The organism is Mesorhizobium sp. M4B.F.Ca.ET.214.01.1.1 (genome assembly GCF_004791545.1).
GTDB classification, from domain to species: Bacteria; Pseudomonadota; Alphaproteobacteria; order Rhizobiales; family Rhizobiaceae; genus Mesorhizobium; species Mesorhizobium abyssinicae.
In genome coordinates, this window is sequence record NZ_SRUX01000010.1 from 1 (window position 1) to 55,281 (window position 55,281).

Here is a 55,281-nt window from a genome sequence, read left to right on the forward strand (position 1 = left end):
GCCGCATTATCTGGGGCGGTCGTCACGCCGTGCGCAGGGTGGTCTATATGGCTGCCCTCACCGCCAGTCGCTCAAATCCCGTCCTCAAGGCCTTCCACCAGCGTCTCATCGCCAAGGGCAAGGAGCCCAAGGTCGCTCTCGTCGCCGTGGCACGAAAGATCCTGACCATCCTCAGCGCGATGATCCAAAACAACGAACCTTGGAATCCAAACAGGTCCTGACGAACACAGTTGCTCATCCGTCTCGGCGCCGCGCGCCCATTCACCTTCTCCCACAAGGGGAGAAGGAGAGGCGCTACCGTCCCGGCCTACCCGTCTTGCCCGGCCGACGCTTTTCGCGGCGGGCGTCGCCGGGATCCTCGTAGGAGCCGATGCCGGCGCGCTGGCGAACGATTGGTTTAGGGGAATCGTCGCGTTCCTTCGCGCCCCCCTCTGTCCTGCCGGACATCTCCCCCACATGGGGGGAGATTGGCTTTGGTTTCGCCGGCACTTTTCCTTCGACCGGCTTTTCGGTCCGCCGCACCGTCATCTCGTCGAGCGAGTTCTTCTTGAACAATGGTTTGGTGGGCTCGCCGGGGATGCCGAAGTCGGAACCGTGCGCCTCCTGCGCCGACTGCTTCTTGAACAGCGAGCGCGACACGGCACCCGCGGGCGTCGGCATGTCGGTGCCAGGGCCCATGTCGTCGATCGACGGTTTGGCGAACAGTGGCTTCTTCACCGGCACGGCGCCATCGGCGCCCATTTCGTCGAGTTGCGGCTTGCGGAAGAGGTTGGGCCGGGCAGCCTTGGCAGCCGCTTCGGCGGCGCGAGCTTCGTCGAGCCTGCGGAAACGTTCCTGTTCCTCCGCGGTACGATGTTTCGCCACGCCCTTGTTGTGCTTGCCCTTTTCGCGGCCCGAGGCCGGGCTCTGGCTTTCGACTTCGCGTGCCAGCGGGTCGTCGGAGATGGCAAGCTCCATCTCGCGCAGCCGCTTGATCTCGTCGCGGATGCGGGCCGCCTTCTCGAAATCGAGATTGGCGGCGGCATCGCGCATCTGCTTGTCCAGCGCCTCGAGATGGGTCTTCAGATTGTTGCCCATCATCGCACCGGCATCGTCGGTGAACTGCGAGATGTCGGCGCGGACATGGTCCTTCTCGTAGACCGAATCGAGGATGTCGGCGATGCGCGACTTGACTGATTCCGGCGTGATGCCGTTGGCCGCGTTCCACTCCATCTGCTTCTCGCGGCGGCGGTTGGTTTCCGCCATGGCGCGTTCCATCGAGCCGGTGATCTGGTCGGCGTAGAGGATGACCTTGCCGTCGACGTTGCGGGCGGCGCGGCCAATGGTCTGGATCAGCGAGGTTTCGGAGCGCAAAAAACCTTCCTTGTCGGCGTCGAGAATGGCGACGAAGCCGCACTCGGGAATGTCGAGGCCCTCGCGCAGAAGGTTGATGCCGACCAGCACGTCGAAGGCGCCGAGGCGCAGATCGCGCAGGATCTCGATGCGCTCCAGCGTGTCGATGTCGGAGTGCATGTAGCGGACCCGGATGCCGTTCTCATGCAGATATTCGGTGAGGTCCTCGGCCATGCGCTTGGTGAGCACGGTGACCAACGTGCGGTAGCCGGCCCTGGTCGTCTCGCGGATTTCGCCGACGACGTCGTCGACCTGGCTCTTGGCGGGACGCACCTCGACCGGGGGGTCGATAAGTCCGGTCGGACGGATGACCTGCTCGGCGAAGACGCCGCCGGACTGCTCCAGTTCCCAGCCGCCGGGCGTCGCCGAAACCGCGACAGACAGAGGACGCATGGCGTCCCATTCCTCGAAGCGCAGCGGCCGGTTGTCCATGCAGGATGGCAAGCGGAAACCGTACTCGGCCAGCGTCGCCTTGCGGCGGAAGTCGCCGCGATACATGCCGCCGATCTGCGGCACGGTGACGTGGCTCTCGTCGATGAAGATCAGCGCATTGTCGGGCACATATTCGAACAGCGTCGGCGGCGGATCGCCCGGCTGGCGGCCGGTCAGGTAGCGCGAATAGTTCTCGATGCCGGCGCAGGAGCCGGTCGCCTCCAGCATCTCCAGGTCGAAGCGGGTGCGCTGCTCCAGCCGCTGCGCCTCCAGCAGACGGCCAGCCTTTTCAAGCTCTTGCAAGCGGTGCTTGAGCTCTTCCTTGATCGACTTGATGGCCTGATTCAAGGTCGGGCGCGGCGTCACGTAGTGCGAGTTGGCGTAGATCTTGACGCTTTTCAGCTCGCCGGTCTTCTGCCCGGTCAGCGGGTCGAACTCGGTGATCTGCTCGATCTCGTCGCCGAACATGGAGATGCGCCAGGCGCGGTCCTCGAGGTGGGCGGGGAAGATCTCGATCGTGTCACCGCGCACGCGAAAAGAGCCGCGGACGAAGTTGATGTCCTGGCGCTTGTATTGCTGGGCGACGAGATCGGCGAGCAGCGCGCGCTGGTCGAGCCGGTCGCCGATCTGCATCTGGAAGGTCATCGCCGTATAGGTCTCGACCGAGCCGATACCGTAGATGCAGGAGACCGAAGCGACGATGATGACGTCGTCGCGTTCCAGCAGCGAGCGCGTCGCCGAGTGGCGCATGCGGTCGATCTGCTCGTTGATCGAGGATTCTTTCTCGATATAGGTGTCGGTCCGGGGCACATAGGCCTCGGGCTGGTAGTAGTCGTAGTAGGAGACGAAATACTCGACGGCGTTTTCGGGGAAGAACTTCTTGAACTCGGCGTAGAGCTGCGCGGCCAGCGTCTTGTTCGGCGCCAGGATCAGGGCAGGGCGCTGCGTCTCCTCGATCACCTTGGCCATGGTGAAGGTCTTGCCTGAGCCGGTAACGCCGAGCAGCACCTGGGTGCGATCGTTCTGATCGACGCCTTCGACCAGGTCCTTGATCGCCGTCGGCTGGTCGCCGGCCGGCTCGAAATCCGACACCATCTTGATGGCGATGCCGCCTTCCGACTTTTCTGGGCGGGTAGGGCGGTGCGGCGTCCACAGCACGCCGTCCTTGTGCAGCGGATTGCCGGACTCGATCAGCGCCGACAGCGCGGCCACCGTGGCGGTGACGCCGCCGGACGAAATCGACTCGGCATCCTCCAGGCTGATGTCCAGGCCGGCGACCGGGTTGAGCCCCGCGGCCGTACGCTCCTTGGCTGACGCCGCGCCGCCCATCGAGGTGCCGCGCGCCGTGCGCCCGGGCGCGGACGAGCGTTCAGGGATCTTCTTGAGTGCTTTCGCCTTCGGCTGCTTCTCGGCTTCGCGCTCGATCTGGCCGGCCCAGTCGGCGATCGAGCCGGTCAGCGGCGCGCCGGCAAAGTCGGCCTGCGGCGCTTCGGCAAAGCCGCCGGGCTCGAGCGGTTCGGCGGCGTCGAGGAATTCAGTCAGCGGGCTGCGCCGCTTCGGCGCGCCACGGTCGTCCTGCGCCTGCGACGGCGTTTTCTTTTCGGGGAGTTTGGCCATGGCCCGAATATGGGAGGACTCGCCCGAAATGGAAAGAGCGGAGTGTCGGGGCACGCACCCGCCACCGATGCTGCTGACAGCAGGCTGTCAGGAGCGGTGGCGGGCCTGTGTCCTCAATTGAACCACAGCGCGAAGGTCAGGAAGCCGGCGCCGCCGAACTCGCGCTGGATCTGGTCGAAGTCGTCGCCGGTCAGGATCCTGCCACTCTCGAAATAGGGCGCGATGGCTGGGCCGGTGATCGACAGCACCAGATCGAACGTCTTCGGCTCGTCGAAGAAGCGCTTCATGTTGATGCCCTTGCCGGCGACGCGGAAATGCGGCAGCAGCACGCGCCCCTCAAGCAGGTCCTCGGCCATGTCGAGCGTGGCAAGCCAGGCCGTGACCTGTTCCTCGCCGACTTCGAGGCCGGTGAGCGGGTTGGGGCCTTTCTGCTTTGGACCGGGCAGCCATTCGCGGTCGTTGTCGGTCTCGGCGCGGATCGCCTTCCAGTCCTCGCGCGACAGCCGGATCATCTCCAGCAGATGGCGGCGCGCGGCCTGCCGGCGTTCCGGCTCGACCACCGGCCAGTTGACCAGATGCACCAGCGAGATGAAGTCGGCGAAGCGCCATTCGGAAGCGAAGATCGAGCCGCTCATGCCGCCGTCCGGCGGCACCAGCACGTCCTGCAGCGGCAGTTTGGCGCGCGGGAACAGCATGTGGAACGAGCCGTCGAACATGGTCTTGAAATCATGCGCCAGCCAGAAGTCGGCCTGCGCCATCAGGAACTCGGCATAGCCCTGCAGCCAGTAGCCGTCGGCGCGATCGAAGCGGAAGGTCAGTGACGGCGCCGGCCCGTCCGGCGCGCCGCCGCGCGACAGCGCGGCCATGATCGACGCGGCGCTCTCGTCCCGGGCGATGTTGCCGTCCTCGTTGAGGTCGATGCCGAGACGGGTGAGGTCGATGACCATGCCGATATCGGCATCGGCCGGCACGGAGCCCAGCGTGGCGGCGGATTTCTGCAGCCGGTCGCGGAAGGCGACCAGGATGGCGCGGAATTCCTCGTAGGTGAGCGGCTCGGGATTGGGGTTGTCCGGCACCGGCAACCGCATCAAGGGCAGCATGAAGGATTGCGGGCTTTCGAAACCGTGGCGATGCAGGCCGCCGGCTAGGATCTCCAGCGCGGTGAAGAATTCGCCGGCGCCGGCGGCGTATGCCGATGCCGGATCGCTGGGCGCGGCTGCCTCAAGCGCGGCGAGCGCGCTGTTGCGCTCGGTGACGGTCTTGGCCTCGAACAGCGGAGCGGGATCGGGGGCAGCGGCGCAAGGAGAAGCAAGCGGCAGGAGCAGAATGAGCGCAGATGCGACAAGGCTCGGCAATCGGGTCATTTCGGATCCTCCCGTCGGGTCTTCCATCGGCGAGAATACACAGATTTGCGGCGCTTCGTCTGCTGCTTCCTCCTGCCGGGCAGACGGTCTACACAGGGCAAACGAATGGGCATTGCGTGTCGAACTATCCGCTCTCCTACAAACTGTCCTGGCTGCCGCGCTTCCTGCGGCCGTCGCTCGGCGGCGAGGCGCGAGGCTTTGCGCCGCCGGCCGCGACGCTGATCGAGCCGCCGCCGGCGCGGAAGGTGCGGCTGGCCGTCCTCGGCGACATCTCGGCGGTCGCCAACCGCAGTGCGCCGGAGTGCGATCCGGCCCTCGCGGCGCTGCTCGCCTCCGCCGACCTGGTGGTCGGCAATTGCGAAAGTCCCGTCGTCGAGCGGCCGAGCGCCGTGGTCGGCACAAGGCTCGGCACGCATCATGCGATGACGGAGCGCTTCCTTGCCGACACCCTGGCGGCGGTCGGCATTGCGCGCGAGAAACTCGTCCTGTCTCTGGCCAACAACCACATGCTCGACCAGGGCGTCGCGGGTTTCGAGGAGACCGTCCGGACGCTGAAGCGGCTTGGTGTCCGCAGCATCGGCACTGCCGCGAAGGCGCCGATCGAGCGGTTCGCGGTGGGACCGCTGACCATAGGCCTCTTCGCTTTCACGCAGTGGCGCAATGCCGACGCCGCACCGTTCGCGAGCCGCGTGTCGATGCGAAGCGATCCGGGGCCGCGCGACGCGGCCAGGGACGTCGACCTCGTCTGCGCCGTGCCGCATTGGGGCTGGGAGTTCCGGCACTTTCCAAGACCGGAGACACGGTCGCTGGCCGAGCAACTGGCCGGGCAGGGCGTCGGGCTGATCGCCGGGCATCATGCCCATGTCGTGCAGCCGATGGAGCGGATCGGTAAGACGCTTGTCGCCTACGGGCTCGGCGATTTTCTCGGCACGGCCTTTGCCCGCCAGCCATGGCCGGGCCGCATCGGCTCCATCCTCGTCGTCGATGTCGGCGCCGACCTCGGCGCGCGCGGCGCCATAGCGGGCTACCGGCTGCATCCCTTCATGCGGCAGCGCGTCCGCGGCCATGAGCGGCTGGTCCCTGTCGAAGCGCTCAAGGGCCGACTGCGCGGCAAGGTCGAGGGCCGGCTGAAGGCGATCTTCAGCGAGCCGGCCGAGGCCTGACGACTTTTACGCAAAAGCCGCTATCATGGCCGCACGAGGCACAGTCTCTGCGGCGGGGGTGGCGATGGAAGCGGCGGATTTCATGCCGAGCGAGGCGGTGATCGCCGGCATCAGGAAAGACATCGAGGCCTATGAGGCGAAGCGGGCTTCAACCTACGGGCAGGTCCGCTGGCGGGTGCCGCTGTTCGTCGGCCTGGTGCTGGTGTTCGTGGCGCTTGTCGCCTGGCTGTTCAACGCGGCCGCCGACCCCAACGAGCAATGGTTCTCGACCCCGCACGTCTTCCTCTATGTCGGCGGCTTCGGGGCGGCGGTGCTGCTTTATTTCCAGGCGGTGAGACCGGCGACCAGGCTGCAGCAATCGTTCCGCGATACGGTTCTGCCGATGATCTTCGGCTTCGTCCGCGATGTGCGCTACCAGCATGGCGTGCGGCCGAATTCCTTCGACCGGCTGCCGCGCGAGACGATCGGGGCGTTCAACCGGCAGAGCTTCGACGACATCATATCTGGCCGCTACGAGGATTTCCCTTTCGAGCTTTACGAGGCGAAGCTGACGGAGGGCTCCGGCAAGAGCCAGCAGACGGTCTTCAAGGGCGTCATCGTCGCCTTCGAGACCATCGAGCCGTTCCCAGGCATGCTGGTTGCGGCGCGCAAGGCCGGCAAGGTGGTCGGCTTCTTCCGCGGCATGTTCTCCAGCAAGCTGCAGGAACTGGCCTGCGGCGTGCCGGAACTCGACGCCAGCTACGAGTTCCGCACCGACAATGTCGACGCGGCGAGGCCGCTGGTCACCGGACGCCTGGCCAGCGCGCTGACCTGGCTCGGCGAGACATGGCCATATGACCAGGCCCGCATCGCGCTCAACGGCAGCGACGGCTTCCTGCTCATGCCGCGCAGCAAGAATTTCTTCGAGCTGCCGGACATCTCCGTGCCGATCGACTACCAGACCCATATCGCGCCGATGATCGCCGATCTCGGCGCCATGCTGGCGACGGCGGCGCTGGTGCGCAAGATCGGCGCCGCGGACGACGCGGCCGGCTAAAGCGCGTCGTGCTGGAAACGGATCCAGGCGACGCGGTTTAGATCTTTGTTTTTATGCATGTCGTTTTCGCAAAACCGCTGCACACTTTTGCGCGACATGCATTGGCTCTCAGCAGTCGAAGCCGTAATTGCTGCGCAAATCATCCGCATCCTGCTCGGACATCTTCTTCAGCATCACGCAGACGGTGTAGCTGCCGACCTGATGGCCATCCCTGGTGTAGCCCCAGTCGGAAATGTCGTCGCGGGAGAATTCGATATACTGGCCGTAGACGACATTTTGGACGATCTCGGGCTCGTTGGCCAAAATGCCGGCAAAGCCGGTGGTGGTGCGCTTGAAGGGGATGACCCAGAAATGCTCCGTCGCATCGCCATCGACGATCATCACCTTCAGTTTGAATTTGTCGGTTCCTGGCGGCGGGGCCTCGGACAAGGCCAGGAAGTCATCCAGGCTGGCTCGAGCCTGTTCTATCGCCGCCGTCATCTCCGGATCGTCCGACCGCACCGTGACGGTCTTGTCGTCGCCTTGCGCCTGAACATGCGCGGGCGCAAGCGCCAGCATCAGGGACAGCACCGTGCGGGCTAAGACCTTCATGCAACGACCCCTCCACCCCGGCCGGCATCATCGTGCATCAAGTGCCGGTTTTCAACCGAAGCGCAGCTTCATGCCGAGGATGGCGATCACGAACAGGAAGGTGACGCCATTGGCGAGGATGACCGGCCAGGAGCCGATCAGCAGGCCGTAAAGGGTCCACAAGAAGACGCCGGTGGCGATGGAGCCGGTGGCGAACAGCGAGATGTCGCCGGCGCGGCGTTCGCGCGCGACCTTGGCGACCTGCGGAATCCAGCCAAGCGTGGTGATGAGGGCGGCAAACGCGCCGATGATTTCGATTGCGGGATGCAAGGGCGGGAACTGTCGAGCAAGCACCTGATGTGCGGTGCGTCCTATGGCAGATCGACCGAGTCCTGGGAAGCGGGCAGCGCCGCTGGACCAATCAAACTAAGCGGGTCGCCCCGCTTTGTTGCTTAAAGTCCGCTCGGCACGATCCCGGCCAGCCAGTCCGCCGACCGCTTGGCCATGCCGACCGTCGCGGACGCGGCGCGGCTGAGATCGGTCTTGACCACTGCGTAGCCGGCCTTGGTGCGGTAGAGCACCGCGCTGCCGCCATTGACCGCCGCTTCATAGGCGACCGGCTTCGCGGCTTCGGTTTCCGCCACCGTGGCCGGCGAGCCGACGGGAACGCTGGGGCGGTGGCTGAGCTCGGGCGGCAGCGGATCGACCGTGGCCTGCCTGGGTGTCAGGTCGGGCTTCGAGGCTATCGCGGCGAGCTCGGAGGAAGACGCCGAGCCCTTGGCGCGGCAGATGCCTGAAACCAGCGGATAGTTGAAGTTGCGCTCGTGCAGCATCTGGCTTTTCATCGCCGCTTCGCAATCGGCGATCGTCGCCCACTTGGCAGGCGTTTCGCCGATATACTCGCAAAGCTTGGCGTCGCAGTCGCAGCCGACGATGGTCATGGCGACAAGGGCGGTCTTGATCACGGTCTTGTCCTCGGATTCGTTCCCAAATGACCAGTCGCCGGGGAACAAGGCGGGATTTGGCCACGATTGTGATTTGTGCGTGACGGAATGTTTCCGGGGCTCCGGCTGTGACTGAAAAGCCTCAACCGTCGTACACGTGCTCGAGCCTGGCACCGGCTTTGATCAGCGCCGGCAGCGCCACATGCAGCTTGCGCACGGCGACGGTCAGGCCGGTCCGGCGCGTGTCCGGATCGGCCGGGAGCGGATAGCTGAACAGGGCACGCGTCCCTTCAGGCATGGCGATCTCGGCTGGCGAAAGCACGGTGAGCATGATCTCGTCATTGCCGCCGATCTCGACAAAGGAAACGCCCTTGTCGATCAGGCGCGGGATCATCTCGCTGAGCTGACCGTCCTTGGTGACGAAGACTGTGCCATCGGCGCCGAAATCACGCTCGAGCAGCGTGTCCGGCTCGGTGCGCGTCGCCTCGCCGATCGGCCCTTTGGCCCAGACATGGATGCCGGCCGGATCGGAGGCCGGGGCTAATGTAGCGCTGACGAACCCGGCATAGACCTGCTTGACGGTGTCGGCGAGGCCGAAGGCGAGCTTGCGCTCGCCGCTGCGCACGGCGCCATCGCCCGGAGCCGGCTGGACGCCGAACAGTCCGGCGCGCTTTTCGGCATAGGGGAATTGGTACCACGGCGCCCGGTCGAGGAAGCCGGCGTATTCATTCGCCATCCTGGCCTGGTAGCTATCAGTCGCTGTGCGCCTGCCGGCGATCGCCTCGGTGATGCGGCCAACGGTGTTTTCATAGGCCCATTGCAGTGCCAGTTCGACGGTCTGGCCGATGCCGATGACGACCTGCGTCCGGTGATCGGCGACGTTGAATTCGCTCCCCGAACTGGCGCGGATCATCGTCGCGTAGCCCTGCCAGAAGCGGCTGACATAGGACCAGTAGGGAAAGCCGCTCGGCTGGTCTTTGGCGACGAAGCCGGCGTAGTCGCGAGCCGCGTAGACGACCGTCCAGTACGGATAGGCGACATAGGTGGCTTGCCGCGGCTGCTGGTAGCCGGGGATTTCGGCGCGGACCTTTTTCGCGAGGCGGTTTGGCGGGGCGCCGTCGGTGACATCCTCCAAGGGCGTGAGCGAGGGCGTGGTCAGGAAACCGTAGCCCAGCCCGGCCACCGGGATGAGCACGATGATGACCGCCAGCCAGAGGATCGTCTTGACGATGCGTCTCAGCCAGCGGAGCAGGATCATGGCCGTTCAGGCCTGAGCGAAGGGGTCGTGCCCGCGCCTTGCCCGCGCGAACCTCGGCCGTCCTGTGGCATGGGCGATGGCAGGCCTCCAGAACAGCGTCATGAAGCGTCCCCTTCAATCGACATGGAACGTTAGCCGATTCCGGCGCCCGTTGCGAAAGGGAAAGCCCAAAAAACAGTCGGCGCTGGGATTTCTCCCAGCGCCTCCCTGTCAGATCAGGACACGGTCGCGGCAGCAACTCCCGAAAGATGTCGCGCCAAGCCGGCCTTGATTTTGACGGTCCTGCCAGTCGCCACCCGAGGGCAGCGCCCGTTCCAGACCCCGCCGGTCTCCACCCTTGCGGGCTTCGCCCAGCGTGCCATCGAAGGTTTTCACCGGCCTTCATGGCAGCATCGGTCCGCCGTTGGCGTTCGCACGCTTTCCGCGGCCCCGCCGACATCCGTCCCTCCAACAGGCGAGCCTGCTCTCGTTCTGGACCGTACGGGCCTCAGGAAATCCGCCTTTCCGCTTTGCCTTTCGGCTGGGCGATCGGTAGCCGCCTGAGATGGGTTCAACGTACGCCGGGTAAGGGTTTTGGGGAACTGCCCCCAGCCTGTGGATAGCGGGATTATCGGGGACCAAGCCAAGGCGGCGCAGGAATTTTTCGGGAAGCCGACGAAAGAGGCGCGAAACGCGGCCGCGTTGCGCCTGATCCGGCATTGCCGGACATTCGGCGCTTGCCCCGCGAGGCGGCGCGGGCTTCAATGCCGACAAAGGATTCCAGGTGCAAGCGCTCCTGTGATTCCTTCAGGGGAGGTTGCTTGAAGGTCGGGGTTGTTCTCAATCCGATTGCCGGCGGCGGCCGGCTGAAACGGCACTGGCCGGAGGTCAGCGCTTCGCTGAAGAAGCATTTCGGCGATTTCGAACTGCGCGAGACACAGGCCGAAGGCGATGCTGAAAGGCTGGCACTCGACCTCGCTGCCAGCGGCTTCGATCTGGTCATTGCGGCGGGAGGCGACGGCACGGCGAGCGAAACGGCGGACGGACTGCTGCAGGCGTTCGATGAAACCGGCCGGATATGCGAGCTCGGCCTCTTGCCTTGCGGCACCGGCATCGACTTTGCTCGCGGGCTCGGCCTGCCGCACGACATCGATGCCACGCTGAAGCACATCGCCGAAGCCAAGCCGCGCAAGGTCGATGCAGGGCGCATCTGCTACATCGACGATCATGGCGCGCTGGCCAGCCGCCACTTCATCAACATCGCCAGCCTGGGCCTCTCGGGGGCGACGGACCGCGCCGTCAACGCCGACAAGCGCAAGGGCAAGGTCTCGGCCAAGGCGCTGTTCTTCTGGCGCACGGTTCTGGAGTTCATCCGCTATCGCTTCCAGGACGTCAGGATCACCGTCGACGACGGCGCGCCGGTCGAGGCGCGGATGGCGCTGGTGGCGGTCGCCAACGGAAAGTTCTTCGGCGGCGGCATGATGATCGCGCCCGACGCGGAACTCGGCGACGGCGCCTTCGATATCGTCATCCTGCGCGCGGCGAGCAAGCTGAGGCTGATCCTCGACATCCGGCTGCTCTATGGCGGACGGCACCGCAACCATCCGGCGATCACCATCCTGCGCGGCAAGAAAGTGGTTGTCGAACCGCTCGGCGATGTGGAAAAGAACGGCGCGCTGGTCGACATAGACGGCGAGTCGCCGGGCCGGATTCCGGCGACGTTCGAGATCCTGCCCGACGCGCTGACGCTCAGATACTGAATCAAGCCGTTGAGGAATTGATTCAGGCGGTTGCCGGCCTGATTCCGGCGAGCCGCCCAATTCGCTGAAATCGCTCGTAAAGTTTAGCCGCCTCAGGTTTCCAGCCTGGCCGGGAATCCGGGCGCGCGCAGATCGGTGCCGACCGCATCCTCGAGCAGCTTGACGATCTGCGTCGACCAGGCGCCGCCGCCATAGGCTTCCTTGCCCTGTTCGAAAATCGCATTGACGTGCGACGCGAGATCGAGCGGCACGCCGAAATCCTTGCCCATGCGCAGCGCGAAGCCGAGGTCCTTCAGCGCCAGGTCCATGGTGAAGCCGATATCGTAGGATCCGTTAAGCACCAGCTGGCTTTCGGTCTCGTGGACAAAACTGTTGCCCGAGGAGGCGACGATGGCATGGTAGGCTTGGGCGAGGTCGAGCCCGCCCTGTTTGGCCAGCATCAGCGCCTCGCCGGCGGCGACGAGATGGATGAAGGCCAGCATGTTGGTGATGACCTTGATCACCGCCGCCGAGCCGATCGGACCCATCAGGAAGGATTTTGCGCACATCGCCTCGATGGCCGGCCGGTGCCGCTCGTAAAGCGCGCCGTCGCCGCCGACCAGCGCGGTGATCTTTCCCGCCGCCGCCAGATGCACGCCGCCGGTGACCGGGCATTCCAGCGTCTCGATTCCCTTCGCCGACGCCAGTGCCGCGAGCCGCACGATCTCGTCGCGGCCGTTGGTCGACATCTCGATCCAGGCGCCGCCAGCCGGAAGGCCTTCGAGCAATCCGCCGGGACCGGCGAGCACTGTCTCGCTGACCTTGGGCGAGGGCAGGCAAGAGATGGCATTGCCGGCGCGAGCGGCGGCTTCGGCCGGGCTGTTCACGGCGCTGGCGCCGAGCGCCACCAGGCGCTCGACGGCTGGCGGGTCGCGGTCGAAGACGGTGACGTCGAAACCATTGCGGACCAGGCTGGCGGCGAGGTGGCCGCCGAGATGGCCTAAGCCGATGAAGGCGTAAGCGGGCCGCTCGCTCACGGCATCAACGGCGTCTGCATCATCTGCAGATGCAGATCCTTGCCGCTGTAAGGATGCGCGTCGCAAACCGCCTCGTCGAGCTCGACGCCGAGGCCGGGCTCCTTCGAAGGAATGACGTTGCCGTCCTGCCACTCGATCTTCTTCTTCAGCAGCGTGGCATGAAAACCGTCCCACTGCTTCAGCGATTCCAGGATCAGGAAGTTGGGCAGCGTCACCGCCAGCTGGATGTTGGCGGCGCCGACGATCGGACCGCAATAGCAGTGCGGCGCGACCTGGATGTGGTAGGCCTCGGCCATGGCGGCGATCTTCTTGGTTTCCAGGATGCCGCCGGAGCGGCCGAGGTCGGGCTGCAGGATCGTCGCGGCGTGGTTCTCGATGACGCGGGCGAACTCGAATTTGGTCGTCAGCCGCTCGCCGGTTGCGATGGGGATGGAGGTCGCGCGGGCGACCTGCGCCATCACCTCCGGCATGTCCGGCGGCACCGGCTCCTCGAACCACAGCGGGTCATAGGGCTCGATGGCGCGGGCGAGACGCAGCGCGCCCGAGGCAGTGAACTGGCCATGCGTGCCGAACAGGATGTCCGCCCTGTTTCCGACGGCTTCGCGGATCGCCTTGACCATGCGGGCGGAGAGGTCGATGTCGATGAGGCGCGGCTGGTGGCCGTCGAAAGCGGTGTAGGGGCCGGCCGGGTCGAGCTTGACGGCGCTGAAGCCCTGCTTGACATATTCGAGCGCGCAGGCGGCGGCCAATTCCGGGTCGTTGTAGACATTCTTGCCGCGCGCGTCCTCGGAATGCACGCTGCCCGTATGCGGGTAGAGATAGGTGTAGGAGCGCAGCGTCTCGTGCACCTGGCCGCCGAGCAATTTGTAAACCGGCTTGTCGGCTTCCTTGCCGATGATGTCCCAGCAGGCCATTTCCAGCGCCGAGAAACAGCCCATGCCGGAAACGTCCGGGCGCTGAGTGAAGCCGGAGGAATAGATGCGGCGGAAGAGGTTCTCGATGTCGTGCGGATCGCGGCCGACAAGATAACGCTCGGCCATGTCCTCGATCATCCTGGCGGTGACGTGGCCGGAGAAGGTGGCATTGTAGGCCTCGCCATAGCCGACCACGCCGCCATCGGTGGTGAGCTTGACGAAGATGAAATACTTGCCGCCGATGCCGGGCGGCGGGTTGCCGACAACCCAGGTCTTGACGTCGGTGATCTTCATTTCTGATCCTCCAGAACCAGTTCGGCGCCCTTCCATCCGGTCAGGATCGAGGCGGCGTTGGTGTTGCCGGTGATGTTGTCGGGAAAGATCGAGGCGTCGATGACGCGCAGGCCGGCAACCCCGTGCACCCTGAGGCGCGGATCGACAACGGCGCGCGCGGCGTCCGGCCCCATGCGGCAGGTCGAGACCGGATGGTAGACGGTGCCCGAGCGCTTCCTGAAATCCTGAATCAGGTCGGCGTCGGAAGTGATTGACGGACCGGGCAAAACCTCTTCCTCGATGATCTCGGCCATCGCCGGCATCGCGGCGATCTTGCGCACGAACTTCACCGCCGCCAGCATCTCGTCGACATCGGCGTTGGTCGAATAGGCATTGGGCGTGATCCGCGGATAGTCGCGCGGATTGCTCGAGCGGATCATGATCTCGCCGCGGCTCGACGGGCGGCAGTTGGAAAGGCCGATCGAGAAGCCGGGCCACGGGTCGGGGGTCAGGATCGGGCGCTCACCGCTCTTCGGAATGACGGTGGAGAAGGCCTGGAAATAGAGCTGCATGTTCGGCCGCGCCAGGGTCGGGTCGGTGCGGAAGAAACCGCCGGCATTGTTCATCGACAGCGACAGCGGCCCGGACCGGAACAGTATGTACTGCATGCCGACCATGAGCTTGCCCCACCAGGGGCGCAGGATCTGGTTGAGTGTCGGCAGCCTGCCCTTGAATGTGTAGTTGATGCCGACATGGTCCTGCAGGTTCGCGCCGACATTCTCGTTGGCGTGGATGAGCGGAATGCCGAGGTCTCCGAGCAGCGCCGACGGGCCCACACCGGAGAGCTGCAGCAGCTGCGGCGAGTTGATGGAGCCGCCGGACAGGATGACCTCACGGCCAGCGCGCGCGGTCCAGGTCTCGCCGTTCTGCTGATATTCGACACCGACGGCGCGCTTGCCCTCGAACAGGATTTTGGTCGCCAGCGCGTTTGTCTCGACGCGCACATTGGCACGCTTCATCGCCGGGCGCAGGAAGGCGCGGGCGGCCGACATGCGGCGGCCGTTCCTGGTGGTGATCTGGTAGATGCCGACGCCTTCCTGGGAAGCGCCGTTGAAATCCGGATTGAGCGGCAGGCCGGCCTGCTGCGCTGCCGCAAGGTAGCGTTTCGTCAGCGGGTGGACGGCATTTGCGCAGTCGGTGATGTGCAAGGGACCGCCGACGCCGCGCCATCTGTCGGCGCCGGCCTCATTGTCCTCCAGCGCCTTGAAGGCGGGGAGCAGGTCGTCGTAGCTCCAACCTGGATTGCCGGCGGCCGCCCAGGCGTCGAAATCCTCGCGCGCGCCCCTGATATAGACCATGGCATTGATCGAGCTGGAGCCGCCGAGCAGCTTGCCGCGCGGCCAGTGGTCGGCATTGCCGCCAAGGCCAGGATCGGGCTCCGCTTTATAGTTCCAGTTGACGGCCGGGTCGAAGAAGGTCTTGCCGTAGCCGAGCGGCATCTGGACGTAGAAGCGGCGGTCGGTGCCGCCGGCCTCCAGCACCAGGACCGAGAAACGGCCGGAGGCCGACAGTCTTTCGGCGAGCACCGAACCGGCCGAGCCGGAGCCGACGATGATGAAATCATAGGTCTGCATGACTGGTGGGCGGCTCCGGTAATCTGGCCGCAGCCTAGACGCGGCGGGTTCGCCGCGTCGCCGCGCCTTCCGGCATCGGTTGTGAAAAATACGACCGCCGCAATAGCGATGGCTAGCGGGATAACCCGACAATCCCGCTTGATATGCACGGGGTCGAGAGCTTATGCGAAGGCATCGACGAATCCCCGGGAGGCAGGAGATCCAAATGCGTACCCTCTCCGATGCCTTCATCCCGGAACTGCCAGGCTACTACAAGGGCAAGGTCCGCGAGAACTACGACCTGCCCGACGGCAGGCGCATCATCATCGCCACCGACCGCCTCAGCGCCTTCGACATCATCCTTGCCTCGATCCCGTTCAAGGGCGAGATCCTCACCCAGACCGCCCGCTACTGGTTCGAGGAAACGGCCGATATCTGCCCGAACCATGTCCTCGAATATCCCGACCCGAACGTCGTCGTCGGCACAAGGCTGGACATCCTGCCGGTCGAGATCGTCGTGCGCGGCTATCTGGCGGGAACCACCAGCACCTCGATCCTGACCCGGTACCGGAAGGGCGAGCGGGTGATGTATGGAATGAGGCTACCGGACGGCCTGCGCGACAATGAGAAGCTGGCCGAGCCGGTCATCACGCCGACGAGCAAGGCTTCGGATGGCGGCCATGACGAGCCGCTGTCGAAGGCAGAGATCCTCGATCAAGGGCTTCTGACGCCAGCACAGTGGGATACCGTGTCAGATTACGCGCTGCGGCTGTTCGCCCGCGGCCAGGCGCGCGCCGCCGAACGCGGGCTCATCCTCGCCGACACGAAATATGAATTCGGCACCGACAGAAACGGGACCATCATCCTGGCCGACGAGATCCACACGCCGGACAGCAGCCGCTACTGGATCGCGGCCAGCTACGAACAGGCTTTTGCGAGCGGCGAACGGCCCGAGAGCTTCGACAAGGATTTTATCCGGTCATGGGTCGCGGCGCGCTGCGATCCATACAGGGATCCGATCCCGACCATACCGGACGAGATCGTCGAACAGGCTTCGCTGGTCTATGCGCAGGCCTATGAGGCGATCACCGGCAAGGAATTCGCCCCCGACGTTTCCGGGGATACCGTGCTCGATCGCATCCGCGCGAACCTCGAGCGTTACTTTTAGGGTCAAGCCAGCCGCGCTTGCGACAGCATCCGCTGCGCGTTGACCTGCCGGCGCGGTGACGCTACGGGATCATGTCATCGATCTCGGGGATTTTGGCATGGTGCACTACGCGGACGGACGGCCGATCGGCGACCTGACACTGAGGACGCTGGCCATGCCTTCGGACGCCAACGCGGCCGGCGATATCTTCGGCGGCTGGGTAATGGCGCAGATGGACCTTGCCTGCGGCATCCGCGCCGCCGAACGCGCCAAGGGCCGCGTGGTGACGGCGGCGGTCAAGGAGATGTCCTTCGCCAAGCCGATGAAGATCGGTGACACGCTCTGCATCTACACCCATGTCGAGCGCGTCGGCCGCACCTCGATGGCGCTCAAGGTCGAGGCCTGGGCGCAGCGCTATCTCTCCGACCTGATGGAGAAGGTCACGCATGCCGATTTCGTCATGGTGGCGCTGGACGGCGAGGGCAAGCCGAAGGCGGTTCCGGCCGAAGGCTGACCCGGCTCCGGCAGGCGAGGGCCCTGCCGGCGGGCTGCGTGAGCTCCTTCACAGTCGTGCGCAAATTTCCGTGACCAAGTCCGCCCGGGCTTGGGGGAAGACAATGCGTCAACGAACGCTGAACGGTGTTCTTGCGGGAGCCGTCCTGGGCTTGTTCGGCCTGCTCGCCGCAACCGCCTATACCGAGATCAGGCAAGCCGATGCCGGGCTGTCTTGCGCTTCGCAAAATAGCGTCATCGGCAAGCCGCCGGGCGCATGCGAAAAATGCCTGGCGACCGGATGCGACGCCGGCCAGAAACCGCAGACGATTGCCGCGAGCAGACGGCCCGCCGGGCTGACTGCGAGACGATTCACCGGAAGCTGAAAACGGGACGGACCCGCCACCGCGGCCGGCCAGAAAACGGGTCGGCACCAAGGTTCATCCTTCGCGGGCCTTGCGCCAAAAATCCTTGCGGCAACAGGCTTTCAACCGTGCAGACCGTCGAATTTCTCGCGCGCGGCCCTGACCCTGGCGGTGTTCCTGCGCGCCCACGCGCCGAGCGCGCTGACCGGCACCAGCAGCTCGTGGCCAAGCTCTGTCAACTCGTAGTCGACGCGCGGCGGGATGGTCGGAAAGACGGTGCGGATGACGAAGCCATCGCGTTCCAGACCGCGCAATGTGGTGGTCAGCATCTTCTGCGAAATGCCGCCGACGGCGGCGCGAAGTTCATTGAAGCGCAGCGGTCCGTCGCCGAGCTTGCCGACCACCAGAACGGTCCATTTGTCGCCGACGCGCTGCAGGATTTCCGACACGGCGCGGCAGTCTTCGGTGATATGCGGGTGCCTCAGTAACAAAAACGTGCCTCCTTGCACTTCGCTTTTGCGGTATCTCATATAGCGCCGGTATCCAAACGATACCACAATTTCCCGCAAGGAGAGCCTCCCAAAATGTCCAAGCCCAAAATCGCCATTGTCGTCGGTTCGACGCGCGCCGCGCGCTTCGCCGACGTGCCGACCGAGTGGATCGCCAAGATCGCCAAGGCGCATGCCGATATCGACGTCGAAGTCGTCGACCTGCGCGACTTCCCGCTGCCGTTCTTCGACGAGGTCGCTTCCTCCGCCTGGGCGCCGTCGCAGAACGAAGTGGCGCAGCGCTGGCAGAAGAAGGTCGCCTCTTTCGACGGCTTCATCTTCACCGCTGCCGAATACAATCACGGCCCGACGGGTGTGCTGAAGAACGCCATCGACTACGCAGCCAACGAGTGGAATAAGAAGCCGGCCGGCTTCGTCGGTTACGGCAGCGTCGGCGGCTCGCGCGCTGTCGAGCAGCTCCGCCTCTACGCCGTCGAGCTGCAGATGGCGCCGGTCAAGTCGGCGGTCCATATCGCTTGGGGCGATTTCCTGGCGGTTCGCCAGGGCGAGAAGAAGCTCGAGGATCTCGAGCATCTGAACCAGGCCGCCGCGGCGCTCGTCAACGACGTCGCCTGGTGGGCGAAGGTGCTCAAGGCGGCCCGCGCCGCCGACGCAATCACCGCGGAAGCCAAGGCGGCCTGAGCCGTCTACCCGAGACTATCCTCCCAAGGGATATGGGGCGGCGCTTGCGCCGCCCTTTTCAATTTGCCGTCTGCGCGGATTGCCTCGGCCTGATGATGCAGTCCGCCACCCGGTCGTGCTCGTCGAGCTCGTCGGCATGGTGCTGCCCCCATTCGCACAGCGCCAGAAGGATGGGTTCGAGGCTGAGGCCAAGGGGCGTCGCGGAGTATTCGACGCGCGACGGGATCTCGGCGAAGACCTTGCGGCGGACAAGGCCGTGCTCCTCCATTTCGCGCAACTGCTGGATTAGCACCTTCTGGGTGATCGAAGGCACCAGTGCCTTCAGCGACGAGAGTCGCCGGGGACCATCGAACAGGTGGTAGAGGATGACCGCCTTCCAGCGACCCGAGATCACTTTCAAGGCACGTTCCGCCGGCAGCATCGGCAGTCTCTTGATCGGGCCGGCCATGGTCACCTCCTGGTGAGCAGCGGACAAATGAGTGTGTAGTCGAGACAGCGCAGATAGTGGCAATGGACGGCCGATGCCATAGCGATCGGAGTTTGCCATGAAAACCGTCCAGTTCAGCCGCTTCGGCGGCCCCGAGGTGCTGGAAGTCGTCGACGTCCCGGTGCCTTCGGCCGGAGCCGGCGAGGTTCTGGTCCGGATCGCAGCCGCCGGCATCAATTTCTTCGAAGTGCTGATGCGAGCGGATCGCTACGCGGTGACGCCGCGCCTGCCGATGTTCCCTGGCGTCGAGGCCGCCGGGGTTGTCGAGGCTGTCGGGGAGGGCGTGGACCAGCTCCTTCTGGGAAGACGCGTCGCGGCGCCATTGTTCGCCTCCGGCCGGCCGTTCGGCGGTTACGCCGAATATGTGGCGATCGACGCCGGTCTGGCCGTTCCTCTGCCGGATGCGCTTTCCTTCGAGGATGCCTGCGCCCTGATGGTTCAGGGGCTGACGGCGTTGCACCTGCTGCGGCAAAGCCCGGTCGCCGACAAACAGGTGCTGATCCCTGCCGCCGCAGGTGGCGTCGGTTCGCTGCTCTTGCAACTGGCAAAGGCGCAGGGTGCCCGCCGGGTGATCGCGCTGGCCGGCGGCGAGGCCAAGCTCGACCTTGTCCGCTCGCTTGGCGCCGATGTGGCGATTGACCATCGCGCTGACAACTGGGTCGCTGAGGTCAGGGACGCGACGGAGAGCGGCGTCGACACGATCTTCGATACGGTCGGCGGCGCGATGACCAAAGAGTTCCTCGATCTCTTGTCACAAGGCGGCGAGCTGGTGTTTGCGGCACTTGGCCGGTTTCAACTCTCGGCCGCCGATCTGGAGGCGATGATCGGCCGAAACCAGTCGCTGAGAGGTTTTGCGCTGCTGCCGCTCATGTCGCCCGAAGAACTGCGGGCGAGCCTGCGCCAGCTTTTCGATTTGGCTGCTGGCGGCCGGTTGCGGGTGGCGATAGGCGGCCGCATCCCGCTGGATCGGGCCAGCGCCGCGCATCGGCTGATCGAGGAGCGCTGCTCGACAGGCAAGGTCTTGCTGATCCCTTGATCGGACTCGACTAAATTATCCACAAACCGATTTTGGAATTGTCTACTCTACGTCCGACGACGCGCTCCGATGCTGACCAATGTTATCGTCCGTACGGTATGACACCGTATCGGAACAGTATGATCGGCCTTTTGTAGTTGCCGGTTTGCGGGTCCGGAATGAGCTTGTAGGCCTGAACTCCTTCGTAAGTTTTCGCCAGGATTTGAGCCTTTGCCACGGCTGCCGCTTCGCTGGGCTGCTCCATTGGACCGACCATCGCTTGCATGATGCCGTCCTTGTCCCTGCCGTAGGCTTCGACGAGGACGAACTCATCCATCTTAGGCGGATTTTGGGGATCAGGCTCGGATGCCCACTCCCGACAGGAGGCAGGCATCTCTCGGTAAAGCCAGGCCTCGGCATCGATTGCGTTGCCAAGCCGCTCCATAAGTTCCTTGGTTGTTGCCTTGTCCTGTGCAAGGCACGCGAGGCGAGCAAAAATGTTGATGTTCCAGTTCGTCGGATAGTCGTGGACTATCGCTCTAAAGCCGGTCCTTACCCGTGACCAGTCCGCGTCGGTGTCATTAAAGATGACGTCGCGGTAGAAATCGTCAGCGGCTCCCCAATAGGCTCGCGCGTAGCTTGCGTCAGTTCCGGACGCCTTGGCCATGCGGTCGATCCAAAATTCCAGGGTCTGTCGCGTGCCGCCCCATTGCGGCAGGTTCGTTCGCACGATTTCCCGGTAAATCGGTATGTAGTCGGGATGTGCATCAAGCGCTTCACTGGCAAGCGCGTCGAAATCGATATCGGAGCTTGGCAGGCCTCTGGCGACCTTCAGTATTGTCGCATACCACTCGGGGTCTGCGGCAGTACCTTGCTTCACCGACTGTAGATAATCCTTGGCCTGCCTGCTGTAGACGAAGAATGCATTCCACTGCTCGGGAGTCACGGTATTGGCATACCCTTCTCCGCGAGCATTCCAGGCCCGATTGTTCATGACGATGGCCTTGGTGATCCGCGCAGCGCGTGACCCTGGGTAGGACTCGATCCATTTGTCGGCCTGCGCTTCCATCTGGTTCAAGGTTCCGTACGAGTAGGTGCCATAAAGGAATTTCGTACTTTCCAGCACCTCGTAGACTATCGCTGCCTTTATGCTCCCGCTCTCCGTTCGTGCATCGTCCCGCTGATAGGCTTCGATCAATTCATCGAGCTGATCGAATTTTCCCGCCAAATAGGCGGTCTTTACGTCGTTCCATATCCGCAAGACTTCCGGAGAGGGAGATGCTTGAACGGGGATTGCCCAGCTCAGAAAAACAAAAATGGCGAACAATACTGTGCGCATGTTGAACTGCCATTCTATCGAACGATGGGGATTGGGCAGTTTCGTCCGATCCGATTAACTTTCCTTGCGCGAAATGCATAAAATCTCTTGCAGGTTTTCCAACCCAAGAATGTCCTGCTGACGTCGACTCTTGAGATATGATTTTTGGTTCCAGAAGGAGCCGACATTCCAACGTTCCTGATTGTCGCCGAACCCCCTCGCGATGCTCTCTCAGTATGCGCTCAACCAGGCTAGCGAAGCGGCCCTCTGATCGAGGAGCGGCGCTCGACAGGCAAGGTCGTGCTGGAGCCTTGAATGCCGCGGCCGATTCTGGACATCGCTTGCAGCTTCAATCCGCTGGCGCCTTATCCTGGCCGCTCCTACAGCCAGCCACCCGAAAATCCGGCGCGTCGCAGGCCCGTGGTAATGGCCGGCACACGGCGCATCAGTCGCCACGGGAAATCCGACCGGTAATTCTCGATCATAAGGGCGATCGGCCCCTGGTTGATGCCGACATGGTCCGGCGATACCCAGCCGCAGGCGCGGCCGTCGGCGGCGGCGATCGTCGGATTGAAGCTCGCGGTGAAGCAGTAAGGGTTGCCCTCGTGCAGGTCGATCTCGTGGAAATGGCGCAGCGCCGGCAGGACGATCTCCGGCGCAAAGGGCAATGAGGTGATCGCCGCCCATGGCGACAAGGTGCCGTCATCGGGGCCGAAGGGCGCGCCGCGCGCCAGATAGCCGAAGAAGCGTCGGTCACCGATCGTCATGTGGAGTTTTTTCAGGCCCGGGCCGTCGCTGGCGGTGATGCCCCAGCAATTCTCGTCATAGCCGACGAAACCCTTCGGATTGCGGATGGCGTAGTCGCGCTGCAGGTAGCTCGCCGCGCGGCTGTTCTCGAAATAGTCGCTGCCGTGCTCGCGCATGAAAGCGTCGCGGATGCCGCGAAAATCGATCCAGACATGCGAGAACTGGTGGACGAAGAGCGGCCCGGCATAGACCAGTTCCCGGCCATAGATCTTCTTCCATTTGTAGGTGGAGAGCCACGCCGCATAGCTCTCGGGCGGCAGCGGGTGGGTCGGCGAGCCGAGGCCCAGCACATAGAGGATCACCGCCTCGTCATAGCCTTGCCAGCGGTAGCGCAGGAAGCCTTTCTCGGGCCGCCAGCCGTGGGTGACGGTGGCGCCGCCGTTCTGCGCCCAGCGCCAGTCGGCACGGCGGTAGAGCGCATCGGCAAGCCGGCGGATTTCCAGTTCGGCCTCGTCGTCGGCGTCAAAATAGGCACCGGCGGCCAGCACGCCGGCAAGCAGAAGCGCCGTGTCGACGGTGGACAGCTCGCATTTCCAGACGCGGCGGCCGGTCCGCATGTCAAGGAAATGATAGTAGAAGCCCTTATAGCCGGTGGCGTCGGGCTCCGGCCCGTGCGGCGCGTTCCAGAAGAAACGAAGCGTGGCGAGCGTCCGTTCGACGGCGGCGTCACGCGTCATGAACCCGCGCTCGACGCCGACGGGATAGGCCGACAGAGCGAGCCCGACGGCGGCGATGCTGGCGGGCGACGCCGGCGTGTTGCGATCGGCGATCAGTCCGTTTGCCGGGTTGGCCTCCTTGAGAAAATAATCGAAGGACAGGCGCTGGGTGGCCGAGAGAAGCTCTTCGTTCAGCGTGTGGTCGCTCGATGCATCCATGGCTGCCGATATAGGGGACCTTCGCCGCGCTTCCCACCTTTTGGGGCCGGTCAATGATAAGCGAGGAAGGCGAAGGCCGATAGCGAGGAGCGCGTCGACATTCAGTCTGAGACGCTCTCTTCGGTCGCAACCCGGCGCTGCAGCTGATCCGGATTGGACCGCAATTTCGGGCGCACTGCCATCTGGCCCTGCCGTTTGCCCTGAGATATCCGCGGCCAGATGAGTGCAGCCGTGAAGACATCCAGCCTGACAGGCGCCGTTTCCCCGATGGTCCCGGTGCTCGTATGCGCGCTCGCGATCTTCCTGCTGTCCGGGATGGATGCGGCGATGAAGACGCTGGTTATCGCCGTGGGCGTCTACAATACGGTGCTGTGGCGCAGCTTTCTCGCGACAGCAGTCGCGGGCGCAGCTTGGTCGGCGGGGTCGCGCTCGCTGCCAACCATTGCGGTGCTGAGGCTGCATGCGCTGCGCGCCGTGGTTGTCGGCATCGTCCTGATATCATTCTTCTGGGGGCTTGGCAGGCTGCCGCTCGCGGAGGCCGTCGGGCTGAGCTTCGTTGCGCCGCTGATCGCTCTCTTCCTCGCCGCGCTGTTGCTGGCCGAGCGGGTCCGGCGCGAGGCAATCTGGGCATCGATGGCCGGCATCGCCGGCGTGGCGATCATCGTGTCCGGCCAGTTCGGGCAGGCAAGCTATTCGCACGATGCGCTGCTTGGCACGGCGGCGGTGCTCGTATCGACGGTGTTCTACGGCTACAATTTGATCCTCGCCCGGCAACAGGCGCAGGTGGCCAAGCCAATCGAGATCATGTTCTTCCAGAGCCTCGCCGTTGCAATCATCCTCGGCCTCGCCGCGCCCTGGCTCGCCATCGCTCTGCCGGCCAGTCTTTGGCTTCTCCTGGCCGGCGTGACCGCGCTGTCGCTTGCCGGCCAATTCCTGATGAGCTGGTCCTACGCCCGCGCCGAAGCGCAATATCTCATTCCAACGGAATACTCGGCCTTCATCTGGGCGATCGCGTTTGGCTGGTTCTTCTTCGACGAGGCAGTCACATGGACGACGCTCGCGGGAGCATGCCTGATCGTCGCCGGCTGCCTGATCGCCGCGCGCGCGAACCCGAAGCTTGCCGAGCCGATCGAGGCAGCCGTTTGACCGTCGCGGTCAGCGCCTTTCGGAATCGCGAAAGACCCCGGTCTCCACCTCGTGCATGAAGTGAGCGATGTGCGCCGCGCATTGGCGATGGTGCGTCTCAAGCAGCATGTGGCCGCTTTCAAAGACATGGATTTCGATGGCGTGGAGGTCGCGATTGTAGGCCATGATCTCATCCACCGCGAAGAAGGCGTCATGGCGGCCCCACAGCACAAGGCAAGCTGGCCGGTGGTTGCGCAAGTAGGCCTGGATGGCGGGGAAGCGCGCGATGTGTGAGCCATAATCTGTGAAGAGTTCGAACTGAATGTCAGTGTTTCCGGGCCTCTCCAGGCGCTCGGTGTCGAGATGCCAACTCTCGGGCGGAAACAAGACCTTCAGACGTTCGGGAAGACCGCCGATATACTGGTTGCGGGTGCCCTCGAAATTCATCCAGTCCGGCAGCTTGGCGCGGTTGTTGTCCGTCGGTTCGGCGAAGAACACCTTGGGTGCGTCCCAATCCGGTCCCAGCCCCTCCTCATGGGCATTGCCGTCCTGGACGATCAGGCCGAGGATACGATCCGGCCGTCGTGTCGCGAGTTGGTAACCGACGGGCGCGCCGAAGTCGGTGATATAAAGAAAGAACCGCTCGAGACCGAGGGCCTCAATGAATGCCTCGATCGTGTTGGCGAGGTTCTCGAACGTGTAGTCATAGGCGTCGGTGGAAGGGGCGGACGAGAAGCCGAAACCGGGCATATCCGGTGCCACCACATAGGCTGTCTCCGCCAGTGGCTCGATGATGTTGCGATAGACATGTGAGGAAGTCGGATATCCGTGCAGCAGCAGGATTGCCCGGACGGTCCGGGTCGCCTGCATGACGGTAGAAGATGTCGAGGCCGTCGGCACGGATGGTTTCGTGGCGTGTCTTGTAAGGATCGCTTCGCATCGTCTTTCTCCCATGGTTCCCGTGCTGCTGGCGACGCTCTGGCCTTGAAACCGCATATCTGTATGATGGCGGTTACATCGTAACTGTGTAATGCGGTTAATGGGATTATGTTCCATGGCGCAGGCCTACACCGAATGGGTGCCGGAGCACTTCATAGGCGGGCATTCCGCCCTGGACCTGTCGAACGCCGTGTTCGACCGGCGCGTGCCGGCGCCCGATAATGAGCTGTTCAAGTCGACCCAGGATGTTGCCAACTGGTTGATGGCTTCAGGGCTTGCCGACCATCACCAGGCGCAGGCCGTTTCCGAGATCGAAGATGGGCGCTTCGTGGAACGGGTACGCGAAGTCCGTGAAGCGTCTTTTCAGATTTTTGAGCCGATCGCCGCGGGCAAACCGTCCGCGACCGAGCCGCTCAGCGTCCTGTTCTCATGCGCGGCGAGCCCGCTAGCCACCGGGTCGGTCGACTTGCACGACACCAGACCGCAGCCGAGCCAGTGGCGGGACCCGGATGCCGTCACGGCGTTCCTTGCTTTGCTGTCGGTCCAAGCCTTCTTCAGCTTGCCGCGGGACAGGCTGCATTCCTGTCCTCGCTGCGGCTGGCTTTTCCTCGATACGTCGCGCGGCGGCAAACGCCGCTGGTGCAGCATGCGCACCTGCGGCAACCGCGAGAAGGTCTCGCGCCATAGGGGGCATAGCGCCGCCTGATGTCAGCGCGCGATCTGGCGGTGACCATCCGGCAGGCGGGTGGCGATCAGCTTGTCGATGCGGCGGCCGTCGAGGTCGACGACCTCGAAGCGCCAGCCCTGCGCGTCGACGCATTCGCCGGTCGCCGGCAAGTGGTGCAGGTGCGACAGCACATAGCCGGCGACGGTCTCGTAGTCGCGGTTCTCGGGCAGGTCGATGCCGAGCACTTCGGCCATCTCGTCGGCCTGCATGTAGCCGGCGAGCAGCCAGGAGCCGTCCTCGCGCTTGACGGCATTCTCCTCCTCGCCCGCGTCGAGGTCGGAGCGGAAGACGCCGGTGATCGCTTCCAGTATGTCGGCGGGCGTGACGATGCCCTCGAAGTGGCCGTACTCGTCATGGACGAGCGCCATCGGCACGTCGGATTCCTTCAACTTCTGCAGCACATCCAGCGCATCGGCCTGATCGTGGACGATGGGCGCGGCGCGCACATGGTGGCGCGGCTCCAGCACCTTGCCGCCGAGGATCGCGGCCAGGACATCGCGTGTCTGGACGACGCCGACCATGGCATCCACATTGCCGTCGCCGGCCGGCAGGCGCGAATGCTGGGTCTCGATCAGCAGCTTCCTGATGGTCGTCTCGTCTGATTGCAGGTTGATCCAGTCGACCTCGGTGCGCGGCGTCATCACCGCGCGCACGGCGCGGTCGCCGAGCCGCATGACGCCGGCGATCATGCGGCGCTCGTCGGATTCGATGGTGCCGTGATGCTCGGCCTCGGCGACCAGCATCTTGATCTCCTCGTCGGTGACCTTCTCCTCGCTCTCGCCGCGCTGGCCGAGCAGCCAGAGGACGGCGCGGCCGGAAATGTCGAGCAGGAAGACGAGCGGCGCCGAGATGGTGGCGAGGACGGTCATCGCGGGCGCCGCCCGGACGGCGACGCGCTCGGGATCGCGCAGCGCGATCTGCTTCGGCACCAGCTCGCCGACAATCAGCGAGGCATAGGTGATGATGGCGACGACGATGCCGACGCCGAGCGGATCGGCAATGTTCTCGCGGATGCCGTTCGAGGCGAGGAAGGCGGCCAAGCGCTCGCCGAGCGTGGCGCCCGAAAAGGCGCCGGAGAGAACGCCGACCAGGGTGATGCCGATCTGCACCGACGACAGGAACTTGCCGGGATTGGAGCCGAGCGCCAGCGCGCGGCCGGCGCCCTTTACGTTGCGGTCGATCATCGCCTTGAGGCGGGCGGGGCGTGACGAGACGATGGCAAGCTCGGACATTGCCAGAAGGCCGTTCACGCAGATGAGGACGGCCACGGTGGCGATTTCAACGTATAGCATGAGGGGTCAATAGCATTGCTGCAGTGCATTCGAAAATAGCAGCGGCTATTGTTTTTCGGGGCGGCGTGCTGGTGCTGGGCAAAGATTGGCGCAAATACGCTAGGGCAGCGTCTTCAACACCCCGACCACCGCCATGCCATCGGTGAAGTACGGATCGCCGCCGCCGTTGCGTCCGGTCTTCGTCGCGCCGATGCCAGCCATTTCGCTGGTCGAGGCAAGCAGGCCAGCCTTGGCGAGGTCGCCGACGAGGAAGTCGCGCTCGGCGTCGATGTCGGGGGCGATGTGATGGGTTATCGCTCCGGTGTCGTGGCTGAGGCCGACGCCACGGTCGAAGCTCGCGGCACCGAGCCAGAGCGGACGACCGTCATCGCCGACCGTGTTGGTCTGCCAGAAGCGGACATGGTGGCGCTGGTCGGCACTGTCGCCGACCGGCTTTTCGAAGGCCAGGTCCTGGGCGCGGCCCTCGAACAGCAGCCTGCTCATCGGCGCATCGGGATAGGGACGCGAAAACAACACGCTTTCGCCGATGTCGATGGCGGTTCTCAGCGAGACGGCGTCGGCCGTGTCCCAGCCGGCGACGGCGAAGGCGTGCACCACCTCCTTTTCGGTGCCGACAAGGCCGACATTGATCGGGTCGCCCGGAATGCCTTGCGGCGTATGCGTCACCATTTCGAAGTGCTGCGTGCGATAGCCGCGCTCGCGCCAGGTCCAGAATTCCGGCGCGGCGACGTAGGCCAGTCCCAGATATCCGGCGCAAAGTGCCGCCAGCCAGGTCGACGCGCGCCGCCGAAGGCTTCGCTTACTCACGAGAGGCCACTCCCAAACGCATGCGTCACCTTATGCGCCGTTGCATGGGTTGGGCAAAGGGAACCGCTCGTCGTCAGCGGCAGGCGCGGTAGCCGTTCCTGCGGTTCTTGATGTCGAAATGGAAATGGTTGCGGTGGTCGTAATTGTAGCCGGGGCCGAGCACCGTGGTGAAATACTGGCAGCCGTCGGCGCGCACATTGTTGAGGAAGCCGCGGGTGCGGAAGGCGAACAGGCCGGGCTTGCGCACGTCGATGTCGTCGCCGTTGTTGAGCTCGATGCTCATGACGTCGAGCGCGTTGCCCTTGCCGTGCTCGGACAGGACGCCTTCGCCGGCGATGTTGCGGCAGGAATAGCTGGACCCCTGGTGGATGGTCCTGACGCCTGAGAAATAACGCCAGCGAGCGGCAGGCACCAGCTCGTTCCTGGTCCAGGTTGCGAAGGTGGCAGCCATGTTGCAGGTCAGCGTCGCGGCGGGCTTCATCTGGACGCTGCCGATGGCCGAAACCCTGACCGGAAAGTCGATGCCGCACTGGCCCTCATGGATCGGCTGGACATCGGTGTAGGCGACGCCGAGGCGCTTCAGCTCGTTGCGGCAGTCGACCTCGCTGGCCGGCATCTGCTCGGTCGGCGACATCGGCTCGTCCATGCGCGGATAGGCGGCGGTCACGTAGGGGTTGGACGGAACGAGGCGCTGCATGCCGGAATACTGTGGCGTTGAATATTGGGGCACTGAATATTGGGGCGCTGAATATTGGGGCGCCTCGGGGACGGCGGCGGTCTGGTTGCCGACATCGACTGCAGGCTGCAGCGAGAACACGTCGCCGGTGTTGCAGGCCGATACGGTCGCGATGGCAAGCAGCGTCACCAGCCTGGCGGCAGCGGAGCGCGCACGATTGTTCTGTCGCGCCATGGCAAGCACGGCGCCAAGTCTTCCGGCCATTGATAGGCGTCCCGTCCCAGAGCTGATCCCGCAGGGGTCATGCTGCCGATGGCATAAGGTTAATCCGCAAGAGTAAAGGAAAGATCAGCGCCCGCATTCACGCCTGGGGCCGAATTGCGGCGGTCACGAATTGCGGGGTCACTGGCAGAAGGTGCCGCCGTGGCGGCGCGGCTCCAGGTCGAGGTGGAAGTGCAGCGAATGGTCGGCATCGCTGCCCGGGCCAAGCACCGTCTTGAACGGTCCGCAGGCGGCCTTGCGCACCGTGCCCAGGAATTGCGCGTCCTGTTCGGGCGGCGCCGGCCCGACCTCGATTTTCCTGCCGTCCGCCAGCGTGAAGCTGGCAATGTCGAGCGCGTTGCCGAAAGCGTGCTCCGACATCTTGCCTCCGTTGTGGCGCGCCCGGCAGACGAAGGCGGAAGCCTGGCCGATCGACTTCAATTTTGTGCCGAACTTGGCCTCGACGGCAGGCTGGATGATTTCGGCGGTGAAGCGTGCCGCCGCCTCGGCCATCGCGCAGTTCAATTCGGCGCCGGGGCTGATAGCCATGGATTTGCCCAGCGTCTTCAGCACGATCGGGTAGGGGATCGAGCAGCCAATCTCGGGTTCCTGCTCGGCCTTGTGTTCCTCGAAGTCGACGCCCATCGATGTCAGCCGACGGCGGCAGGCCAGTTCCTCCTCCGGCATCTGTTGCTCGGGAAGGATCGCCGAACGAGGATCGGGCGGCGGTTTGTTGTCGCCGGATTCAGCCGGTTTTTCAGGTGGCTTCGGCGCGACGGCGGGCGGCTCGACCTCCGGTTCCGCCTTGTCGGGTCTTTGCGTCGGAATCGGCGCCGCGGCCGGCGCTTCAGGTTGAGTTTCCATCTCTGTTGACGGCTCCGGGGCCGAAGGCTCGGGCCGCTGCCGCTCCTCCTGCGGAGACTTGTCCTGATCGATCCGGTCGGATGCGTCGGCGTCCCTTGGTCCTGCAGCCTTCCGCTCTTCCTTCGTGGCGGCATCGGTCTGTTGCGCTTCCGCGGGACGTGGCTCCGGTACCGAAACATCGGCGGGTAAGGTCGGCTGATCCTGCGTTTGGTGCTGCGTCAGCTCTGACGCGATATGCCGCTTGCCCCGCGATCTCACGCGGTGCTTGCTCCTCGGCCTCAGGGGCTGATCGGCCCGCTGCGTCAACGGCTGCTCCAGACGCGGTGTCAGCGGCTGCCTGTGACGATGCCTGGCATCGGCCGGCGTGATCAGCAAAACCGCCGCTGCCAAAGGCAGCGCCAGCCTGAAAAATCCGGAAATGCTCAGCGTTGCCATCGCCCGGAAACGGCGTCGGCATGGCGAAGTTGCCTTCGAAGGCGCATCCGACCGATCACAATCGGTTACCAACGCGTTACGCGCCGATCGCTTCCAGCCCTTCCTCCAGCCAGTCGGCGAGCAGCGGCATGCCGAGCAGATATTTGGCCGTGCGCTTGTTGGCGCGCTCGCGCGCGGCGGCCAGCGCGTCGGCCCATTCGGCGGCGTCATAGTCGCCGCGGCCGACCCAGGCGAGGGCGATCAGCTCGGCCGCTTCGTCGACATTGAGGTCGTCGATCAGCTCGCGCAGCTCCTCCTCGGTCAGGTTTTCCGAGCTCTCCTCGACGAGACCGTCATGATGGTGGCTGTCGCGGGTGTCGCCGTCGAACTCGATTTCGTGCTCGGCGCCGTCGGCATAGTCCTCGTTGACGGCCGCGCTCAGCGCCTTGGCCTTGAGAATGAACAGGCGCACGGTATCGGGACCGATCGAAAGCTCCCATTCCTTTTCGAGGCGCTGCTGCACTGGCCTGCTCCGCATGCTCCATCGGCCGTTTGCCGGATGATAGCGGATTTGTGGCGCGCGTCACGTCATGTTCGGCCTGTTTCAGGCAAAATGCCGGTGGTGCGCAGGTTTTTCACGCGCTCCGCTTTTCCGGGATGAAAGAAGGCAGGCCCGGCGTTAATATCCCATTGTCATTCTCAAGGAGGCTCCGATGCGCAGACGTTTGCTGATCCAGGTCATGGCTGTTGTGGCTTTGCCGCTCTTTGTGGCGCCCGCCTTCACGGCCGGCGAGGGTGGAGGCGGCGGCAGCCCGACCGAGAAGTGCAAGAAGGGCGAGGTCTGGGACAAGAAGAAGCAGAAATGCGTGACGCCGAAGTACGGCATGCTGGACGACGACAACATCTATGAGGCGGGCCACGATCTTGCGATGGCCGGGCGCTATGACGAGGCGATCGCCGTGCTCAGCCTTGCGGCCAACAAGCAGGATCCGCGCATCCTCAACTATCTCGGCTATTCGCATCGCCATTCCGGCCGCATCACCGTCGGCCTCGGCTATTACGAGGAAGCCTTGCGCATCAATCCCGACTACACGTTGGTGCGCGAATATCTCGGCGAGGCGCATCTGCAGATCGGCGACCTTGCGGGCGCCCGCGAACAGCTCAGCGAAATCGAGAAGCGCACCGGCAAGGGCTCGCGCGAATACGGCATGCTGGCCGAGCAGATCGACCATTTCCTGAGAAGCTGATTCGACCTCGACACCCTTTCCAGCCGGCTGCGAGCGATCGTAGCCGGCTTTTTGTTGCCGCGCCGGCAAAGGAATGCTTTGGCGGCGATCGCCCTTGCGAAAGCAGCGGATGATTTTTCAAAACCGGATTTTTTGGCGTGAAAAACGCGCAAACATTGCTATATTCAGGCAAATTGCGGTGAAACGGTTCCGTTAGCCCAAGGCTGCCGGACCGTTTTCTTTTTGTACCCATCGACAAGGGCCATCCCCGAAAAACGGGGGTGGCGGCAGGAAAGGTCAGGCATATGAACAAGGTCCCGATGACAGGCGAGGGGTTCGCGTCATTGAAGGAAGAACTGCGCTGGCGCCAGCAGGAAGAGCGGCCGCGCATCATCGAGGCGATCTCCGAGGCGCGCTCGCATGGCGACCTTTCCGAAAACGCCGAATACCACGCGGCCAAAGAGGCGCAGAGCCACAATGAAGGCCGCGTCAACGAGCTCGAGGACCTGATCGCGCGGGCCGAGGTGATCGACGTCACCAAGCTCAGCGGCGACAAGGTCAAGTTCGGCGCCACCGTGGTGCTGGTCGACGAGGACACCGAGGAGAAGAAGACCTACCAGATCGTCGGCGACCAGGAAGCGGACGTGAAGTCTGGCCGCATCTCGATCTCCTCGCCGATCGCGCGCGCCCTCATCGGCAAGGAAGTCGGCGACGCCATCGAGGTCAACGCGCCCGGGGGCGCCCGGGGGTATGAGATCGTCCAGGTGCAATTCATCTGAGGGAAGTTGAGGGGGCAGGATTTGTCCCTGAATTGCGCTATTCCAATCCAAGGATGGCGCCGCCCCTCATCGCCCTGCCGGGCACTTCTCCCCGTATAGTGACGGGGAGAAGGACGCCGTCACCTGATGATTTCGCCAACCGGAAACGCTGAAAAGTGGCGCTGAATTTCGCGCTTAGCTCCCTTCTCCCCGTTACTATACGGGGAGAAGGTGCCGGCAGGCGGATGAGGGGCGGCGCTGACCTTTCCAATTGAATTGATTGAATAAATCAATCTCTGTCCGCGCCTGCTCGACCAAGCGCCTGCAGCCCGATCAGCCGCTCGGCTTCCGCCGCTGCCTCCGCAGGGGTGACACGGCCGCCGGGCGCGGCCAAAAGCGTCGACGCATACGGCCCGCGCGGGCCGGTGAGGCCGGGTTCGGTGGCCAGGAAGATGGCGACGGTCGGCACGCCGAAGGCGCTGGCGAGGTGGGTGAGGCCGGTGTCGGCGCCGATGACCAGCGCCGAGCGGCCGATGATCGCGGCGATCACCGCCAGCGGCGATTTGGGCACCAGCACCGCCTGCGGCACGGCCCTGGCGATCGCCTCGGCCACTGCCTTTTCAGGCTCGTTCGACCAGGTGACGACAGGCGTCATTTTCCTCTCGAGCAACAGCCCGGCGGTCTCGATCCAGTCCTTAACCGGCCATTTCTTGTCTTCGCGGCTGGTGCCGTGCAGCAGGAACGCGGTGTTGCCGCTGGTGCCGGCCAGGCCATCCGCCGGCGGCACGATGCCGGACTGGAGGCCGGAGAGATCGGGCTGGTAGCCGAGCGCCAGGCCGAACAGCCGCCGCGTCCGTTCGATGGCGTGCAGATCGCGGGGCACGCCGTAGCGGTGGTCGTAGAACAGCGTCGCCGACGGTTCGCGCGCGCTTGCCCGGTCGAAGCCGGCGACCGGCGCCGCCGCCTGCTTTGCCACCACAGCGGACTTCAGTAGTCCCTGCGCATCGATGACGAGGTCGTAGCCGGCAGCGCGCAGGGCGCGGCGCAGTTTTCCCGCTTCATGCCAGGTGTCGCTGTTGAAAAGCCGCTTGCGCCAGCGCCGGATCGCCACCGTGTGGATGGCGCCGATCGCCGGATGCAGGGCGACGATGCCGGCAAAGGCTTCCTCCACGCACCAGCCGAAGGAGACGTCCGGGCGGTGGCGGCGCGCATCCTCGACAGCCGGGAATGTATGGATGACATCACCCATCGAGGATGTCTTGACGATCAGGACCTTCATGCGGCGGCCGGCATTTCCAGCAGCCGGTCCACTGCTGCCGCGACCCGCGCGACATCGAGCGTCTTCAGGCAGTTGAGATGGCCGAGCGGACAGGTCTTCTGGTGGCAGGGCGAGCAGGAGAGGCCGAGCCACACGAGCTCGGCCTGCTCGGCAAGCGGCGGGGTGTTCTCAGGCGAGGTCGAGCCGTAGACGGCGACGATCGGCGTGCCGACAGCGGCGGCGACATGCATCAGCCCGCTGTCGTTCGACACCGCCAGCCGCGCCGCGGCGATGAGGTCGATGGCGTCCTCCAGTCGCGTCTTGCCGGCAAGGTCGACGGCGCCGGGCGCAAGCGCGGCGATCTCCGCCGTCACCTCGGCGTCGTTCCTGGAGCCGAGCAGCGCGACCTTCAGGCCCTTAGCCATCATTCCGCGCGCCAGTTCGGCGTAGCTTTCGCTCGGCCAGCGTTTCGCCGGGCCGAATTCGGCGCCGGGCATCAGCGCCACGTAGTTCTTCGCGGTGAGGCCCGACCGCTCGAGCAGGGCAGACTGGCTGACGGAATCGACGGTGAGCTTCGGAGCCTGGAAGGTGCCGCCGCGGGCAAGGCCGAAATAGGCCCGCGCCGTGCGCCGCTTTACCGCGTCGGGCAGCGGCACGATGTCGGTCAGCAGCCCGTAGCGCATTTCCCGGAGGTTGCCGACGCGGCGCGGAATGCGGGCGAAGAACGGGATCAGCGCCGACTTCCAGCTTCCAGGCAGGACGTAGGCCATGTCGTAGCGGCCGCGCAGCAGCCGGCCGAAGCGCCTGCGGATGCGGAACTCGAGCGCGCCCGGCTTCAGCGGGAAATCGATCTGCTGGCGTATCTCGGGCATGCGCTTGACCAGCGGTGCCGCCCAGGCCGGCGCCAGCACATCGATCGCGGCGTAAGGATATTGCTCCTTCAGCGCCGAGAACAGGCACTGCGCCATGACCATGTCGCCCACCCAACGTGGGCCGATCACGAGGATCGCTGGGCTTTCAGCCATTCGACATAGTCTCTGACACCGGTTTCGACAGTCCGGAATTGGCCATTGAAACCGGCCGCGCGCAAGCGGGACATATCAGCTTGGGTAAAACTCTGGTAGCTGCCCTTGAGGTGGTCGGGGAAGTCGATGAATTCGAGCCTGCCCTTGCCGAGCGTATCGATGACGGTCTCGGCGATGGCGCGAAATGGCTGGGCGCGGCCGGTGCCGCAGTTGAAGATGCCGCTCGAGCCTCGCTTCCATAGCCACAGATTGACGTCGGCGACGTCGCCGACATGGATGAAGTCGCGGCTCTGCTCGCCGGGTCCGAACCCGTCATAGGCGCCGAACAGCTTCGGGTTTTCGCCGCGCTCGACCTGGTTGAACAGATGGAAGGCGACCGAGGCCATGGCGCCCTTGTGCGCCTCGCGCGGTCCGTAGACGTTGAAATAGCGAAGCCCGGCCACCTGCGAATGATCGGTGTCGAAGACGGTGCGGCGGACATAGTCGTCGAACAGCTTCTTGGAATAGGCATAGACGTTGAGCGGGCGCTCGAACTGCTGTTCCTCGCGGAACTCGCTGCCGCCGCCATAGACCGACGCCGAGGAGGCGTAGAGGAAGGGCACGCGCAAGGCCAGGCAGGCATGCAGCAGCCGCTTCGAATAGGCGTAGTTGACCTCCATCATGTATTTGCCGTTCCACTCGGTGGTGGTCGAGCAGGCGCCCTGGTGGAAGACCGCGTCGACGCGGCCGAGTCCGCCACCTTCCAGGCGCGTCAGGAAATCGTCCTTGTCGAGATAGTCGGCGATATCGAGGTCGGCGAGATTGGCGATCTTGTGGCCGTCGGTGAGATCGTCGACGACGAGGATGTCGCTGTGCCCCTCGGCGTTGAGCGCGGCGACGATGTTGGAGCCGATCATACCGGCGCCGCCCGTGACGATGATCATATTTTTGGCCCTGATACTCGTTTCGCTTGCCGATTCCGGCCCTTATAAGGGAGGCGGGTTAGGCTGTCGATAAAGCAGGCGGCTGCGGGCGGATGTCACAGTGAGGCCGCAAAGCTCCGGCTTCAGTCGGTTCGCGCCACCCGCCGGACCGTGAGGGAAGAAATGCCGTCGAGCGAACTGCTTATCGCCTTTTTCGCCACCACGGCGATCTTTGCCTACATTCCCGGCCCGGCCATGCTCTATGCGGCGGCGCAGACGATGGCGCGCGGCCGCTGGTCAGGTCTGACGGCGGCGCTCGGCATCCATCTCGGCGGCTATGTGCATGTGCTTGCGGCGGCAGCGGGCCTGTCGGTGCTGTTCCACGCCGTGCCGCCGCTCTACATGGCGGTCAAGCTCATCGGCGCGCTCTATCTGATCTGGCTCGGCGTCTCGCTGTTCCGCGCCAGGACGCAAGGCGACGCGGCACTGCCCGCCATCGAGCGGAAATCGGCGCGCCGCGCCTTTTTCGAGAGCATCACCGTCGAAGTGCTCAATCCCAAGACGGCGATCTTCTTCATGGCGTTCCTGCCGCAGTTCATCGATGCCTCGGCGGCATTTCCGGTCTGGCTGCAGTTCGTCATCCTTGGAACCGTCGTCAACCTGATGTTCTCCTCGGCCGACATAGCGTGCGTCTTCCTGGCCGGGGCGATGATCGCGCGGCTGCGGCGTTCGAGCCGCGCGCAGCGGCTGATGCAGCGTGCGGGTGGCGCCGTGCTGGTCGGTCTCGGCGTCCATGTCGCCCTGCAGAAGAGCTGATCGGCCAGCCGGCCTTGGCGGCGACCCGTTCCCTGGCCGCCGTTGCGCTGGCTCGAATTGCGGTATATCGGCTTCGCCATGAACGACCGGCCAGCCATTTGAATCCCGAACCATCCTCAACATCGGCCTTTTCCGCGCGTTGCCAGTGACATGATCAATCATCATCTGCCTTCCCCGGAACCCTTGCACCGTGCCATCGCGCGCTTTGGCGGCGTCACCGTGCTGGTGGTCGGAGACTTCATCCTCGACCGTTTCGTCAGCGGCGTCATCGAGCGGATCTCGCCGGAAGCGCCGATCCCGGTGCTGCACGGGCGTGGCGAGATGCTGGCCATGGGCGGTGCCGGCAATGTCGTCTCCAACATCGTCTCGCTGGGCGCCGCCGCAATTCCGGTTTCGGTGATCGGCGCCGACAAGGCGGGCGACGATCTGATGCGGATGCTTGGCGAGCTTGGCGCGGAGACATTCGGCCTGTCGCAGCAGCGCGACCGCATGACCTCGTCGAAGAGCCGCTTCAGCGCGCTCAACCAGCAGGTGCTGCGTTTCGACGAGGAGGAGGTGAAGCCGCTCAACGCCGCCGAGCGATCGACGCTGGTCGAGCATTTCCGCACGGCCCTCGCGCGCGCCGACATCGTCATCCTGTCCGACTACGGCAAGGGCATGCTGCTCGACGGCGTCGCCGGCGAGCTGATCGCGATCTGCCGCGAAACGGGAAAGCCGGTGCTGGTCGACCCGAAGGGCCGCGACTATGGACGCTATGCCGGCGCGACGGCAATCACGCCCAACCGCAAGGAACTCGGCGAGGCCGTGGGACGCGCCGTGTTTGCCGACGACGAGATCGTGGCGGCGGCGCGGGAACTGATCTCGGCGCATGGCTTCGACTTCGTCGTGGCGACCCGCAGCGAAAAGGGCATGAGCGTCGTCGAGCCCGACGATGCGCGCCACATCGCCACGCAGGCGCGGGAAGTGTTCGACGTCTCCGGCGCCGGCGACACCGTCATCGCCACCTTCGCGCTCGCTCTCGCGGCGGGCGCCGACCGTGTGCAGGCCGCTACAATCGCCAATGCCGCCGGCGGCGTGGTGGTGGGCAAGCGCGGCACGGCGCGGCTGACGGTCGAGGAACTGGCCGGCGCGCTGTTCCGCTCGCACGGGCCGGTCGCGCACAAGGATGCCATCCTCGACGCCGTCGCGGCAGCCAGGATGGTGGCGGCCTGGAAGGAAGAGGGGCTGACCGTCGGCTTCACCAATGGCTGCTTCGACATCCTGCATGCCGGCCATGTCAGCCTGCTGCACGCGGCGCGCAGCCAGTGCGACCGGCTGGTGCTCGGCCTCAACAGCGATGCTTCGGTGCGCCGGCTGAAGGGCCCGGGACGTCCGGTCAACGACCAGCACGACCGCGCCTGCGTGCTGGCGGCCCTTGCCTCGGTGGACGCGGTGGTCGTCTTCGAGGAAGACACGCCGCTGGCGCTTATCGAAGCCTTGTTGCCCGACATACTGGTCAAGGGCGCCGACTATACGATCGACAAGGTGGTCGGCGCCGATGTGGTGCAGAAGGCCGGCGGACGCGTGGTGCTGGTCGACCTCGTCGCCGGCAAGAGCACGACCGGCACCATCGGCAGGATGCGCGCTACCAATTGAGGGTTTCATGTCCGTACTGAACGACTATCTGGTCCGCTCGGCGGCCGCGCTTACGGCGACGGTCGAACGCGACCTTACGGCCGAGATGGAACGCGCCGTGAGCACGGTCGTCACCGCGCTGTCGCAAGGCAAGGCGCTGCTGATCTGCGGCAATGGCGGCTCGGCCAGCGATGCCATCCATATCGCCGGCGAGCTGGTCGGCCGCTTCCTCAAGGAGCGCAAGGCCTACAATGTCATCGCGCTGCCAGCCAATGCTGCGGTGCTGACCGCCTGGGGCAACGACTATGGCTTCGACACCGTGTTCTCGCGCCAGGTCGAGGCGCATGGCTCGCAAGGCGCGGTGTTGCTCGCCATCTCGACCAGCGGCAATTCGCCGAGCATCCTGGCCGCCGCCGAACAGGCTCGCATGATGGGCATGACGGTGATCAGCCTGACCGGCGACACCGGCGGCAAGCTCAAGCCGCTCACCGATATCCTGCTCAATGTGCCGTCGACCTCGACGCCGATCATCCAGCAGGGGCATCTCTGCCTCTACCACTATCTGTGCGAGGCGGTCGAAGCGCGTCTCAGCAATGGCTGACCAAGGGAGCGCTGCGACGCATCCCCTCGTGGATCCGGGTCTGTGGATCGAGCGCATCGGCGCCAAGGTCTTCCCGGCCAATACACCGGCGCTGTTTCTCGACCGCGACGGCACCATCAATGTCGATACCGGCTATCCTGACGATCCGGCCGACATCGTGCTGCGCAACGACATCGCGCCGGCCATCGTCGCCGCAAACGGCGCCAACATCCCCGTCGTGGTGGTCACCAACCAGTCCGGCATCGCGCGCGGCTATTTTGGCTGGGATGAGTTCGCTTTGGTCAACGGCCGCGTGCTCGAGCTTTTGGCCGACAGCGGCGCTTGCGTCGACATGGTGCTGGCCTGCGCCTATCACGACGCTGGCGCCGGACCGCTGACGGTCGCTAACCATCCGATGCGCAAGCCCAATCCGGGCATGCTGATCGAGGCGGCGAAACGGCTTGGCCTCGATCTCAAGCGATCGCTGATTGTCGGCGACAAGCCGGCCGATATGGAGGCGGGGCAGCGCGCTGGCCTCGAGCGCGGATGGCTTGTCGATGGCGAGGCCGCGGCGATTGGCCGGCTTTCGGTTTTGCCGCTCCGAGATGCGCGAGACCTGGAGGGCTTGCTCGCCGCAATACGATCGCTCTGATCGTATCGATTCAAAATTGAGCGCCAAGCCTCTGTTTTCCCGCCGGTTTCATCGGCAGCCGGCGCATTAAGGCGGAAACGCCACCAGACCTTCATCCTTGACGCGACGGATGGTGAGCGCAGTGCGCACCGTGTCGACATTCGGCGCCGAGGCCAGTTCCTCGATGACGAAGGTCTGGAAGGTGCCGAGGTCGCTTGCCACGCAGTGCAGCAGGAAGTCGGACTCGCCCGAGACCATCCAGGCGTCGCGCACGATCGGCCAGCCGCGCGTGCGCTCGGCGAAGGTTTTGAGCTCGGCGTCGGCCTGGTGATGCAGGCCGATCAGGCAGAAGGCAACGACGTCCATGCCGAGCGCCGGCGCGTTGAGCAGGGCGCGGTAGCCGCGGATGATGCCGGCTTCCTCCAGCCGTCGGACGCGGCGCAGGCAAGGCGGCGCCGAAATGCCGACCCGGTTGGACAGTTCGACATTGGTCATGCGCCCGTCTTCCTGCAGCTCGCGCAGGATCTTCCAGTCGATGGCGTCGAGATCGGCTTTGAGCGGCATGGTCGGCTTTCGTGCGCGCAAGAATCTTTCGTGATTTTGTAATTAGACTTTCCGATGCATGCCATCCCTCCGTTCGATGATTTTTGAACGGAGGGTGAGAGATATTGGCGGCTATGCCGCAGCAGCTTTCCGGGGACGACTGCCAACCCGCCTTGCTGGCGGCGCGGGCAGCACTTACATTACGGGCGAATTTGGGCGGGATTTCCTTAATCAAGATCCTTGGCTGCCCTCAGCAGAGAGCTTTCATGACCACCAAGCACGCGCCAGTCCTCATCATTGGCTCCGGCCCAGCCGGCTACACGGCGGCGATCTATGCCGCCCGCGCCATGCTGAAACCCATGTTGGTCGCCGGCCTGCAGCAGGGCGGCCAGCTGATGATCACCACCGATGTCGAAAACTATCCGGGCTTTGCCGATCCGATCCAGGGTCCATGGCTGATGGAGCAGATGCTGAAGCAGGCCGAGCATGTCGGCACCGACATCGTCAACGACATCATCACCGAGGTCGACCTCAACGTGCGGCCGTTCCGGGCCAAGGGCGATTCCGGCACCACCTACACCGCCGATGCGCTGATCATCGCCACCGGCGCGCAGGCGAAATGGCTGGGCATTCCCTCCGAGCAGACCTTCATGGGCTTTGGCGTCTCGGCCTGCGCCACCTGCGACGGTTTCTTCTATCGCGGCAAGGATGTCGCGGTGGTCGGCGGCGGCAATTCGGCGGTCGAGGAAGCGCTTTACCTCTCCAACCTCGCCAAGAGCGTCACCGTCATTCACCGGCGCGGCGACTTCCGCGCCGAGCGCATCCTGCGCGAGCGGCTGCTCAAGAAGGAGAATGTGCGCGTCATCTGGGACACTGTCGTCGACGAGATCACCGGCCAGCCCGGCAAGGCGCCGCTGCCGCCTTCGGTGGAAGGGCTGACGCTGCGCAACGTGGCGACCGGCGAGGTGACGCGGCTCAAGGTCGACGGCGTGTTCGTGGCGATCGGCCACGCGCCGGCGGTCGAGCTTTTCGTCGGCAAGCTGAAGCAGAAGCCGAACGGCTATCTGTGGACGGCGCCGGATTCGACCCGCACCGACGTGCCCGGCGTGTTCGCCGCCGGCGACGTCACCGACGACGTCTACCGGCAGGCGGTGACGGCAGCCGGGCTCGGCTGCATGGCCGCGCTCGAGGCGGAAAAATATCTCGCCGGGATCGAGGTGCATCGCGAGGCAGCGGAATAACGAAACGGCTGAGAGAAGCCGTTTAAAAGCCTGATTTTTCATTCAGACGCCAGAAAACGATAAGAGGGGAAATCATGGCGCTGGACTGGGACAAGCTACGCGTGTTTCACGCTGCGGCGGAGGCTGGGTCGTTCACCCACGCCGCCGAGACGCTGCATCTGTCGCAGTCGGCGATCTCGCGGCAGGTCAGCGCGCTGGAGCATGATGTCGGCGTGGCGCTGTTCCATCGCCACGCGCGCGGCCTGGTGCTGACCGAACAGGGCGAGATGCTTTTCCGCACGGCGCATGACGTGCTGATGAAGCTGGAGACGATCAAGTCGCGGCTGGCCGAGGCCAAGGACCGGCCGTCCGGCGTGCTAAGGGTGACGACCACGGTGGGGCTGGGCGCCGGCTGGCTGACCGAACGCGTGCAGGAATTCATCGAGCTCTATCCCGAGATCAGCCTGCAGCTGATCCTCGCCAATGAGGAGCTCGACCTCACCATGCGGCAAGCCGACTGCGCCATCCGGCTGCGCCAGCCGCAGCAGCCGGACCTCATCCAGCGCCGCCTGTTCACCGTGCATTTCCATCTTTACGCGGCGCCCTCCTATATCGCCAAGTTCGGCAAGCCGGCCTCGATCGCCGAGCTCAGGAACCACCGCATCGTCACCTTCGGCGTGCCGGTGCCCTCGCATCTGTCGGAGCTGAACTGGCTTGAGACGGTCGGCGATTTCGAGAACGGGCAAAGAGTGCCGACGCTGCAGATCAACGACATCCTGTCGATCAAGCGCGCGGTGCAGGGCGGCGCCGGCATCGCCATGCTGCCCGACTACGTGATCAACAAGGATTCGGGCCTGATCCAGCTGCTGCCGGAGACGGAAGTGCCGTCCTTCGACACCTATTTCGCTTATCCGGACGCGATGAAGAACCAGGCCAAGCTGCATGTGTTCCGCGATTTCATCATCGCCAAGGCGCGCAGCTGGTCCTTCTAAGGGCGCATCGAAATCTTGCTAAGGCCGGCCTGACCTGAACCTCCGGTTTGTCGGATCACCCTCGCCACGGCGTCAGCCGCGGCAGCCAGCCGGGGACGGCGCGGCGGTAGGCCTCGTATTCGGCGCCGTATCGGCGGGCAAGGGTCGGTTCCTCGTAGAGCCTGACGAACGAGGCCATGGCCGCGCCGACGATGGCGCCGTAGACGACGAGCGCCCAGCTCGAGAACAACAGCGCCTGGCCGAGGATGATCGACAGCACAGCAACGTACATGGGGTTGCGCACATGGCGGTAGATGCCGCCGACGACCAGCCGTTCGGTCGGGGCCACCGGGGCCGGCGTGCCAAGGCCCTCGAGCGCGAAGCGGGCGAAGGCGTGCAGCAGCATGGCTGCCGCTCCCACGACCAGCACCCAGCCGACAGGGGCGAAGCCCGGCACCGTCGACAGCGGCAGCCGGTAGCGGTCCGTCAGCAGAAACGGCGCCAGCCCGGCGACGACGCCGGGCGCCACGACAAGGAACAGAGCGCTGCCGGCGATTGCCGAAAATCTACGCATCAGCCACCCTTGCCGCAAAAATGGACTTGGGCTGCTCGAATCCACATCATTCGGCGGCGTTCGCATTTTCCCAATTGAATCGACCTCGATGCAGACCTCGGCAATGATTTCGACCCTGTAGCGTGCTCGATTCCGTCGATTTTTCTGGTCCTATCGAGCCTTGGAATAGGTTGGACCACAGCCTCCGTCTTTTTGCATGCGTGTGTTGCAAAATAGATGCTTGTTTCTTGGGCATGATGAGCACATATATAGATCATCTCCTGGGCGCGTTCTCCTCCCATTAGCGCCCTCGAGTGTTCCCCTCTGGAGGTTAGCCTTAACAGGCACTTCCAATCAAACTCAGCCGGATCTTTATTGATCCGGCTTTTTTGTTGCCCGCAGGGCAATGAGGGCGCGGAAAATCGATCGGCAATGCCACGTAACAGTGACATGTAACCTCTGGTAACATGGCGCAGACACACGCTATCGACTAAGCAGACCATAGGACGCGGTTTGGTCGGTTCGGGAGATGGGGGCATCACTCGGACGGACCGGGCTCAGGCGGCTACCGCGTCCGAACCTTTCTTCCGTCGGCTACAGGGCGGACACATGCGGCGGACCTGCCGTTTGCCTCCCAGGAAGACGGTCCGCGATAAACGGCGTCCGGATCACCCGGGCGCCGTTTTCGCATTGGCGGATCGGCTCAGGCAGCCTTGCCGTTGGCGTTCATCGCCTCGTCCGCCAGCCGGCCGGTCAGCTCGGCCATGTGGTCGAAGGCGGCCCGGTAGCTGGCGACGCCGGCCGTCGCCGAGCGCAGCTCGATGATCAGGTCGCCGATCTCCGCCTGCGGCATGGTCGCCTCGACCACATCCCAACCCGGCCAGTCGGGCCGCGCGTCATAACCGAGGATCTGGCCGCGCCGCTGCGGGATCAGGGCGATGATCCTCGACGTCGCGTCCGACGGCGTGACGATCTCGACCTTCATCACCGGCTCCAGCAGCACTGGCGAGCAGGCAGCCATGCCTTCCTTCATCGCCAGCTTGGCCGCCATCTGGAAGGCCATGTCGGAGGAATCGACGGCATGGTAGGACCCGTCCGAGAGATTGACCGCGACATCGACCACGGGGAAGCCGAGCGGGCCGGATTTCAGATAGTCGCGTATGCCGGTCTCCACGGACTGGATGTAGGTCTTCGGCACCACGCCGCCGGTGATGGTGTCGGTGAACTGGAAGCCGGAGCCGCGCGGCAGCGGCTTGATCTCGACCACCACGTCGCCGAACTGGCCGTGGCCGCCGGACTGCTTCTTGTGGCGACCGCGCTGCTGCGCCGATTTGCGGATCGTCTCGCGGTAAGGCACGGCCGGGTTGTGACCCTCTACCGGGATCTGGTTCTTGCCCTCGAGCCGCTCGCGCACGACCCGCAGGTGCATCTCACCATGCCCCGACAGCACGGTTTCGGCGGAGTCCTGGTTGTGGCGCAGGCTGAGCGAGGGATCCTCCTCGGCAAGGCGCTGGATGGCGGCCGACATCTTGACCTCGTCCTTGCGCTCCTTCGGCCGCAGCGCGAAGGCGAACACCGGCTGCGGCGGCTCCAGCGTGACCAGCGGACTGATGCCGCCCTTGGCGGAACTCAGCGTCTGGCCGGTCTTGACAATGTCGAGCTTGCCGAGCGCGACGGTGTCGCCCGCCTTGGCGGAGGCGAGCTTCAGCTGGTCCTTGCCAAGCATCTTGTAGATGCCGGAGACCTTGGCGGCTTCGCCGTTCGACAGGTAAAGCTCGGCCGCGTCGGCGAGCTGTCCGGAGAGCACGCGCGATACCGACAGCTTGCCGCCATGCGCGGTGTGGATGGTCTTCATCACCTGGACGACGGTCTGGTTGCCGTCGGGCGCGCCAAGGCGCTTGCGGGTCGCCTCGATGTCGGGCGCGTCATGGCGTATCGCCTTCAGGAGGCGCAGCACGCCATTGCCCTTCTCGGCGGTGCCGATCAGCACCGGCGTCACCGCGCCGGCGCGAAGATCGGCGGCAAGGTCGTCGAAGATCGCATCCTTCGGCGGTTCGATCTCCTCGAGCAGCTGCTCCATCAACTGGTCGTCGTGGTCGGCGAGCGTCTCCAGCATGGAGAAGCGGGCCTCCAGCTCGCGAGCCTTGTCGTCACCCGGTATGTCGGCGACCTGGCTCTCGGCATACTCGCGGTAGATGTAGGCACGCTCCAGCGCGAGATCGATCGAGCCGATGACGACACCGTCCTTGCGCAGCGGAATCTGGCGCAGCAGCAACGGCACCGAACTTGCCGGCTGCAGCATCTTCAGCGTGTCGCGCACGCCGGCGACCGCCTTGTCGACCTTGTTCAGGAACAGGATGCGCGGCACGCCGAGATCGTCGAGCTTGCGCATGATGAGCTGAAGCGCGGGGATCTTCTTCTCGTCGGCTTCGGCAACGACGACAGCGGCATCGCAGGCGGCGAGCACCGGTTCGGCCTCGAAGGCGAACTCGATAGAGCCGGGACAATCGACGAAGGTGAGCTGCTCGCCCATGAATTCCGTGGTCGCGAAGGTCGCCTCGACGCTCATGGCGTGGGCGCGGGCCTCGGCTGAATGATCGGAAACGGTGCTGCCTGATGAAACGGGATTCTGGCGGGGGATGGCGCCCGTGCGGGCCAGTATTGCTTCGAGAAGTGTCGTCTTACCGCTTGCGAAGGGACCGACTATGGCAATGCATTTCGGTCCCGTGCGTCGTCCTCCGGCGCGAGTACCCATGGCTGACCTCCACTCAGGCGTTTCCCTGGGAGCGGCGGCCGGCCTGTTCGGCCGTCGCGGGCGGGGCTTCTTTTCAATCGCCACCTGCCCAAGGGCATCGTCCCACGGGTTTGCGGGGAGGGCAAGGAAAATAGGAAATTCGGCGGCTTTGCGTTGTCAGGCGCTCAGGGCCAGCGCCATGCCAGCGGCTGCAAGGAAGCCGTTGCGCTATGCTGTGGCGTCAACCAGCCCGGCGCTGGGCCGGCAGGGCAGTATCGGCCTCCCGCGCCGCAACCGTTTCGGCAAAGCGCGACAGCATCGGATTGAACAGATCCGGTCGCTCCCAGAAGGGTGCGTGTCCGGCGCCCGGGACGACGTGGCATTGCTCCCAGAGCGAACCATGGTCCAGCGTGTCGAAGTAGTTGAGCCGGATGAAGGGGTCGTTCTCGCCATTGACGATCGCCACCGGAAAGGCGGCCTGCTCGACGACCTGCTTCTGGTCGGCGCCCTTGCCGGCCATCATCGAGCGCGTCACCACGGCGCGCAGCCGGCCATCCGTGCGCAGGATGGCTTCGCGGAACGACGGATCGGCGCTGTCGCCGAAGCACAGTGTTTCGAAGCGTTCGGCGTCGCGTTCGGAATAGATCTTCTTCGAAGCCAGCAGCATGTCCCAGTTGGCGTGGAAGCCGCGCAGCATGCCGAAGAAGCCTTTCGACACCGGTGGCGCGCCGGTCAGCATCAGTCCGTGGACGGCCGGATGGAAGCTTGCCAGCTCGATCGCGACATGGCCGCCGAGCGACCAGCCATAGACGATGGCGCGGTCGATGCTCAGATCGTCGAGGAGGTGGCCGGCGGCTCGCGCCAGGCCGGTGAGGGTGTAGTCCGCCATCGGGTCGGCGGCGTCCGAGGACTGGCCATGACCCGGGAGATCGAAAGCGACCAGCCGGTGGGCATCGGCGAGCGGGCTGTCGAACTGGCGGGCGAAGACGGCGCGCGAGGCGCCGGAACCATGGATCATCACGATGGGCATGCCGGGGCCTGCCGACTCGCTGACGCGCAAATCGGCCTGCGGGGTGCGGATCGTATGCTCGGCGACGGCCATGATGCATTGAACCTCAGGATTGCGTGACGTCCAGCATCGCATGCCCTGGGTCTACACGGGCTTTAGGTTTCTGGTTAAGGAAGGATTAATCCGCGGCGACCGGCTATAGTGCCTGCGAATCTTCGGCGTTGGCTTGGAAATTTGACGATGGAACGTGGGCTCGACCTTCTTGTCTCGATCATCGGCATCGCCACGGTCGGCCAATATCTGTGGTCGATGCGCGCCCATTTCCAATCGTCGGGCATGTCCTCGGGTGCGAAGATAATTTCGGTCGTCGTGGCCGCGACAGCGCTGTTTTTCCTGGCGATCATCTGGATCCTGCCGCAGCCGCCATTGGCCAAGATCGTCGGGCTGGCGATCCAGTTGGTGAGCTCCGCGCTGTTCTGGTGGGCGATTTCGAGGTCGCGCAAGGCGCGGCTACGCTTTGTCTTCGACGCCGACAATCCGCATGGCTTGGTGACCGACGGACCGTTCTCCTACATCCGCCACCCATTCTACACCTCCTACATCATCTTCTGGGCCGGTTGGGGTATCGCGACCTGGTCGATCTGGGCGGTGGTGCCCGTTGCCGGGATCTTCGTGCTCTACCTGATCGCGGCGCTGGACGAAGAGAAGAAATTTTCGCGCACCGATCTGGCCGGTGCCTATGAGGCCCATCGAAAGCAAGCGGGCCTGTTCTGGCCGCGGCTGCGATGGTGACACGTTTCGCCGCGTCGGGCCGCCCGGGAAGCCGTTGCGCCGCGAGCGGCATCGGAGGAAACTGCCGCCACGATGGCGGGCCGTAGCGCGACGGTTGCCGCCACGGATATGACATCAGTTCGAGGATCGAGACGATGAAGATCATTGCCTGCGGCAGCGTGCCGACCATCATGGCGCCGGAGAAATATTTCACCGGCCGGGTGCTGCAGACCCCGATCATCGAAAAGGAAGCGCCGGCGCGGCTCAGGGCAACCCTGGTCAGCTTCGAGCCGGGCGCGCGCACCAACTGGCACACGCATCCGCTTGGCCAGACGCTCTATGTCACTTCGGGCGCCGGCCGTGCCCAGACCTGGGGCGGGCCGATCCAGGAGATCAGGGCCGGCGACGTCATCTCGTTCGCGCCCGGCGAAAAGCACTGGCATGGCGCCGGCGCGAATACGGCGATGACGCATGTCGCCATGCAGGAAGCGCTCGACGGTGTCCATGCGGACTGGCTGGAGAAGGTCAGCGACGAGCAGTATGGCGGCTAGAGCCTTTGTTTTTGCGCAATTCCGGACGAAAGGCTACGGCGAAGTCGCCGAGCCTGCCGCTACGCACTTTTCCTGGAATTGCTCGGCGACCCAAGAAAAACCCGGCCTGGAGCCGGGTTTTCTTTTGGCGGCGACCTGATCAGGTGAGGGAGGCGGTGAAGCGCTGGATGCGCGTGGAGGCCTCTTCCAGAAGCGTCTCCGAGGTGGCGTAGGAGATGCGGAAGTTCGGGCCAAGGCCGAAGGCCGAGCCGAACACAACCGCCACGCCTTCGGCCTCGAGCAGTTCCGAGCAGAAGGTCTCGTCGCTGTCGATCACCTTGCCGGCTTTCGTCTTCCTGCCGATCAGCCCGGCGCAGGACGGGTAGACGTAGAAAGCGCCTTCCGGCGAGGGGCAGGAGATGCCGCGCGCCTGGTTGAGCATCGAGACGACCAGGTCGCGCCTGCCCTGGAAGATTGCCTTGTTCTTGGCAATGAAGTCCTGCGGGCCGTTCAGCGCCTCGACGGAAGCCCATTGCGCGATGGTGCAGGCGCCGGAGGTCTGCTGGCCCTGGATCATGTCCATGGCCTTGATCAGCGGCACGGGGCCGGCGGCGTAGCCGATGCGCCAGCCGGTCATGGCATAGGCCTTCGAGACGCCGTTCATGGTCAGCGTGCGCTCGTAGAGTTTCGGCTCGACCTCGGCGATGGTCCTGAAGACGAAATCGCCATAGGTGAGGTGCTCATACATGTCGTCGGTCAGGGTCCAGACATGCGGGTGCTTGAGCAGCACGTCGGCCAGCGCCCGAAGCTCGGCTTCCGTGTAGGCGGCGCCGGACGGGTTGGACGGCGAGTTCATCAAGAGCCATTTGGTGCGCGGCGTGATCGCCCTTTCCAGCACCGCCGGCGTCAGCTTGAAGCCGTTGTCGATCGAGGTGTCGGCAAACACCGAGGTGCCGCCGCAGATCGCCACCATCTCGGGATAGCTCACCCAATAGGGGCGCGGGATGATCACCTCGTCGCCAGGGTTCAGCGTCGCCATGAAGGCGTTGAACAGGATCTGCTTGCCGCCGGTGCCGACGATGGTCTGCTCCGGCCGGTAGTCGAGATTGTTCTCGCGCTTGAATTTTTTCGCGATCGCCTCGCGCAGCGGCGCGATGCCGGACACGGGCGGATACTTGGTTTCGCCACGGCGGATCGCGTCGATCGCCGCGTTCTTGATGTTGTCGGGCGTATCGAAGTCCGGCTCGCCGGCGCCGAGGCCGATGATGTCCCGGCCGGCGTTTTTCAGCTCGCGCGCTTTCTGCGTCACCGCGATGGTCGCGGAAGGCTTCACGCGGGAAAGGGCGTCGGCAAGAAAGGCCATGACCTGATATCTCCAAGGGGCGGCGCGGCCAGGAGCGGCCGCGGCGCCTCTCTTGTCGCAACATCCGGCCAAGCGCAAGCGCTGTCGCATGAGCCAGGGGTCAAGCCGCCGTGACCGGCATCGCCTCGGCAACAATAAATTCATCAACGGTCGCTAAAACCGCTGATGGCAGGATCATAAGCCAATTCCGCCAGTCTTGCGGAGCGAGGAACCCTTGTCGCGTAGTATCGGGCTCGCCCACATCATCCGTCATGATGACGGCACCGCAAGCGGTGTCTGGGGCGTCCATACGCTGCAGAGCGCCTTCCAGCCGATCTTCGCCTTCAACGAAGGCAAGCTGTCGATCGTCGCGTTCGAGGGGCTGATCAGGCCGTTTCGCGACGGCGAGCCGCAGTCACCGATGACTTTCTTCAACACCTGCCCGGCGGGCGACCGCCTGCATATCGAGGCGCTGACGCGCACGCTGCACCTGCTCAACGCCGGCGTCTGCCTGCCGGAGGAGGCATCGATCTTCGTCAATTTCGATCCCTCGGTGTTCACCGACCGCGGCGTCGCCGACAAGGCGCTGCGCGACATGCGGCTGGTGCTGCACGAGGCCGGCATCGACCCGCGCCGCATGGTGTGCGAAGTGACCGAGCAGAAAACGGCATCGCAGGAGGCGCTCTACAGCTTCGTCGAGGCGCTGAGGGCCAACGGCTTCCGCATCGCGGTCGACGATTACGGCGCCGACGAATCCGACATCAACCGGATCAAGGAGCTCAAGCCCGACATCGTCAAGTTCGACGCGCACTGGATCACGCAGCTGATGGAGTCCGGCGCCGGCTTTGCCCTCTTGACCACCATGGTGAGGAGCTTCGAGCAGCAAGGCATCCGCACCGTGTTCGAAGGCCTCGAGGAGGGCTGGCAGCTCGAACTCGCCGAAAAATCGGGAGCCTCGATGGTGCAGGGCTTCGTGCTGGCGCGGCCGGAACTGGCGCCGACCAGTTTTCGCGTCTTCGGCAAGGGGGCCCCGCCCGCGGCGGCGACGGGCGCCGGTGTGGCGCCGGCCGTTCCGGGCACGGCACCGGCAGCGCGCGGGGCGCGGGTATTTGGGCGCAGGACCGCATCGTGAGCGTATGGCCGGACAGGCGGCGCAACGCCGCCGAGGCGATCTTTGCCGACGAGATCGGTATCGAATACGGCGTCTATGGCGAGTTCCGGCTGAAGAGCGCCTACCAGCCGATCTTCGCACCACGCGGCCGCTCGCTGGCGCCGGTTGCCGTCGAGGCGCTGATCGAGGCGCAGCGGGACGCGAGGCCGCTCGCGCCGCCGGTGTTCTTCGACGGCGTCCCCTCTCCGGACCGCCTGTTCGTCGAGACGATGTGCCGGATGCTGCATTTGCGGAACTTCCGCAACATCGGCGTCGAGGGGCTCGACCTGTTCTTCAATTACAATCCGCTGGTCAACGATCATCTCGGGCGGGCGCTGGCCGAGATCCGGCTGATGACCAGGCATCTCGGCGAGCTCGACCTCTACCCCGGCATGCTGGTGTGCGAGATCACCGAGCAGGCGGCCGACGATCATGTCCTTGCCAGCCTGGTGCGCGAGATGCGGCGTGACGGCATCCGCATCGCTATCGACGATTTCGGCACCGGCCACTCGACCGAGGCGCGCATCGCGCTGCTTGCGCCGGACATCGTCAAGATCGACGGCGCCTGGTTCGCCGAGTTCTGCCGCCATGCCGCGGCCGAGCGTTTCTTCCGGCCGCTGGTCTCGACCCTGCACGACCGCGGCGCCAAGGTGCTGGTCGAGGGCATCGAGCAGGCCGTGCATCTTCGCGTCGCGCTCGATGGCGGCGTCGACTTCTTGCAGGGCTATCATCTCGCCCGCCCGGCGCTGGCCGGCACGATCTTCAACGAGGAGCCGCTGTCGATCGAGGCGCTGCTCGGCGCCGAAAGCAAGGTCGTGCCGTTGCATCAGCGGCGCTGATGCTCAGGCCAAAACAAATCACTGGATGAGGCGGCTTCCGCCGCGCGATATTGGCGCGAGCCGGAAGGAGACCCGATGATACTCTACAGCATGATCGACAGCGGCAATTGCTACAAGCCGCGCCTGCTGATGGCCAAGCTCGGCATTGCCTTCACCAATGTCGAGGTGAGCTCGCATACCGGCGACACCCGCAAGGCCGATTTCGTCGCCAAGAATCCCAACGCCATGGTGCCGCTGCTCGAGCTCGACGACGGTAGGCGGATCGCCGAATCCAACGCCATCCTGCTCTATCTCGCCGAGGGCACGCGCTTCCTGCCGGCCGACCGCTACCAGCGGGCGCTCGCCTATCAGTGGCTTTTCTTCGAGCAGTACAGCCACGAGCCCTACATCGCCGTGCGCAAGGCGCTGCTCACCTTTCCCGAGCGCGCCAGGGACGCGACGCCGGAACGGCTGGCATTGACGCTGGAGCGCGGCAACAAGGCGCTCGGCGTGATGAACAGGCATCTGGAAGCCAATGCCTTCTTCGCCGGCGATGCATACAGCGTCGCCGACATCGCGCTCTATGCCTATACGCATACCGCCGAGAAGGGCGGCTTCCAGCTCGACGCCTATCCTGCGGTTGCCGCATGGCTGAAGCGGGTCGAAGCGGACAAGGGGCATGTGCCGCTGGAGTGGCTGCCGTAGTTTCGTCGTCACGCCGTCGCCGCTTCGCGGCTGCTCCGGACGGGGCGCGAGTTAACAGTGTTACAGGCGAAAGCTTCAGCGAAGGCGTCCTTCTCCCCGTTCACGGGGAGAAGATGGCGGCAGCCAGATGAGGGGCGGCGCCAACTTTTGTGTTTGCATTGCTGTGCTGCTGCGCCAAGGAAGCCAATTCCGCAGCGTCGCGCCGCCCCTCATCTGCCGGGCACTTCTCCCCGTGAACGGGGAGAAGAAGGCAGCTTCGGCGGTTTCGCCAGTCTTCTGAACTGCGGGCAAATAAAAAGGCGGGATAAATCCCGCCTTCCCATTCCGGTAGCCTGATCGGGAGCGTATGGCCGGGCTGGCAGCTATCTGCTGTTCCAGCTTGTCGGGTCTTTCCGCTCCGGCGCGCTTCTCGCGCGACCGTCAGTACATCCGTGACTTGCCGCGCGCCCCGAACCTTCGTCCGGCGCGCGCTGTTGCTAAATCAGGCTGCCTTGCTCAGAGACCCAGCAGCGGACTTGCCGGTGCGGCGGTCCTGCTCGATCTCGAAGTTGATCTTCTGGCCTTCAACGAGGGTCGACAGGCCAGCGCGCTCGACAGCGGAGATGTGGACGAAAACGTCCGCGCCGCCCGCGTCGGGCTGGATGAAGCCGAAGCCCTTGGTGGCGTTGAACCACTTGACCGTACCAGTTGCCATTCGAAGTATCCTTCACATTTGCTTTAGTTTGACCGGACTAGGTCCAGCCGGTGGTATCGAAATTTTGGAGATAGACGTCAGCAAACGCGAAGATCGCGAGGCCCGATCGATCGGCCGAAATATCAATGCGATGCATATAGGCGGATTTTGCGTTGAAAACAAGACTGTGTGCGAAAGCCCTGATCGCACCGCCGCCCAACGGCCGCCCCAATCGCGTGAAAAATTCGCGACTGGCGTGCGCCGCGAGGGAGGAACGAGCAGGTCTCGGGCGCAGGGTTTGGGAGAGGATCATGAAGACCATACTGCTTGCCGCCTTGATGACGCTGGTGGCCGCCGAGGCGCAGGCGATCTCGCGCTACGACCCGACCCGGATGAGCTGCGACAGGGTGCAGGCGACCATCGCGCGCCAGGGCGCGGTCATCCTGCGCTACCAGTCGACGCGCGTGCCGGGGCTGCCGCTCTATGACCGCTACGTCAGGGACGAGCGCTTCTGCGACCTGGGCGAGGTGAGGAAGCGCGCCTACGTGCCCAGCGCCGATGCGAAATCCTGCCCGGTCTTCGTCTGCAAGCGGCCGGACTTCGATCGGCGGTTCCGTCGCCGTTTCCTGCAATCGGACTGAGGTCCGTCGACATTCAGGCAAGGCTGGCCTGCAGGCCGGGTTCAAAAGCCGAACGAGACCTGCGCCGAGGGCGGCGGGCCGAGACGCACGCCTTCCATGGCCAGCATCTTTTCCTTGGTGGTCGAGCCGCCCGGCGCCGAGAAGCCGCCGATCTTGCCGCCGGCGGCAAGGATGCGGTGGCACGGGATGACCAGCGGCACCGGGTTGGCGCCAAGCGCCGCCCCGGTTTCGCGAGCCAGCCCTTGATGGCCGGCGCGCGTCGCCAGCTCGCCATAGGTGGTCGTCTCGCCGAAGCCGAGCTTGCGCGCCGCGTCATAGATGGCGAGGCGGAAATCGTCGACGCCGGCAAGATCGACCGGCACGCCGGAGAAATCGACGTCCTCGCCGGCGGCATAGGCCTTGATCGAGGCGATCAGGTCCACCACCCATTTCGGCTGCTCGGTGGAGCGGGAAACGCCGCCATGGCGGAACAACCGGCGCTCGACCGCCTCGCGGCTGCGCTCGGGCAGGCAGAGGCGGATCAGGCCTTTCTCGCTCCAGGCGATGCCCATGAAGCCGATCACTGTTTCTAACACTGTGTGGCCGGCCGTGATCGCTTGCGTGGTTTCCATGACGTGTTCCTTTCCGCAAACGGCGAAAAACGGGGACGTGAACGGTACAGATAGGGAACAATATCGCAGTTTGCACCGGCTCCCGCCACCCGAAAACCGCCGGATGGCCCAGATTGCCCACGAAGAATCGCTGGTGTAAGGACTTCTTAACAACCGACAATCGGACCTGCAGGGCTTGGCAACCAAAATCATCCTCACCGCGATCGGCGTGCTCGTGGGCGCGGCTGGCCTGAGCGGTTGCACCTCGACCTCGCAGATGAAGGCCGCGCCCGCATTGGCGGCAGCCGCGACCCCTGCCGTCGAGGACGACACGCCGACCGTCGCGCTGCCGGAAACGGTGGCGGTGCTGCCCGAGCCCTCCGGCCTTGTACCGGTGCAGGTGGCGGCGCTGCCCGCCGATGCGACCACGGCAACGCCGGGCATGGCGACGCCGGGCGAGCCGTTGCCGCCGCCGGCCCAGCCAGCCGCTTTCGCCGGATCGACGCCGCTTGCCGCGCAGCCGGCCGTGATGGCCGGCACCTCGCCGCTCAGCCCGGGATCGATCAAGCAGGCGCCCGCCTATGCAACGGCCGCGATGGCCATGCCCGTCACCGGCCAGGCGGTGAAGGCGGCAACGATGCCCGGCGTCCAGCAGGTCGCCTATGTCGTGCCGCAGAACCCGGCGCTGCTTGCCCCGCCCGGCGAGCCCGAGCCGCACGCCACCGGCCCGCGCGCCGAGATCGAACGGCTGATCGAGAAATATTCCGCGCTCTACGAGGTGCCCATCGATCTCGTGCGCCATGTCGTCAACCGCGAGAGCACCTTCAACCCGAAAGCCTACAATCACGGCCATTGGGGGCTGATGCAGATCAAGCACGCGACGGCGCGCGGCATGGGCTATGACGGGCCGGCGAGCGGCCTGTTCGACGCCGAGACCAATCTCAAATATGCGGTCAAATATCTGCGCGGCGCCTGGCTGGTGTCGGGGGGCGATGAAAAGCGCGCCGACCGGCTCTACCAGAGCGGCTATTACTACGACGCCAAGCGCAGGGGCATGCTGGAAGCGACCGGCCTCGGTGTCGACCGTGCGCGGCGCCGCCTGCAGCCCGACGCCTGAGCGCGATGCCGCGTCCGCCGGCGCCTGACGACATCCGGCTGCGCAAGACCCTCGACGACGATCTGCCGCCGCCGCACTGGCCGGACGGCTTTGTCATGCGCGGCTTCGAGCCCGCCGATGCGCGGCCCCTGCATGCGCTGCTCACCGAAGTGTTCGACGACGGCACGGACGGGCCGTTCGACGAGTGGTGGCCGCGCATCTCCGGCGACGCCGAGTTCGACCCCGCTCTCTGCTTCCTGGTCATCGACGCCAGGGGCCTGCTGGCGGGAGCAGCCCTTTGCTGGGCGACGGCTTTCGTCAAGGATCTCGCCGTCCATCGGCAGGCGCGCGGCCGCGGCATCGGCGAGGCGCTGATGCGGCACGCCTTCATCGCCTTCCGCGAGCGGGGCGCGGCCCATGTCGATCTCAAGACCAACACGGTAGAGAACGCCGCCGCCCTCCGGCTCTACGAGCGGCTGGGCATGATGCCGGTCGACTGGGAAGGGTAGGGCGCTGCTTCCAGGCGGCCCGTCACGCTTTGCACCGGGAAACGGGACAGTTTGTGAACCGCTTCACATAAGCCGCCGCGCGCAAATGCTAACCCTGCGTCATGCCGCGCACCGATCGGGGGGTCGACAGTTTCGCGCGGCATCGGAGCGGTTGCGCCGGCATGTGTCAGCCACTCCACGGCGGGTCCCGAGGCGGGTTCGGGGCCCGCTTCGCCCTGTCTTCCCTTCGCCATGTCTTCCTTCAGCTATCCCTGGTCAGATATCCGGCGCGTTGCCGATCCTGCGCTTGATCTCGAGCGCCCAGGCGCGGCCCTCGTCGCCGCCCCACAACAGCCAGGCAATGTAGCCGGCCGACGGATTGTCCTCATTGCCGTAATTCTTGCCGCGCTTGTCGACCTCGTGGCGGGCGAAATAGCTGACCATGCGCCGGATCGTCGACGGCGACAGTTTCTCCCGGTTCTTCAGTTCGGTGGCCCGCGCCACG

The 55,281-nt window shown here is 64.9% G+C and carries 58 protein-coding genes (1 of these 58 only partly in view); 27 read left to right on the forward strand and 31 right to left on the reverse strand.

The features are described 5' to 3' along the window. On the forward strand, positions 1-221 hold a 221-nt coding region (locus tag EN857_RS19900; RefSeq protein ID WP_135859019.1), incomplete at its 5' end, for a transposase. 73 nt (positions 222-294) lie between these two features. Here EN857_RS19900 and uvrB read toward each other — a convergent pair. Together uvrB and EN857_RS19910 are read right to left on the reverse strand one after the other, a co-directional pair. Beyond that, positions 295-3,441, reverse strand: coding sequence for an excinuclease ABC subunit UvrB (gene uvrB / locus EN857_RS19905; RefSeq protein ID WP_127393959.1), 3,147 nt, complete (start codon positions 3,439-3,441; stop codon positions 295-297). 113 nt (positions 3,442-3,554) lie between these two features. Beyond that, entirely contained in the window at positions 3,555-4,805 is a 1,251-nt protein-coding gene (locus EN857_RS19910) for a hypothetical protein (RefSeq protein ID WP_128276023.1), read from the reverse strand. A 116-nt stretch (positions 4,806-4,921) separates the two neighbouring features. Between EN857_RS19910 and EN857_RS19915 the strand changes: the two genes are divergently transcribed. Beyond that, the gene (locus tag EN857_RS19915; RefSeq protein ID WP_127393792.1) at positions 4,922-5,968 is read left to right on the forward strand and encodes a CapA family protein; all 1,047 of its coding nucleotides are present in this window, start codon (positions 4,922-4,924) and stop codon (positions 5,966-5,968) included. Positions 5,969-6,032: 64 nt separating this feature from the next. Then, a complete protein-coding gene (locus EN857_RS19920) occupies positions 6,033-7,004 on the forward strand; it encodes a DUF3137 domain-containing protein (protein ID WP_127393791.1) in 972 nt (323 codons plus the stop codon). A gap of 108 nt (positions 7,005-7,112) precedes the next feature. Here EN857_RS19920 and EN857_RS19925 read toward each other — a convergent pair whose 3' ends face one another. The 4 genes from EN857_RS19925 to EN857_RS19940 all read right to left on the reverse strand — a co-directional run bounded on the left by EN857_RS19925 (position 7,113) and on the right by EN857_RS19940 (position 9,776). Next, a complete protein-coding gene (locus EN857_RS19925; protein ID WP_127393790.1) occupies positions 7,113-7,595 on the reverse strand; it encodes a DUF2314 domain-containing protein in 483 nt (160 codons plus the stop codon). A gap of 51 nt (positions 7,596-7,646) precedes the next feature. Beyond that, on the reverse strand, positions 7,647-7,904 hold the full coding sequence (locus EN857_RS19930; protein WP_126058713.1) for a SemiSWEET transporter: 258 nt from the start codon (positions 7,902-7,904) through the stop codon (positions 7,647-7,649). A gap of 122 nt (positions 7,905-8,026) precedes the next feature. After that, complete coding sequence (locus tag EN857_RS19935; protein WP_126058714.1) at positions 8,027-8,539, reverse strand: hypothetical protein; 513 nt, start codon at positions 8,537-8,539, stop codon at positions 8,027-8,029. A 121-nt stretch (positions 8,540-8,660) separates the two neighbouring features. Next, a complete protein-coding gene (locus EN857_RS19940; protein WP_128346787.1) occupies positions 8,661-9,776 on the reverse strand; it encodes a hypothetical protein in 1,116 nt (371 codons plus the stop codon). An 800-nt stretch (positions 9,777-10,576) separates the two neighbouring features. Here EN857_RS19940 and EN857_RS19945 point away from each other — a divergent pair. Beyond that, the gene (locus EN857_RS19945) at positions 10,577-11,515 is read left to right on the forward strand and encodes a diacylglycerol kinase family protein (protein WP_127393381.1); all 939 of its coding nucleotides are present in this window, start codon (positions 10,577-10,579) and stop codon (positions 11,513-11,515) included. Between the two features lie 92 nt (positions 11,516-11,607). On the opposite strand, the gene EN857_RS19950 is transcribed toward EN857_RS19945, so the two are convergent. The 3 genes from EN857_RS19950 to EN857_RS19960 are packed head-to-tail and all read right to left on the reverse strand — an operon-like array spanning position 11,608 to position 15,352. Then, complete coding sequence (locus EN857_RS19950; protein ID WP_127393382.1) at positions 11,608-12,531, reverse strand: NAD(P)-dependent oxidoreductase; 924 nt, start codon at positions 12,529-12,531, stop codon at positions 11,608-11,610. Then, positions 12,528-13,739, reverse strand: coding sequence for a mandelate racemase/muconate lactonizing enzyme family protein (locus EN857_RS19955; protein ID WP_127393383.1), 1,212 nt, complete (start codon positions 13,737-13,739; stop codon positions 12,528-12,530). The genes EN857_RS19950 and EN857_RS19955 overlap by 4 nt, the downstream gene beginning before the upstream one ends. Next, positions 13,736-15,352, reverse strand: coding sequence for a GMC family oxidoreductase N-terminal domain-containing protein (locus tag EN857_RS19960; RefSeq protein WP_135859022.1), 1,617 nt, complete (start codon positions 15,350-15,352; stop codon positions 13,736-13,738). The genes EN857_RS19955 and EN857_RS19960 overlap by 4 nt, the downstream gene beginning before the upstream one ends. Before the next feature lie 205 nt (positions 15,353-15,557). On the opposite strand from EN857_RS19960, the gene EN857_RS19965 reads away from it, so the two are divergent. From EN857_RS19965 to EN857_RS19975, 3 genes are all read left to right on the forward strand, one after another. Next, positions 15,558-16,499: a phosphoribosylaminoimidazolesuccinocarboxamide synthase gene (locus tag EN857_RS19965; protein WP_127394340.1), complete on the forward strand. Its 942-nt coding sequence runs from the start codon at positions 15,558-15,560 to the stop codon at positions 16,497-16,499. Positions 16,500-16,596: 97 nt separating this feature from the next. After that, a complete protein-coding gene (locus tag EN857_RS19970) occupies positions 16,597-16,992 on the forward strand; it encodes an acyl-CoA thioesterase (protein ID WP_126058720.1) in 396 nt (131 codons plus the stop codon). Between the two features lie 151 nt (positions 16,993-17,143). Next, on the forward strand, positions 17,144-17,356 hold the full coding sequence (locus EN857_RS19975; RefSeq protein ID WP_127394202.1) for a hypothetical protein: 213 nt from the start codon (positions 17,144-17,146) through the stop codon (positions 17,354-17,356). Positions 17,357-17,457: 101 nt separating this feature from the next. On the opposite strand, the gene EN857_RS19980 is transcribed toward EN857_RS19975, so the two are convergent. Then, entirely contained in the window at positions 17,458-17,826 is a 369-nt protein-coding gene (locus EN857_RS19980) for a helix-turn-helix domain-containing protein (protein WP_187331432.1), read from the reverse strand. 93 nt (positions 17,827-17,919) lie between these two features. Between EN857_RS19980 and EN857_RS19985 the strand changes: the two genes are divergently transcribed. Continuing rightward, the gene (locus EN857_RS19985) at positions 17,920-18,525 is read left to right on the forward strand and encodes an NADPH-dependent FMN reductase (protein WP_127394201.1); all 606 of its coding nucleotides are present in this window, start codon (positions 17,920-17,922) and stop codon (positions 18,523-18,525) included. A gap of 58 nt (positions 18,526-18,583) precedes the next feature. Here the strand turns inward: EN857_RS19985 and EN857_RS19990 are convergent, their stop codons facing one another. Next, positions 18,584-18,973, reverse strand: coding sequence for a helix-turn-helix domain-containing protein (locus tag EN857_RS19990; RefSeq protein WP_127394200.1), 390 nt, complete (start codon positions 18,971-18,973; stop codon positions 18,584-18,586). A 97-nt stretch (positions 18,974-19,070) separates the two neighbouring features. Between EN857_RS19990 and EN857_RS19995 the strand changes: the two genes are divergently transcribed. Beyond that, a complete protein-coding gene (locus EN857_RS19995; RefSeq protein ID WP_127392956.1) occupies positions 19,071-20,048 on the forward strand; it encodes a zinc-binding dehydrogenase in 978 nt (325 codons plus the stop codon). An 82-nt stretch (positions 20,049-20,130) separates the two neighbouring features. Here EN857_RS19995 and EN857_RS20000 read toward each other — a convergent pair whose 3' ends face one another. Next, the gene (locus EN857_RS20000) at positions 20,131-21,366 is read right to left on the reverse strand and encodes a DUF4034 domain-containing protein (protein ID WP_127392955.1); all 1,236 of its coding nucleotides are present in this window, start codon (positions 21,364-21,366) and stop codon (positions 20,131-20,133) included. 359 nt (positions 21,367-21,725) lie between these two features. After that, the gene (locus EN857_RS20005; RefSeq protein WP_127392954.1) at positions 21,726-23,027 is read right to left on the reverse strand and encodes a glucoamylase family protein; all 1,302 of its coding nucleotides are present in this window, start codon (positions 23,025-23,027) and stop codon (positions 21,726-21,728) included. Positions 23,028-23,246: 219 nt separating this feature from the next. On the opposite strand from EN857_RS20005, the gene EN857_RS20010 reads away from it, so the two are divergent. Continuing rightward, positions 23,247-24,173 carry a DMT family transporter gene (locus EN857_RS20010; RefSeq protein WP_127392953.1) on the forward strand — a complete coding sequence of 309 codons (927 nt, stop codon included), beginning with the start codon at positions 23,247-23,249 and terminating at the stop codon, positions 24,171-24,173. Positions 24,174-24,182: 9 nt separating this feature from the next. Here EN857_RS20010 and EN857_RS20015 read toward each other — a convergent pair whose 3' ends face one another. Continuing rightward, positions 24,183-25,052, reverse strand: a complete 870-nt coding sequence (locus EN857_RS20015) for an alpha/beta hydrolase (protein WP_245493437.1) — start codon at positions 25,050-25,052, stop codon at positions 24,183-24,185. Between the two features lie 154 nt (positions 25,053-25,206). Here EN857_RS20015 and EN857_RS20020 point away from each other — a divergent pair, with 154 nt between their 5' ends. Further along, positions 25,207-25,797 carry a CGNR zinc finger domain-containing protein gene (locus tag EN857_RS20020; protein WP_127392952.1) on the forward strand — a complete coding sequence of 197 codons (591 nt, stop codon included), beginning with the start codon at positions 25,207-25,209 and terminating at the stop codon, positions 25,795-25,797. Positions 25,798-25,799: 2 nt separating this feature from the next. Here EN857_RS20020 and EN857_RS20025 read toward each other — a convergent pair whose 3' ends face one another. From EN857_RS20025 to EN857_RS20045, 5 genes are all read right to left on the reverse strand, one after another. After that, positions 25,800-27,110: a hemolysin family protein gene (locus EN857_RS20025; RefSeq protein ID WP_127392951.1), complete on the reverse strand. Its 1,311-nt coding sequence runs from the start codon at positions 27,108-27,110 to the stop codon at positions 25,800-25,802. 99 nt (positions 27,111-27,209) lie between these two features. Beyond that, entirely contained in the window at positions 27,210-27,917 is a 708-nt protein-coding gene (locus EN857_RS20030) for an LssY C-terminal domain-containing protein (protein ID WP_127286198.1), read from the reverse strand. Positions 27,918-27,990: 73 nt separating this feature from the next. Then, positions 27,991-28,857 (reverse strand): extensin family protein, encoded by an 867-nt coding sequence (locus tag EN857_RS20035; protein WP_127393648.1) that lies wholly within the window; start codon positions 28,855-28,857, stop codon positions 27,991-27,993. Between the two features lie 138 nt (positions 28,858-28,995). Then, positions 28,996-29,718: an extensin family protein gene (locus tag EN857_RS35815; RefSeq protein ID WP_245493436.1), complete on the reverse strand. Its 723-nt coding sequence runs from the start codon at positions 29,716-29,718 to the stop codon at positions 28,996-28,998. A gap of 511 nt (positions 29,719-30,229) precedes the next feature. Beyond that, positions 30,230-30,655 carry a DUF3775 domain-containing protein gene (locus EN857_RS20045; RefSeq protein WP_127286494.1) on the reverse strand — a complete coding sequence of 142 codons (426 nt, stop codon included), beginning with the start codon at positions 30,653-30,655 and terminating at the stop codon, positions 30,230-30,232. 190 nt (positions 30,656-30,845) lie between these two features. On the opposite strand from EN857_RS20045, the gene EN857_RS20050 reads away from it, so the two are divergent. Continuing rightward, complete coding sequence (locus EN857_RS20050; RefSeq protein WP_127393646.1) at positions 30,846-31,379, forward strand: tetratricopeptide repeat protein; 534 nt, start codon at positions 30,846-30,848, stop codon at positions 31,377-31,379. 284 nt (positions 31,380-31,663) lie between these two features. Then, the gene (gene greA, locus EN857_RS20055; protein WP_126058735.1) at positions 31,664-32,137 is read left to right on the forward strand and encodes a transcription elongation factor GreA; all 474 of its coding nucleotides are present in this window, start codon (positions 31,664-31,666) and stop codon (positions 32,135-32,137) included. 268 nt (positions 32,138-32,405) lie between these two features. On the opposite strand, the gene waaC is transcribed toward greA, so the two are convergent. From waaC to rfaD, 3 genes are read right to left on the reverse strand one after another with little or no spacing between them, the layout of a single operon-like run. After that, complete coding sequence (waaC, locus tag EN857_RS20065; protein ID WP_128346680.1) at positions 32,406-33,395, reverse strand: lipopolysaccharide heptosyltransferase I; 990 nt, start codon at positions 33,393-33,395, stop codon at positions 32,406-32,408. Further along, entirely contained in the window at positions 33,392-34,399 is a 1,008-nt protein-coding gene (waaF, locus tag EN857_RS20070; RefSeq protein ID WP_127393084.1) for a lipopolysaccharide heptosyltransferase II, read from the reverse strand. The genes waaC and waaF overlap by 4 nt, the downstream gene beginning before the upstream one ends. Further along, on the reverse strand, positions 34,372-35,322 hold the full coding sequence (gene rfaD / locus EN857_RS20075) for an ADP-glyceromanno-heptose 6-epimerase (protein ID WP_127393085.1): 951 nt from the start codon (positions 35,320-35,322) through the stop codon (positions 34,372-34,374). Before rfaD ends, waaF begins: the two co-directional genes overlap by 28 nt. Positions 35,323-35,484: 162 nt before the next feature. Here rfaD and EN857_RS20080 point away from each other — a divergent pair, with 162 nt between their 5' ends. The 4 genes from EN857_RS20080 (at position 35,485) to EN857_RS20095 (ending at position 38,963) form a co-directional block, all read left to right on the forward strand. Then, on the forward strand, positions 35,485-36,117 hold the full coding sequence (locus EN857_RS20080) for a LysE family translocator (protein ID WP_127393086.1): 633 nt from the start codon (positions 35,485-35,487) through the stop codon (positions 36,115-36,117). 150 nt (positions 36,118-36,267) lie between these two features. Continuing rightward, positions 36,268-37,752: a D-glycero-beta-D-manno-heptose-7-phosphate kinase gene (gene rfaE1 / locus EN857_RS20085; protein ID WP_127393087.1), complete on the forward strand. Its 1,485-nt coding sequence runs from the start codon at positions 36,268-36,270 to the stop codon at positions 37,750-37,752. Positions 37,753-37,759: 7 nt separating this feature from the next. Then, a complete protein-coding gene (locus EN857_RS20090) occupies positions 37,760-38,332 on the forward strand; it encodes an SIS domain-containing protein (protein WP_127393088.1) in 573 nt (190 codons plus the stop codon). Beyond that, positions 38,325-38,963: an HAD family hydrolase gene (locus EN857_RS20095; protein ID WP_127393089.1), complete on the forward strand. Its 639-nt coding sequence runs from the start codon at positions 38,325-38,327 to the stop codon at positions 38,961-38,963. Before EN857_RS20090 ends, EN857_RS20095 begins: the two co-directional genes overlap by 8 nt. A 66-nt stretch (positions 38,964-39,029) precedes the next feature. Here the strand turns inward: EN857_RS20095 and EN857_RS20100 are convergent, their stop codons facing one another. Continuing rightward, on the reverse strand, positions 39,030-39,506 hold the full coding sequence (locus EN857_RS20100; protein ID WP_127393090.1) for an Lrp/AsnC family transcriptional regulator: 477 nt from the start codon (positions 39,504-39,506) through the stop codon (positions 39,030-39,032). Positions 39,507-39,751: 245 nt separating this feature from the next. Between EN857_RS20100 and trxB the strand changes: the two genes are divergently transcribed. Both trxB and EN857_RS20110 read left to right on the forward strand, forming a co-directional pair. Further along, positions 39,752-40,726 (forward strand): thioredoxin-disulfide reductase, encoded by a 975-nt coding sequence (gene trxB, locus EN857_RS20105; protein WP_135859025.1) that lies wholly within the window; start codon positions 39,752-39,754, stop codon positions 40,724-40,726. 74 nt (positions 40,727-40,800) lie between these two features. Further along, positions 40,801-41,697 carry a LysR family transcriptional regulator gene (locus EN857_RS20110; protein ID WP_127286933.1) on the forward strand — a complete coding sequence of 299 codons (897 nt, stop codon included), beginning with the start codon at positions 40,801-40,803 and terminating at the stop codon, positions 41,695-41,697. Positions 41,698-41,752: 55 nt separating this feature from the next. Here EN857_RS20110 and EN857_RS20115 read toward each other — a convergent pair whose 3' ends face one another. The 3 genes from EN857_RS20115 to EN857_RS20125 form a co-directional block, all read right to left on the reverse strand. Further along, entirely contained in the window at positions 41,753-42,250 is a 498-nt protein-coding gene (locus EN857_RS20115) for an isoprenylcysteine carboxylmethyltransferase family protein (RefSeq protein ID WP_127311572.1), read from the reverse strand. 682 nt (positions 42,251-42,932) lie between these two features. Beyond that, on the reverse strand, positions 42,933-44,984 hold the full coding sequence (locus EN857_RS20120) for an elongation factor G (RefSeq protein WP_127286252.1): 2,052 nt from the start codon (positions 44,982-44,984) through the stop codon (positions 42,933-42,935). 220 nt (positions 44,985-45,204) lie between these two features. Next, positions 45,205-46,065, reverse strand: a complete 861-nt coding sequence (locus EN857_RS20125; protein WP_127393860.1) for an alpha/beta hydrolase — start codon at positions 46,063-46,065, stop codon at positions 45,205-45,207. A gap of 147 nt (positions 46,066-46,212) precedes the next feature. Here EN857_RS20125 and EN857_RS20130 point away from each other — a divergent pair, with 147 nt between their 5' ends. Together EN857_RS20130 and EN857_RS20135 are read left to right on the forward strand one after the other, a co-directional pair. Next, positions 46,213-46,764, forward strand: a complete 552-nt coding sequence (locus EN857_RS20130; RefSeq protein ID WP_127393638.1) for an isoprenylcysteine carboxylmethyltransferase family protein — start codon at positions 46,213-46,215, stop codon at positions 46,762-46,764. 134 nt (positions 46,765-46,898) lie between these two features. Continuing rightward, positions 46,899-47,294, forward strand: a complete 396-nt coding sequence (locus tag EN857_RS20135; RefSeq protein ID WP_127393639.1) for a cupin domain-containing protein — start codon at positions 46,899-46,901, stop codon at positions 47,292-47,294. Positions 47,295-47,433: 139 nt separating this feature from the next. Here the strand turns inward: EN857_RS20135 and EN857_RS20140 are convergent, their stop codons facing one another. Further along, positions 47,434-48,636, reverse strand: a complete 1,203-nt coding sequence (locus tag EN857_RS20140; protein ID WP_127393640.1) for a pyridoxal phosphate-dependent aminotransferase — start codon at positions 48,634-48,636, stop codon at positions 47,434-47,436. A gap of 214 nt (positions 48,637-48,850) precedes the next feature. Between EN857_RS20140 and EN857_RS20145 the strand changes: the two genes are divergently transcribed. The 3 genes from EN857_RS20145 to EN857_RS20155 all read left to right on the forward strand — a co-directional run bounded on the left by EN857_RS20145 (position 48,851) and on the right by EN857_RS20155 (position 51,288). Continuing rightward, entirely contained in the window at positions 48,851-49,747 is an 897-nt protein-coding gene (locus EN857_RS20145; RefSeq protein WP_127393641.1) for an EAL domain-containing protein, read from the forward strand. Further along, positions 49,744-50,604 carry an EAL domain-containing protein gene (locus EN857_RS20150; protein WP_127310771.1) on the forward strand — a complete coding sequence of 287 codons (861 nt, stop codon included), beginning with the start codon at positions 49,744-49,746 and terminating at the stop codon, positions 50,602-50,604. The genes EN857_RS20145 and EN857_RS20150 overlap by 4 nt, the downstream gene beginning before the upstream one ends. A 75-nt stretch (positions 50,605-50,679) precedes the next feature. Next, positions 50,680-51,288, forward strand: coding sequence for a glutathione S-transferase family protein (locus EN857_RS20155; RefSeq protein ID WP_127393642.1), 609 nt, complete (start codon positions 50,680-50,682; stop codon positions 51,286-51,288). Between the two features lie 481 nt (positions 51,289-51,769). Here EN857_RS20155 and EN857_RS20165 read toward each other — a convergent pair whose 3' ends face one another. Together EN857_RS20165 and EN857_RS20170 are read right to left on the reverse strand one after the other, a co-directional pair. Then, entirely contained in the window at positions 51,770-51,982 is a 213-nt protein-coding gene (locus tag EN857_RS20165) for a cold-shock protein (RefSeq protein ID WP_006202464.1), read from the reverse strand. A gap of 37 nt (positions 51,983-52,019) precedes the next feature. After that, positions 52,020-52,283: a hypothetical protein gene (locus EN857_RS20170; protein ID WP_127394209.1), complete on the reverse strand. Its 264-nt coding sequence runs from the start codon at positions 52,281-52,283 to the stop codon at positions 52,020-52,022. Here EN857_RS20170 and EN857_RS20175 point away from each other — a divergent pair. After that, positions 52,273-52,602 (forward strand): hypothetical protein, encoded by a 330-nt coding sequence (locus EN857_RS20175; protein ID WP_127285917.1) that lies wholly within the window; start codon positions 52,273-52,275, stop codon positions 52,600-52,602. The two genes, EN857_RS20170 and EN857_RS20175, sit on opposite strands and share 11 nt — an antisense overlap. A gap of 41 nt (positions 52,603-52,643) precedes the next feature. On the opposite strand, the gene EN857_RS20180 is transcribed toward EN857_RS20175, so the two are convergent. Then, positions 52,644-53,213: a methylated-DNA--[protein]-cysteine S-methyltransferase gene (locus tag EN857_RS20180; protein ID WP_127285918.1), complete on the reverse strand. Its 570-nt coding sequence runs from the start codon at positions 53,211-53,213 to the stop codon at positions 52,644-52,646. Between the two features lie 175 nt (positions 53,214-53,388). Between EN857_RS20180 and EN857_RS20185 the strand changes: the two genes are divergently transcribed. Continuing rightward, entirely contained in the window at positions 53,389-54,309 is a 921-nt protein-coding gene (locus EN857_RS20185; RefSeq protein ID WP_135859030.1) for a lytic transglycosylase domain-containing protein, read from the forward strand. Positions 54,310-54,314: 5 nt separating this feature from the next. Then, the gene (locus EN857_RS20190) at positions 54,315-54,797 is read left to right on the forward strand and encodes a GNAT family N-acetyltransferase (protein WP_127394272.1); all 483 of its coding nucleotides are present in this window, start codon (positions 54,315-54,317) and stop codon (positions 54,795-54,797) included. Positions 54,798-55,052: 255 nt separating this feature from the next. On the opposite strand, the gene EN857_RS20195 is transcribed toward EN857_RS20190, so the two are convergent. Beyond that, positions 55,053-55,281 carry the 3' portion of a hypothetical protein gene (locus tag EN857_RS20195; RefSeq protein WP_245511338.1) on the reverse strand. 104 nt of this gene lie beyond the right edge of the window, so the window shows 229 of its 333 coding nt (coding positions 105-333); the start codon falls outside the window, past its right edge — the gene reads right to left on this strand; its stop codon occupies positions 55,053-55,055.

Coding starts and splice junctions, on each gene's coding strand:
- EN857_RS19965 (WP_127394340.1), top strand. CDS start 15,558: ATGCGTACCCTCTCCGATGCCTTCATCCCGGAACTGCCAGGCTACTAC.
- EN857_RS20170 (WP_127394209.1), bottom strand. CDS start 52,283: ATGGTCTTCATGATCCTCTCCCAAACCCTGCGCCCGAGACCTGCTCGT.
- EN857_RS20090 (WP_127393088.1), top strand. CDS start 37,760: ATGTCCGTACTGAACGACTATCTGGTCCGCTCGGCGGCCGCGCTTACG.
- trxB (WP_135859025.1), top strand. CDS start 39,752: ATGACCACCAAGCACGCGCCAGTCCTCATCATTGGCTCCGGCCCAGCC.
- uvrB (WP_127393959.1), bottom strand. CDS start 3,441: ATGGCCAAACTCCCCGAAAAGAAAACGCCGTCGCAGGCGCAGGACGAC.
- waaF (WP_127393084.1), bottom strand. CDS start 34,399: ATGGCTGAAAGCCCAGCGATCCTCGTGATCGGCCCACGTTGGGTGGGC.
- EN857_RS20095 (WP_127393089.1), top strand. CDS start 38,325: ATGGCTGACCAAGGGAGCGCTGCGACGCATCCCCTCGTGGATCCGGGT.
- EN857_RS20000 (WP_127392955.1), bottom strand. CDS start 21,366: ATGCGCACAGTATTGTTCGCCATTTTTGTTTTTCTGAGCTGGGCAATC.
- waaC (WP_128346680.1), bottom strand. CDS start 33,395: ATGAAGGTCCTGATCGTCAAGACATCCTCGATGGGTGATGTCATCCAT.
- EN857_RS20135 (WP_127393639.1), top strand. CDS start 46,899: ATGAAGATCATTGCCTGCGGCAGCGTGCCGACCATCATGGCGCCGGAG.
- EN857_RS20110 (WP_127286933.1), top strand. CDS start 40,801: ATGGCGCTGGACTGGGACAAGCTACGCGTGTTTCACGCTGCGGCGGAG.
- EN857_RS20165 (WP_006202464.1), bottom strand. CDS start 51,982: ATGGCAACTGGTACGGTCAAGTGGTTCAACGCCACCAAGGGCTTCGGC.
- EN857_RS20180 (WP_127285918.1), bottom strand. CDS start 53,213: ATGGAAACCACGCAAGCGATCACGGCCGGCCACACAGTGTTAGAAACA.
- EN857_RS19940 (WP_128346787.1), bottom strand. CDS start 9,776: ATGATCCTGCTCCGCTGGCTGAGACGCATCGTCAAGACGATCCTCTGG.
- EN857_RS20130 (WP_127393638.1), top strand. CDS start 46,213: ATGGAACGTGGGCTCGACCTTCTTGTCTCGATCATCGGCATCGCCACG.
- EN857_RS20050 (WP_127393646.1), top strand. CDS start 30,846: ATGCGCAGACGTTTGCTGATCCAGGTCATGGCTGTTGTGGCTTTGCCG.
- EN857_RS20155 (WP_127393642.1), top strand. CDS start 50,680: ATGATACTCTACAGCATGATCGACAGCGGCAATTGCTACAAGCCGCGC.
- EN857_RS20190 (WP_127394272.1), top strand. CDS start 54,315: ATGCCGCGTCCGCCGGCGCCTGACGACATCCGGCTGCGCAAGACCCTC.
- EN857_RS19960 (WP_135859022.1), bottom strand. CDS start 15,352: ATGCAGACCTATGATTTCATCATCGTCGGCTCCGGCTCGGCCGGTTCG.
- rfaD (WP_127393085.1), bottom strand. CDS start 35,322: ATGATCATCGTCACGGGCGGCGCCGGTATGATCGGCTCCAACATCGTC.
- EN857_RS20120 (WP_127286252.1), bottom strand. CDS start 44,984: ATGGGTACTCGCGCCGGAGGACGACGCACGGGACCGAAATGCATTGCC.
- EN857_RS20175 (WP_127285917.1), top strand. CDS start 52,273: ATGAAGACCATACTGCTTGCCGCCTTGATGACGCTGGTGGCCGCCGAG.
- rfaE1 (WP_127393087.1), top strand. CDS start 36,268: ATGATCAATCATCATCTGCCTTCCCCGGAACCCTTGCACCGTGCCATC.
- greA (WP_126058735.1), top strand. CDS start 31,664: ATGAACAAGGTCCCGATGACAGGCGAGGGGTTCGCGTCATTGAAGGAA.
- EN857_RS19925 (WP_127393790.1), bottom strand. CDS start 7,595: ATGAAGGTCTTAGCCCGCACGGTGCTGTCCCTGATGCTGGCGCTTGCG.
- EN857_RS20020 (WP_127392952.1), top strand. CDS start 25,207: ATGGCGCAGGCCTACACCGAATGGGTGCCGGAGCACTTCATAGGCGGG.
- EN857_RS20080 (WP_127393086.1), top strand. CDS start 35,485: ATGCCGTCGAGCGAACTGCTTATCGCCTTTTTCGCCACCACGGCGATC.
- EN857_RS20140 (WP_127393640.1), bottom strand. CDS start 48,636: ATGGCCTTTCTTGCCGACGCCCTTTCCCGCGTGAAGCCTTCCGCGACC.
- EN857_RS19920 (WP_127393791.1), top strand. CDS start 6,033: ATGGAAGCGGCGGATTTCATGCCGAGCGAGGCGGTGATCGCCGGCATC.
- EN857_RS19985 (WP_127394201.1), top strand. CDS start 17,920: ATGTCCAAGCCCAAAATCGCCATTGTCGTCGGTTCGACGCGCGCCGCG.
- EN857_RS19995 (WP_127392956.1), top strand. CDS start 19,071: ATGAAAACCGTCCAGTTCAGCCGCTTCGGCGGCCCCGAGGTGCTGGAA.
- EN857_RS20035 (WP_127393648.1), bottom strand. CDS start 28,857: ATGGCCGGAAGACTTGGCGCCGTGCTTGCCATGGCGCGACAGAACAAT.
- EN857_RS19990 (WP_127394200.1), bottom strand. CDS start 18,973: ATGGCCGGCCCGATCAAGAGACTGCCGATGCTGCCGGCGGAACGTGCC.
- EN857_RS19970 (WP_126058720.1), top strand. CDS start 16,597: ATGGTGCACTACGCGGACGGACGGCCGATCGGCGACCTGACACTGAGG.
- EN857_RS19910 (WP_128276023.1), bottom strand. CDS start 4,805: ATGACCCGATTGCCGAGCCTTGTCGCATCTGCGCTCATTCTGCTCCTG.
- EN857_RS20025 (WP_127392951.1), bottom strand. CDS start 27,110: ATGCTATACGTTGAAATCGCCACCGTGGCCGTCCTCATCTGCGTGAAC.
- EN857_RS20010 (WP_127392953.1), top strand. CDS start 23,247: ATGAGTGCAGCCGTGAAGACATCCAGCCTGACAGGCGCCGTTTCCCCG.
- EN857_RS20125 (WP_127393860.1), bottom strand. CDS start 46,065: ATGGCCGTCGCCGAGCATACGATCCGCACCCCGCAGGCCGATTTGCGC.
- EN857_RS35815 (WP_245493436.1), bottom strand. CDS start 29,718: ATGGAAACTCAACCTGAAGCGCCGGCCGCGGCGCCGATTCCGACGCAA.
- EN857_RS20100 (WP_127393090.1), bottom strand. CDS start 39,506: ATGCCGCTCAAAGCCGATCTCGACGCCATCGACTGGAAGATCCTGCGC.
- EN857_RS20005 (WP_127392954.1), bottom strand. CDS start 23,027: ATGGATGCATCGAGCGACCACACGCTGAACGAAGAGCTTCTCTCGGCC.
- EN857_RS19955 (WP_127393383.1), bottom strand. CDS start 13,739: ATGAAGATCACCGACGTCAAGACCTGGGTTGTCGGCAACCCGCCGCCC.
- EN857_RS20115 (WP_127311572.1), bottom strand. CDS start 42,250: ATGCGTAGATTTTCGGCAATCGCCGGCAGCGCTCTGTTCCTTGTCGTG.